This is a genomic window from Acinetobacter sp. LUNF3 (assembly GCF_022699605.1).
Taxonomy (GTDB): domain Bacteria; phylum Pseudomonadota; class Gammaproteobacteria; order Pseudomonadales; family Moraxellaceae; genus Acinetobacter; species Acinetobacter johnsonii.
Genome location: NZ_CP093968.1, coordinates 403,169 through 460,839 on the forward strand (window position 1 = coordinate 403,169; position 57,671 = coordinate 460,839).

Below are 57,671 nucleotides of genomic sequence, written 5' to 3' on the forward strand. Positions count from 1 at the left end.
GGCGAAGTGGAGTGGGTGATTAGAAATCATAGATCGAATGATTTAACCATTGTCTAAAATGAATGCATGACGAATATCATCAGGTTTTTTTAATTGGTCGATGTTGATTTGAATGGAATCCTCTAACGAGCTTGCAATAATACTTTTTTCCCATGATTCATTTTGTAATTCAATAATTTGAGCATACTTTTCTTGTTCACTTGAAATTATTGTTAGCATAGAAAAAATGTAATCTCGATTTTTCTTTATTTGGTCAGATTAAACAAGATTACATTCATGCGCAAATTTTGTTTATAAATCTTGTATGACCTGTGCAAAATGCTGTTTTTCCACCATTTCCAAGAACTCATCGCCTAAGCGCTGACTTTCAGAAATACATTGGTTCCACATTTGAATGCGCTGTTTTTGGTCGAGCCCTTTGAGTGTGAAATCTTTACGATCGGGCAGGCGTCCTAAAGGTAAGCTCTGTAAATAGTCTTGGGATGGGGACAATAGCAGCGTACGGGCTTGATTTTCAGGATTGGCGTGACGTTTAAACAGCTTATCAAACCAACCGGGCGTAATGCTGTCCGTAAAGTGTGGATAAAGCACAATGCCTTGACTCTCAAAAGGCAGATCGATGTGATAGTCAATCAGACCACCATCACGATAACTGCCTTGTGGTGCATCTGGAATATCACGAATCGCGGCCATCACGCCTGGAATAGAGGCTGAGGCAATCAACCAAGGCAGAACGTTTGCAGCGGTGAGGCTGTGATAATGAGTGAGGAAATCATCTTCTACTTTAAATTGTTTGCCATTGCTGGGCTGACTAATCACTCGTTGCATAAAGTGGCGACTATGCTTTCGCGCAACAGCGGTTGTGCCGATGATACCTGCCACAGAGGCCAAGAGCGGGAGAACTTGGTCACTTTGGAAGATGTGTTGAGCCTTAATCGACAGTACCGCGAGGTGGTAATCGGGATGATTGACCAATTCCGCTTCTTTGCCTTGCACCAAGTCGAGCAGCATGCCACGGCAAATATCACTGACTTCTTGACGCTGCATTTTTTTGTCAAAATAGAGATTGGTATAGAGTTCACCTAAACGTTCGGTACCTGCTTTTGCACCGTGCGCTAAGATGCTGGCAAAGCGCCAACTGCCAATGGACGAACCAATCAAAGTCCGTCTTTGCGGCGCACGAGCAAAGAATTCACCAAAAATAGCTTGGTCTAAACCTTGAATCCCGATCCCTTTGGGCCCACCTGCGGCACCGGGTACAATATCGACCTGCTCAGCTTGTAAGCCTTCGCTTTGAATGAGTTGACGTGCTAATTTACCTGCACGAATGCTTAAAGCTGGAGGGTGTTTATGCAGGATTTGAGTCATCGTGATCATTCAAAATAGACAATATGTATTGTCATTTTAACTGGCGAGAGAACGAGCACATTGGCGAAAGTGATCCAATAATGACTTGGGAGTCACTTCCTACATAGAAGTTAAACATAAAAAAAGCCTGAGAGACTCAGGCTTTTAATACAGCAGGAAGCGTCTATTTAAACACGCGCCATACTGCCAATAAGCTGGTGAGTACAATTAAAATCACTGAAATAAACCAAGGCGAGATAATCGCAATCGACAGCAAAATGGCCATGAGACTGCCAAAAATCCAACTGCGTTTTTGCTGATGCTCCATTTGTAGGCGCATGCTTTGTAGTTCATTGAGCTGTTTAGCATGCCAGGCTGATTGGTTTTTGAGACCATTTAAGCTATCGACCAACAGCGTTGGGAAGTCTTGTGCCCCTAAAAGTAAATCTGGAATTTTTTGTCCCAGCTCTTTTAGGTTCTTTTGTGGATTCATTTGCGCTTTGATCCAATCGGTCAGGATTGGCTTTGCCAAACTCCAAATGTCCAGCTCTGGATAAAGGTCAGTCCCTAAACCTTCAACATGTACGAGGGTTTTAAGCAGCAGCATCAGTTGTGGCGGAATTTCCAAATGGAAGCGTCGTGCAATATCCATCACTTGAATCAAAATGCCCGCGAAGTCCAATTCATGCATAGGTTTGGACACCATTGGCCCGACCGTGCGACGCATTTCACGTGCTAGTGCATCTTGGTCTGTGCCCGGTGGAATCCAACCAGCTTGATGCACGATTTGAATCAGTTGCATAAAGTCGCTGTTCATGACCGCAAGCAGCATACGTGCCACGGTCATTTGGTCGTGCTTCGACAACTCACCCATAATGGCACAGTCTAGTGCAATATAGCGGGGTTGGCTTGGGTTTAGGGTTTCAACGAAGACATTGCCTGGATGCATGTCGGCATGAAAAAAGTTGTCACGGAAGACTTGGGTAAAGAAAATGGTTAAGCCTTTTTCCGCCAGATCTTTACGATCCATTCCCAGCTTTTCGAAGGTTTCAATATCTGAAATGGGGACGCCAGTAATGCGTTCAGCCACCATCACGTCTTTGCTATCCATATAGACTTCAGGCACATACATCATGCTTGAGCCTGTAAAATAATGGCGCATACGACGGGTGTTGTCGGCTTCTAAAGTCAAATCCAGTTCATTTAAAATGACCTGACGATAGTCCTGAATAATTTCAGATAAGTGCAGTGCACGCGCGGCTTCTAGGCGTTTTTCTAGAAAATCACCTAGCCATTCTAAAATTTCAAAGTCTTGTAAAATTTGACTACGAATAGCGGGACGGGTGACTTTCACCACCACTTCGCGACCATCATGTAAAGCGGCCGTATGTACTTGAGCAATCGAGGCTGCTGCCAAGGGTTGTTCGTCGAAGCGAGCAAACAGCGTGTTTACATCGGCTTTCAGTGAGTCTTGAATGCGCATTTTCGCCACATCAGAACCAAACGGTTTGACACGGTCTTGGAGTAAAACCAGTTGCTGTAGTACTTCAGGTGGAATTAGGTCACGACGAGTAGACAGCAACTGTCCCATTTTAATCGCTAGTGGTCCCATTTCCTCTAAAGCTTGTTTGAGCTTCAGTGGATTTTTTCGTTCACGACTGGACCATGCCGCAGGGTGCATACGAATTACACCCAGCGCATGGCGCGCTTTTTCAGGCAATTCTTCCGCAGGAAACAACGTGTCGAGTCTATAGTGCGCGGCAATGCGCCAAAGTTCGAGTAAACGTGAAACATGCGGAATCATATATGTAAATACCTAGTCCTGAGTTGAGTCTTGAGTGTCAATCTGTGCTTGAAGCTGTTGAATTTTGGCTTCGGCACGATCTAAGTTTTGATTAAAAATACGGGTATCTTGATGCAGATCATCCATTTGCCAACGCGGGGCAAATAGACCACTGTCTTCTTTCAAGGCATCTTCAGCAAAAAACAAATGACTTTGTAAGGCCTGTTTGATGTGCTTCGGTGCCAGTTGGATTTTGGCCAATTCATGCGCCAAACTTGGGCCAATCCACGGGCTTAAATGCGCAGCCAAGTCAGGCTCAGCGTGTTGCATAATCCGTTGAATATCTTGCAGAAGGTGATAATCGCCTTGGAGCGGGATAGTGCCGACATCATCCGCCAGTAATAGCTTGAGCAGCTCAACCACATTGGCCACCGTTAAAGTGGCGGTTGCAGCGGTGTGAGATTGAGCTTGGTCAAAAGGGCGTTGTTCGAAAATGGACGCTGTTTCACTATGCCCTGTAACGGTAGGTTCTAAGCGCACTTTGGCTTGGTCAAAGAACACATCTACAGACAGTTGCGGGGATGCGATCACCACACGTAACATCTTGCCTTGTAGTTCATTGAGCTGGATGCGAGTGATCGCATCCAAATTAATCACATGATGAATTAATCGTTCAATTGCACCGAGTGCCAGAATCGACCACATAATTTGCCCTTAAACGTTTAATTTTAAAGTTTAAAACCACGGTGTACAGCAACGATACCGCCTGTCAGGTTGTGATAGTCACAGTTTTGGAAGCCTGCATTTTCCATCATGCCTTTTAGCGTGCGTTGGTCTGGGTGCATACGAATGGACTCGGCTAAATATTTATAGCTTTCTGAGTCATTGGCAATAATTTTGCCCATGATCGGCAGTGCAGTGAACGAATATAGATCGTACAGTTTTGAAAATGGTTCAAACACAGGTTTAGAGAACTCTAATACCAGTAGGCGACCACCTGGCTTAAGCACGCGGTACATCGCTGCAAGTGCTGCATCTTTATCGGTCACATTGCGTAGACCAAACGAGATCGTGAGTAGGTCAAAGCTGTTGTCTTCAAATGGCTCGAGGGTTTCAGCATTGGCTAATACGAAGTCAACATTGGTGCAGCCAGCATCGATTAAACGATCTCGACCCACATTCAACATCGATTCATTAATGTCTGAAAGTACTACATGACCTGTAGGGCCAACTTCGCGGCTAAACACTTTAGCCAAGTCGCCTGTCCCGCCAGCAATATCTAGCACGTGTTGACCACGACGTACCCCTGACATATTGATCGCAAAGCGTTTCCATAGACGGTGAATACCAAAAGACATCAAGTCATTCATAATGTCGTATTTGCTGGCAACCGAGTGGAAAACTTCCGCCACTTTTTGCGCTTTATCTTCGCTGCTCACCGTCTGGTAACCAAAGTGTGTGGTACTGCCGACGTTGCCTGTATTGGCACCGCGAGGAAGATTGTATTTGGGTACAGAACCCGTTACTGGGGTATCAGTCAACTGTTGTTGTAATGATTTTTGCTGACCTTGCGCTGTGCCTTGGGGTAATGGTTCAGTTAAAAATGGACTCACTTTGTCTGTGTTTTGTGCCAACTCTTGAGTAGCGGTAGGCGTTTGATTTTCATTCGACATGGGAGTCACTCCTAACATAGCAATAGGGTAAATGTTGCAGTGCATGCATGATGACAGATTCTAGGACGTTGTACAGTAACCATCATGCAATTGTGCTGAATAATATACAGAAAAACAGCAGAGCAAAGCTGCTGCTGGCTTATTTTTATCAAGTCATTCGTTGAAATTTACTGAAAAGGATACAAATGTCCCGCATGGACTTTATCAATAATTTGACGTTCCACCGCAGTAAAGTCTTTCACAAATTTCTCTGCCGACTTTAGCTGTTTCATGGCTAAAAAGCCATCCTGCATAAATTCATACATGACATTGAAGTTATATTTGTTGGCCGTCCCTTTACACATCTTAAAAGCGGTATAGACCATAAAAGAGCGCATGTATTTATCGAGGTTCTTACCTAATTGATCGAGTAAATACAACTGTTTCAAGCGTTCTTCGCCTTGTTCTAGTTTTAAGTAGGCTTGGCGCATCAAATCATCGCTTAAGGCTTCGGAAGGATGGTGATCTTTCAGCAATTGCATCGCCACTTGTTCATCCAGTCGCACCGCCAAAATCGCCAACTCAACCCCAGAGGTACCCGTTTTAATGGCATTTTCAGGAATTAATTTCTCCGCTTTATGCGCATATTTGCTCAAGCGCGCAATTTGTCCTGCCAAAGCGTCAAAATCTGGGCCACCATATAAACGGTTGATAAAATACTCGGCCATCAAGAGGTTCTGTTTTTCTGCGAAAGCACGGTTATGCGTGCGTTGCATCCGTTGCTTTTGCCAGACTTGCACATCTTGTAAACGTTGGAAGAGCACCGAATCTTGATGATAATGCAATTGGTAATACTGTTCTAAAAGCTCATCGAGGGCGGCGAGTTTGGACATTTGCTGTCTCAGTTCTATTTAAAGATAGCTAAATCTTAGTGCGTGATGACGGAACTCGCTATGACAAAGTGACAAAAAAACTATTTATTTGTGGTCAGTTTGATGTAGAAGTAGTCAAAAGACGCGTATGAAAATCATCTAGACCATCATCTTTTAGGATCTAGTGATTTGATTAAATAGAAAAAAGGAGGGGGCCATGGATACAGAAACGATCGCCAGTACAGTGCTGAACGAAGAACAGCTTTCACTGGACTTAATTGAAGCGCAATATGCGTTGATGAATACCCGTGATCAGAGCAATGCAAAAAGTTTGGTGATTTTGGTCAGTGGAATTGAACTTGCGGGTAAAGGCGAAGCGGTGAAACAGCTGCGCGAATGGGTCGATCCGCGTTTTTTATATGTCAAAGCCGATCCACCGCACTTGTTTAATCTAAAACAGCCTTTTTGGCAACCCTATACTCGATTTGTACCTGCCGAAGGGCAAATTATGGTGTGGTTTGGTAATTGGTATGGGGACTTGTTGGCTACGGCTATGCATGCTTCAAAGCCTTTGGACGACACTTTGTTTGATGAATATGTCAGCAATATGCGGGCTTTTGAACAGGACTTAAAAAACAACAACGTAGATGTCTTAAAAGTTTGGTTCGATTTGTCGTGGAAGTCTCTGCAAAAGCGTCTGGATGATATGGACCCGAGCGAAGTGCATTGGCATAAGTTGCATGGGCTAGACTGGCGCAATAAAAAACAATATGACACCTTACAAAAGCTACGTGCGCGCTTCACCGACGACTGGCAAATCATTGATGGTGAAGATGAGGATTTGCGTAATCACAATTTTGCACAAGCGATTTTAACAGCGCTGCGTCACTGTCCAGAGCATGAAAAAAAGGCCGCATTAAAATGGCAGCAAGCGCCGATACCAGATATTCTGACTCAGTTTGAAGCCCCTCAAGCTGAGGATGCAAACTATAAAGCAGAGTTAAAAAAACTCACCAAACAAGTGGCCGATGCCATCCGCTGTGATGACCGTAAAGTGGTGATCGCTTTTGAAGGTATGGATGCCGCTGGGAAAGGGGGGGCGATTAAGCGCATTGTGAAAAAGCTCGACCCGCGAGAATATGAAATTCATACCATTGCCGCACCTGAAAAGTATGAGTTACGCCGTCCTTACCAGTGGCGTTTTTGGAGCAAATTGCAGTCGGATGACATCACTATTTTTGATCGAACGTGGTATGGACGCGTTTTGGTAGAACGGGTAGAAGGCTTCGCAACCGAGGTGGAGTGGCAACGCGCTTATGCGGAAATCAATCGTTTTGAAAAAAACCTCAGCAACAGTCAAACCGTACTGATTAAGTTTTGGCTGGCGATTGATAAAGATGAACAAGCGGCGCGTTTTAAAGCCCGTGAAAGTACCCCGCATAAACGCTTTAAAATTACCGAAGAAGATTGGCGCAATCGCGACAAATGGGATGACTATTTAAAGGCAGCCGCAGATATGTTTGCACATACCGATACAGGTTATGCGCCTTGGTATATTATTTCCACCAATGATAAACAACAGGCCCGAATTGAAGTCTTAAGGGCAATTTTAAAACAGCTCAAAGCGGATCGCGACACCGATTAAAAAACTTAAAAAAAAACGGTCATTTGACCGTTTTTTTATAGAGGCAGATTTAGTTCTTTAACTTAAGGGAATTTGGGTCACTGGCGCTGCAACAGGCACACCTTGTTCAGCGGCTTGTTTCAGTTGAATGCCTTTGGCGAGCTTATACGACTCCTCCACATGGGTTTCCGCAATTTTTTTCATCACGACATAACCCAAGCTGGCCGCAATCATTTGTCCACCTAAGGGGATGAATTTGGTGACTTGTTTGGTGATGTATTTGGCTGCCATGTTGTTGAGTGATTTCTTCACGGCTGTACGTGCCACCACCAGTCCAGAGAACTCCACGCCACGTTTACGAAGTTCTGACCAATGTATTTGCTTGGTTTCTGGGTCGTAGACACTGACTTGCTCTGGGGTTAAACCAAAGCGGGCGTTAATTTCGGGAATCAACTGCGACAATATGCCCACATCAATCACCACATCAAGGAAAGGGACTGGAATAACCGCAGCACCTGCGGAAAAATAGGCACGCTTTTTGACTAAGTCCAAACATTCTTCGCGGATTTGTTCTAAATTTAAAGAGGGATCAATTTTTTCTGGAATATGCTCTAATTTCATCTTCTAAACCCTAAAATATCCTGATTCACATTGATTCTAGTTTTGCTTAAAGTGCGTATTTTAAAGCAAATTTTAAATAGAAATATGTCATCAAAGTGACATAGACAGAACCAGAAGTATAGTCAATAATCTGTGTGCTTTTGTAGATTTTTCATAAGACGGTCATTTGAGGGGAAACATGGCAATACACGTAATACAAAGTCAGCGTATTGATGTTCTATTGCAAGCCATGCAAAAAACCGTCTTTAAACCGGCCAAAAATGCCTTTCAAGTGCTGCAAGCACAGCACTTTATTGTACCTTCACCTGCGGTTGAGGCGTGGCTAACACAAAAGTTGGCGGAACAGCAGGGCATCAGTGCCAACACGCAGTTTCATCATCGTATTCGTGGTTTTCAATGGTCGGCTTATCAGTGGGTTTTGGTCGATCAAAAAGATGAGGTTCGTAAAGCCAATATTCCGCGATTGATTATTAAATGGCGTGTCTTTCAAGCCTTAAAAGAATTTATACAAGCCGAGCTGAATCCTTTAGAGGTTGCTCATCCGCTTTTTTCGATTATTCAGCGGATCTATGCCAGTGCCGACCGTTTGCAACAAGGCATCGATAAACAGCTCAAAAAACAAAGCATGCTGTACTGGGTCGCGGAGCAGGTTTCACGGTTGTTTAGTTTTTATATGGACTATCGTGGGCATTGCACCAAAGGCTGTCCAGCGCAAAATTGCCGTTGCCAGACCAATTGGTTGCAAGCATGGGGTAAAAACCAGCCGCTCGATTTGGAGCAGATGTTTTTTAAAACTCAGCAAGAACTCAGTGCTTTTCAGCTTAATCAAGCGCATGAATTGGAAGCATGGCAGCGTTGGCTCTGGCAAGTGGTATTCCATGCTGACTTTGAACAAATTCAGCGTATTGATACTGCATTTTGGAACTTACTCGATCAAGCAGAGACCCGAGACGCTGCACTGAAAAAGTTGCCTGCGCAGTTGGTGGTGTTTACTGTTTTAGATTTACCGCCAAAGCAATTGGAGTTTTTGCATCGATTGGGGCAATACCTCGATATCTTTATTTTTCACTATAACCCATCACAAGAGTACTGGGCGGACAGTGTCGATCCCAATTGGAAAGCGCGTTATGACGCACGGGTAAAGCAGCGTTTTATTGAAAAAAATCCAAATGCCAATGATGCAGAGATTCAGCAGTTTTTTGATGAGTTTACCCTCAATTTTAATGCAGAAACCCGAGAGTCTCGCCATCCTTTACTGACCCGATTTGGTAAACAAGCGCGCGACCATTTCTCTTTACTTTCCAACCTTTCTTCAGGTGAAGATGGCGTATGGGCCGATGTCTTTGTCGATGAATATCCAGAAACTCTACTCGGTAAAATTCAGTCCGATGTGCTGTATTTGGTAGAACCTACGCAGCATCAGTATGCTTTGGCTGAACAAGATGATTCGATACAGATTCATGTCTGTCACTCCAGCCTTAGACAGCTTGAAGTCCTCAAAGATCAACTGACGCATTGGTTGGCTCAGGGCACGGCTGAAGCACCACGACGTCCAAGTGATATTTTAGTGTTGACGCCCAGTTTGACTGAGCTAGAACCTTTTATTCGCAGTGTTTTTGCACCTCCTCCCCATGAGCGTGAGGCTTTGAAAAAGGGCCATCAACTGAGTAAAGACAGTATTTATCTGCCGATTAAGCTGGCCGGCGTGACTCAACTCGATGCCTTAAATGCATGGCGTGCTGTGTTGGGACGGATGGTCTTGGTGCGAGGACGTTTCAGTATTGAGGACTTTGCCGATTGGCTCAGTTTAAATGCAACGCAGCAACGTTATGGCTTAGACATGAATATGATCGAGCGCATGACGGAGCTGTTGATCAACGCAGGCTTTAAGCGTGGATTGGATGCTGAACATTTAAAACGCAGTTTGGCCAAAGGGGATGAAGACTATCGTTATAGTCTGAAGTTTGCTTTAGATCGTTTGGCTTTAGGCGTTGCTGTACCAGAGCATGTGCTGTTTCATGAGACCTTAAGCTATGCTCAAGTCCAGTCGAGTGATTTTGAGCTAATTGGTGTTTTGATTGAAATTTATCAGGATTTTAAACACCGTTCCGAGTGGATGATCGCGCATGAAATCGGACAACGGACGACTGCGGAAACTTGGCTGAATCGTTTGATGGAGGATATTCGCGAGTTTGAAGCTGCGGGTGTTGAGTCTTTGGCCACGGTGTATAATATGGTCAAAAAACAAGAACGTATGCTGACCTTGGCGAGTTTCTATGACGAACACGACCATCATGCACTGCGCAGTTTAAGTTTACCTTTGCCTTATGTATTAGAAGAAATCCAAAAGACCTTAGAAGCGCAACTGGACTATGCAGAACCCACGGGGCAGATCACGTTTAGTCAAATTGGCCAGATTCGACCTGTGCCGTATAAGTTGATCGTGATGTTGGGCTTGGACAGTGGCAAGTTTCCCAACCGTAGTGCGCATTTGCCTTTTGACCTGATGGACTTGCTGAAGCCACAACTGGGGGATCGTTCCCGTTTGGAAGATGATCAAGGGGCTTTTCTAGATGCCTTGTTGTTGGCACAAGAGAACTTATGGTTATTTTATAATGGCTTTGATATCAACGATGGTGAAGTCCGTGATCCGTCTACAGTGTTACAAGAATTGATTCAGCATATGGCCTTCATTGTGCGGCCTGACACACAGACCAAGAGTGCCAACGCAACGGTTGATCAGCATGGTGTGACTGTCCCCGCACAGCTGGCATCGCTGTATCATGTTCATCCTTTATTGCCTTTTGATCCGCGTGGTTTTGAATCTGAGCACAGTATTCGTTTTCAAGATCAATGGTTTCAGGTCGCGAAACAATTGCAACATGCATCAGGACAACGGAGTAGTTGGGTCAACACGCCTTATCCAAAATTAGAGCAAGACATTCAAGTTCTTGACAGTCAGCAGTGGATTCAAGATATCACTTTCCCTGCACGACTGTATCTCAAGACTTTAGGCGTGGAAAACTTAAAACCAGAAGAGATTCCTGCAACGCAAGAGCCGTTACTGCTCGATGGTTTAGGAGGTTATACCATCCGCCATTTTTTACAACAACATGAAGCAGAAGCGGATGCCAATCTTCTGATGGATCAACTGCCGATTGGTAAAGTGCAAGATGGGGTCTGGCAAATGAGCGTGCTTGAGCAGCAGCGCTTGCTGGCACGTTTACAACGTTATGCACCTGAGGCCACAGCCACGACCCAACAAGTCTGGAAGGTGAGTGAGCATTTACAGATCAATGTCACCCTAGCTAAATACAGTGCTGAAAAATGGGTCAGTGTAGAAGCATCCAGTGCCAGAGCAAAGCGCCGTGCCAAAGTTTGGTTAGAGTATTTACTGTGGCTGGCTTATGTCAATTTGGGAGAGGGCGGACAGCAATATCAACGCATCGTGGTGTTTAGTGACCGAACCATTTTATGTACTGGTGTGAGTTCAAATCAGGCGCGTGAATGGCTCAAACCTTGGTTGAAAGCATGGGAGTATGCACAAACTCAGCCTTTGGTTTTACCTGCGGCCTTGTTACTGAAAATTGCAGAAAAAGATAAAACGCATGAATGGCAACTGAATGATCAGGAACAGATGGTGATTGCGGACATGGACGCCATTTATAAAGTGTGGGAAGAAGATGGTCGCTTTAGTGGTTTTTCAATGACTGAAAACGAAGGCAATAAAGCACACCGCGACTGGCAGTTTATTCTACAAGAGCAGGATGCCAAAGCATTACTTGCCCATGCCTGTGAGCAGTTTTCTTATGAACTATATCATCCGATTTTTTTGCATCAGCAAAGCCTTGAGGACTAAGTCATGACAGCGCAGTCTCAGGCCTCTACATCGAACATGTCTTATCAACCCATTGCCGATATGAGTTTTCAGGGCTTGCATTGGATTGAAGCTTCAGCAGGCACAGGCAAGACTTTTACTTTGTCCAGTTTGATGGTGCGTATTTTTCTTGGGGCCTATTTGCCGAATCAGGTCATTGCAACCACCTTCACCCGTGCTGCCGCTGCGGAGCTGAAAAGTCGCGTTCGGGCACGTTTGATTGAAACTTTAAGTTATTTTGAAGGTTGTCAGAGTCTGACAGAGCGAGAAATACAGGCCAAAATTGCCGCTGAACAAGATCCGCTTTTTATCAAAGTGCTCACAGACTACGCACAGCGGGTCGGTTTTGCCCAAGAGCGCTTGAAGTTGGTGATTGACCAGTTAGATGAGTTATTTGTCGGGACACTGGACAGTTTTAGTCAAAAGTTACTGCGTGAGTTTTCTTTTGAAAGTGGCAAGATTGAGCGTGCGGATATTACCGATGATGCGCAGAGTTATACTCAGCAGCTCATTCATGACGTATTACGCGAGTGGATTCAGGCACAGCCGCAGCCTGTGGTGAATTATTTACTGTTAAAACAAAAATTAAAAACCGAACAGGCTTATGTGCCAATTGTTGAAAATAGTCTGAACTTTGCCTCGGCACAGTTTCAACAGGTAGAAAAACCTGTGCTTGATTTGACGCAATTTGAGCAGGCCATTGATCAATTTACCGCGTTGGATGTGGCGCAGATTGAAAGCTTGAACGACTATTATGCCCCCGAAGGGCAATATCATGCGGTGTTGGGGAAGAAGTGGCGCACCGATGCTTTGATGCAACGCATTCTATGTCAGGACTTACCTGCTTTTTTGACTGCGCTGAAAGAGCAGCGGGCTTATGCCTTATTTGCGCCACATTTTGAAAAAACCTTAAAACATTTGACCGACCTCACGACGAAAAAAGTCTTAAACAAATGTGCTGTAGATGTGTTGGAACAGTTTGAGCAGCATCCTGTGTGGCGACAGGTCCGCAGTTTCTTAGCGGCGTTGGCAGAGCTAGAGCTCAATTTGGATGTGCTGGATGCGTATTTAAAATATCACTTAAGTTCTGAGGTGAAAAAGCGATTACCACAAGTCTTGCTGCAAAAGAGTGAAACGACTTTTGCCCAGCAAATCCGTACCTTGTCAGAAGCCTTACAGGGCGAACAAGGCAGGCGCTTTGCTCAGTTTGTACAGGCACGTTATCCGCTCATTTTAGTGGATGAGTTTCAAGACACTAACCAAGACCAAGATGACATGTTGGCGCGGATTTGGCGTGATGCACAGCGTTATCCTCAAGGCTGTATGATTATGGTCGGTGACCCGAAACAAGCCATTTATGGCTTTCGTGGGGGTGACATGCTGACCTATAACAAAGCACGTTTAGATGTTTTGGCAAAACACGGTCAGCAGTATAGTTTGAAATATAATCATCGCTCTGTGCAAAAGTTGGTACAGGTGGTGGATGCTTTATTTCAACGCCAACAGGACTTTGGTGAGCAGGTCTATTACCAGCCTGTAGAAGCAGGGACTCGACCACATCCCGCTTTGGTCGATGCACAGGGTGAAAACCATATACCGCTGCGCTGGCTGTTACTTGAAGACAAAAAAAATGAAGCTCAACAAGTGGCATGGAAAATTCGTGATTTAATCAACCAAGGCATTCAACAGCAACTGTATGTGGCAGATGATCCGCCACAGTTTATGGGTGCAAATGATATCGCGGTGTTGTCGAAAAACCATGATGGCTTGGACAAAGTTCAGTTTGAACTAGAGCGTTTGGGGATTTTGGTCAACCGTCCGTCTAAACGCAGTGTGTTTGAAAGTCAGGTCGCGAAAGATGTTGGTGCGTTATTGACCGCAATGATGCATCCTTTTGATGAAGCCAAGGTTCGCCGTGCGCTTTTGAGCCGGCTGTTGGCGATTGATTTAAAACAGTTACTAGAACTGGAAAAGCAAGCCAACGGTTTGAGCCAGTTTATGGCGGATTTTGATGACATCCGCGACATGTGGATCAATAAAGGCTTTTTAAGTGCATGGCAGTACGCTTTAAACCTGTTTAAAGTGTGGAAAAACTTGGTGGCTTACCAAAGCCGAGACAACGAACGGACGGTGGTCAATCTACGGCATTTGACTGAGTTGTTGAGCCAACATAGTGAGCAGTTCCAAGGTGCGCAGAAACTGTATCATTGGTATCTAAAACAGTTACATTTGCCTGCGGAACGTGAGTGGGAGTTGGAACGCAAACTCTCCAATGCCACAGGCGTACAGCTGATGACCATTCATCAGTCCAAAGGTCTAGAGTTTAAAATTGTGTTCTTGCTGGGTGCTGACAAAGACTTTAAGGAAATGAATAAAACCTTAAACTTTTCAACTCTGGAACAGATCAATCCGACGACAGGGCGGAGCGAGGTACAGCGCATCGTAGCGGTAAATGATGCCAACCTGTTAGACCCAGCCGCGATTGATCAACACAATGAGCGAGCCGAAGCAGAACAGCATCGCTTATGGTACGTCGCACTGACCCGCGCCAGTCACCGCGTGTATGCCTTACTGCAAGATCAGGAATATAAATCAAATACGGCATTGGCATTTTGGCGTGGTCAAGCAGGTAATCTGTTTGAGCATCCTGCCAGTGGTGATGAAGCATTATTGGCCGAAAAGCCGATCCGTTTACAGCCAGCCCAGCAGCAAGAGATCATTCAACTGCAAGCCTTGGCCTTTCCTGAACAGCGTTTTTATCCACGGTCCAAAACCAGTTTTAGTGCGTTAGCACAGCATTTGAGTCGCAAAGAGGCAATGGATGCCTTAGCAGTTTTGAGCGAGAAAGTGGGCAGTGCGGATGACGAGATTAATCATCCTGTGCTTGAAGATGTGGAGCTGAGTCAGCCTTTGGCGTGGATTAAACGGCAGTTTCCAATGGGGACGACTGCGGGAACCTTCCTGCACGAAATTTTCGAGCATATTGACTTTCAGGACTCGGGTGACTGGGGACTGGAAATTCATCGTCGTTTTAAAAATGATAGTCCCTTACTGTGGCAAGAGTTATTGGTCAAATATCAACACGAGTTTGAACAGGATGATGAAACTCAATTGGTGCTGTGGATGCAAGAGTGGTTAGCAGATGTGCTAGAAACGCCTTTGCATGCAGGTTTTCAGTTGAAGCAGCTTAAAGTCGATGAACACTTGGCTGAATTTCCTTTTTATTTGTCATTGTCCGATCATGTGCTGGCGATTAAACGCATACAGGCATTATTTCAAGAATACGGCATTGATCTACTCGACTTAAATGAAGCCAATTCTGCTCGTTATCTGACAGGTTCGATAGACTTGGTTTATTTTGATGGTCAGCGTTATCACATCGCCGATTATAAAAGTAACTTCTTAGGGGCGGATCAGCAGAGCTACAATCATGACGCAATCCAATTGAATATGTCACATGCCAGTTATTGGTTGCAGGCGGGTTTGTATTTGGTGGCTTTGCATCGCTATTTAAAAGTGAATTTGCTGGACTATGACATTGAAAAACATCTTGGTCAGGCGAGTTATCTTTATTTGAGAGGGATGAATGGGCAGCCCAATCAAGGGGTTTTAAGTTGGCGTGCCAGCCCAGAGTTTATTTTAAGATTGGATGCCATCTTGGGTCATTTTGCTGAGGATACTTCTACTGAAAATCATGTAGGCAAAACTTCTGAATTAAGTGAAATTAGTCACTCATAAACAAAGAATTAAGTTGTGGATAACTTTGAGGATAACCGTGTGGAAAATGTTCATAAAGCCAGTATTGATCAGGCTGCCGTGGTAGACACATGGTTAACGCGTTGGAGTCAGTTTATTCAACAGTCACCACTGAGTAAAACAGGGTTCACCGAAACCCGAAGTGAAATGATTCAACAGGTCCTTGAAGCCATGCTACGCGGTGAGAGTTGTATCTCGGTTGCAGCTCAAGCCGTCACAGTCTTAGATGATTTGGTGATGGATGAACAGCAGGCACAGCAACAAAAAGCCCCGTTTGTTTACGATCAGCAGCAATTATATCTGTATCGTTATTGGGCTTTAGAGCAGTCCTTGGCCCAGCAAGTGGCGCGGTTAAAACTACAAAACTTAACGCAAGTGGATATTTCAGCTTATGCCCATTTACTAGAAGATCCACACCAAAAACAGGCTTTGGCTATGGTGGCTGAGCAGGCGCTCGCGATCATTACAGGTGGTCCGGGCACAGGGAAAACCTATACCTTGGCGCGTATTATTACGGTGCTCAAGCAAAGTTTACCTGATATTCGTATTGCGATGGCTGCACCGACAGGTAAGGCGGCGCAGCGCATGAAAGAAGCCCTGCAAAACTCTTTTCAGGATGAAAAGTTACAAGACTTAGTTACCCCAGATTTGAAAAACTTAAACCCTGTGACGCTACATCGACTTTTGGGTCTTGGGAATACGCAGCAACCGCGTTTTCATAGCAGACAACCTTTACCTTATGATGTGATTGTCGTTGATGAAGCATCCATGCTGGATTTAAATTTGGCGCAGATGCTCTTTGCTGCCATGCCGAATCAAGCCCATTTGATTTTATTGGGAGATGCTGATCAGTTGGCTTCGGTCGATGTCGGCTCTGTGCTCGCCGATCTACAACAGGTTCCAGCTTTGGCTGAAAATAGAGTCAATTTAGTCAATAGCCGTCGTTTCAAATCAGATGCACGAATTGGAAAGTTGGCACAATTTATTCAACAGCAATCTTGTTTTGACTTAACGACGCATCCTGCCGAAAAACAGAGCGTATTGCACACTTTTCAACAGCAAGTGGTACATGCCACGACGTTGAAAGCGGTTGAGTTGGATCAGGTCAAGGTCGATTATCTACAACTCGAATTGTTGCCTGAGCAAGCATTATCTGCAGAGCAGTTACAACATTATTATGATCTGCTGATGCTCGGCTTTCAGGGCTATGTCGAGGCTTTAAAGCAATATCAGCAAAATCCTAATGAGTCTCTCGTGCCCAAAGTGATTCAACATTTTGATGATTACCGTATTTTGGCCGCCATACGTCACGGCCATTTCGGCTTAAAACAGCTCAATTTGCAAATCGAGCAACGTCTATTAGAACAATCAAAACAAATCAAGCAGGGTGAGTGGTACTTGGGCCGTCCTGTGATGATGACCTATAACGACTATCAGTTGGGCTTGTCGAATGGCGATATTGGCTTGTGTTTACATCGTATACAACAAGGTAAGTTGCAGTTTGAGGTGTATTTCCCCAGCTTGGATAAATGGGTAGCTGCGACACGATTACCCAAAAATATTGAAACGGCTTTTGCGCTGACCATTCACAAATCTCAAGGCTCTGAGTTCACTCATACCGCGGTGGTGTTAGATCGGCAGGCTGAAAAATTACTCAGTAAAGAGTTGATTTATACCGCAATTACGCGGGCGAAAAAAGTGGTCAGTTTACTGGTCGATGCCGATGCATTCGTACATGCTATGGTGACTCGAACCACCCGAGAAAGTGGTCTATCAAGAAAAATTAATCAACAAATTCAATTGTGAAGATTTAATAAACAAATAGGAGTTTTGTACGAAATGGCTTACAGGGATTCAGGAGATTTGCGCATAGAGCTTTGCTGAGGATTTTGAGAAGATGGCTTCACATAAAGAGCTCAACACGGAATGTTGAGTATAATCGCAAAAAGATAATAATAACGTCAGTAGACAGCGAACTTACAGTGAAGTAGGTGAAAGAGGAAACTTACAGCCGCTAAGCCTTGTAGTTTTGGGAGAGACTACAAGGCTTTTTTATATCTGATAAATTGGCAAAATGTGACAAAAAATAGCCATTCATTCCTCGAAGCATAAAATACAGTTATAGATTAAATATTGAAGAGATACTGTCTCCGTATTGCACGGCTTATGCTTTTTTAAATTTAGTTCTTATGCCTTTAAGTTCTTGTTTTTTTATTTATTAAATTTTTAATACTGCATTTTTTAGAGAGGTTTAGGTTAAATAATGGAGAAAATGAGGAGTTTATGTAAGCAATCGCTTACATGAAGATGAGTGAAATACGACTTTTTTCTTCTGTGTGATGTGGCAAAATCTGTCACATAAGGATGTAAATGATTAAACATGGAATGTTTAATACAAGACGCGGAAAAGCGCATTATTATAATGATAACCAAAACAACAAGAACAAAAATAAAAGAACACTACAGCGCAAAAAAGCCCAAGTTTACTTGGGCTTTTTTTTATGCTCAGACTAAGTTTGTTTCGCTTCGATCGGTTGCAAATAAGGAGCGACGTTGGTGCTTTAAGATTTTGGGACAGTTCTTTGAGATTTGATAAAGCGTTTTCGCTAAAGCGGGTAAGTGGGTCCCGACGACAGATTTTCCTGTGGTTAATAGCGATACGCTAATATCACGTTCTGGATCGGCCCAACAGAGAATATTGGAAAACCCGAGATGTCCAAAGGCTTGCCCAGTCATGGGTCCAAATAACCCAATAGGATTACTCCCTAGCATTGGGCCTAAGGCATAACGCATCGGGACTAATAATGTCCGATCTAAACTGACTCCTGACGTGGCCAAGGTCGAGCGAAATACCGTTTGGGCACTCATGATTTGTTTGCCTTGGTATTCGCCACCACTCAAGAGCATTTCAAAGAAACGTCCAGCTTGTTCGGCACTGGTATAAATGTTGCCTGCTGGGCAAATCGTGTCCATAAAGCGCACATCATTGGTCACATCGACCGCCAACTGTAAACCACCACCCAGTACCCGATTAAGATAATGGTCTGTGCCTAAACGTGGATGTAGACCTGTGGCATAGTTTAAAGCGACATCCGCTCGATACTCAGGTTTTAGACCATAGTTAAAGTAATCTAAGCCCATGGGTTTCTCGATATTTTCGGCAAGAAATTCACGGGCCGTTTGACCTGTTACCCGCTTGATAATTTCCCCTAAAATATAACCTGACGTCACGGCGTGATACGCCAGATGTGTGCCTGAGGCTGAAACGGGTTGTGCCGCATAAAGACGTTCTAAAATTTGATCTTGATTAAACAACAGTTCAGGCGTGACTTTGCTGTCAATGCGAGGAATGCCACCACGATGAGCGAGCAAATGGAAAATGGTGGCATGACGTTTACCGTTTACGCCATATTCGGGAATATAGTGGCTAATCGGATCGAGTAAATTCAGATCACCACGTTCATCCAACATATGAATCAGCATGGCTGTAACGATTTTAGAGGCGGAAAATAAGCAAACTGGGGTGTCGGGTGTGCCAATTTTCGCATCTGCCGCTAAACCATCGGCTGAGTTGCCTTGCGCATAACCAATGCTGCGGTTTAACAATATTTGTCCCTGACGACGTAAACAGAGGCTGATGAAAGGGTAGTTTCCTGTTTTATATAGGGACTCTACACTGGCCCAAATGCTTTGAATTTGTGCGTCATTCATGCCACCCAAGGTAGCGGAGACCTCATCTTTAGAACGAATCACGTGGTTGAGGTCATGCGGGACATAACAGGTATTGGCAGATAAAATTTTCACAAATTTCTCTCTATTTTTCGTTTTTATTGGGTCTGAGTCTGATATTGAAAATCAGAATTGTCATGATTGTGCATGATTTGTGCAAAGCCGTCAGTTGCCGAATTGACTGCGAACATAAAACATTTTTGCAATATAGCGCTAGATCCCTTAAAATAATGCCTTGCTGTAGTGATGCACGGCAGTCAACTTGGTTTTGAAGAATCAATTTGATTTGTATCAAATGTAACTTATAAGCATCTCGGAGAAATCGAATGGCTTTAACAAACGCAGATCGCGCAGAGATCATTGCTAAATTTGCTCGCGCTGAAAACGACACTGGTTCACCAGAAGTTCAAGTAGCTCTTTTAACTGCTCAAATCAATGATTTACAAGGTCACTTCAAAGAGCACAAACACGACCACCATAGCCGTCGCGGTCTTATCCGTATGGTTAACCAACGTCGTAAGCTTCTTGATTACCTTAAAGGTAAAGACGCTACTCGTTACAGCGACTTGATTGCTGCTTTAGGTTTACGTCGTTAATTCGATTAAACTTTTATTTTCGGACTATCGCATTTTGAATGCTTTATTACTGAAAAAGAAAGTCTACCTTGCTTCTGTGAGGTAATGGGGAAGGGGCGAATGTTTCGCTCCTTCTTTGTGTCTTAAAATCATATTTTTAGTCTCTGGTGAGGTCGGCTTCTAAGCTTTGTCATTTATACAGTTGCCTGAAATGGCGATGTGAATGCCAAACCTTAGGGGTCTCCACTAGAATAAAAATCAGGAAAGAAAAATACATGTCTATGTTTAATATTATTCGTAAAGAATTCCAATATGGTCAACACACGGTTGTTTTAGAAACTGGTCGTGTTGCTCGTCAAGCAAACACTGTTGTGATCACCATGGGTGGTGTACAGGTTCTTGTTGCAATCGTTGCTCAACCAAAAGCAAAAGCAGGCCAAGACTTCTTCCCATTGACTGTTAACTACCAAGAAAAACAATATGCTGCAGGTCGTATCCCAGGTGGTTACGGTAAGCGTGAAGGTCGTCAGTCTGAAGCTGAAACTTTAATTTCACGTCTTATTGACCGTCCAATCCGTCCATTGTTCCCAGAAGGTTTCTACAACGAAATCCAAGTAACAGCGACTGTTATTTCTTCTGACAAAACCATGGAAGGCGATATCGCTGCAATGTTGGGTGCTTCAGCTGCGATGTCTATTGCTGGTGTTCCATTTGCAGGCCCAATCGCAGGCGCACGTGTTGGTTTAATCAACGGTGAATACATCCTTAACCCAACTTTAGAACAGCTTAAAGAATCCGATCTTGACCTTGTGGTTGCAGGTACTGAAGCTGCTGTATTGATGGTTGAATCTGAAGCGAAAGAGCTTTCTGAAGACCAAATGTTAGGCGCTGTACTTTTCGGTCATGACGAAATGCAAATCGCAATTCAAGCGATTAAAGAATTTGCTGCTGCTGCGGGTGCGGTTGAATCGACTTGGGTTGCTCCAGTTAAAAACGAAGAACTTCTTGGTAAATTGAAAGAAGCATTCGAAGCGAAAATCTCTGAAGCGTATACAATTGCTGTTAAGCAAGACCGTTACGCAGCATTAGATGCACTTCACGTAGAAGCTGTTGCTCAGTTCGTTCCTGAAAATGATGAAACTGGCATTGCTGCTGAAGTTGACGAATTATTCGAAGACCTTAAATACCGTACGGTACGTGACAACATTTTGTCTGGTAAACCACGTATTGATGGTCGTGACACGAAAACTGTTCGTGCCATTGATGTTCAAGTGGGCGTATTAGGCCGTGCACACGGTTCTGCATTATTCACACGTGGTGAAACTCAGGCGTTGGTAACCACGACTTTGGGTAATACACGTGATGCGTTGATGGTTGATACCCTAGCTGGTACTAAAACTGACAACTTCATGTTGCACTATAACTTCCCTGCATACTCTGTCGGTGAAACGGGGCGTGAATCTGGTCCTAAGCGTCGTGAAATCGGTCATGGTCGTTTGGCGCGTCGTGGTGTTCAAGCGGTTCTTCCTGCGGCTGATCGCTTCCCGTACGTAATTCGTATTGTATCGGATATTACTGAATCAAACGGTTCATCTTCAATGGCTTCAGTATGTGGTGCTTCATTATCACTTATGGATGCAGGTGTTCCATTGAAAGCGCCAGTTGCAGGTATTGCAATGGGTCTAGTGAAAGAAGGCGAGCGTTTCGCAGTTCTTTCTGACATCTTAGGTGACGAAGATCACTTAGGTGACATGGACTTTAAAGTAGCCGGTTCTGCGAACGGTATTACTGCACTTCAAATGGATATCAAAATTGAAGGTATCACTGAAGAAATCATGGAAGCGGCATTGAACCAAGCGTATGCGGGCCGTATGCATATCTTGAATGAAATGAACCAAGTGATTTCACGTGCTCGCCCTGAAATTTCAATGCATGCACCGACATTCCAAGTGATCAACATCAACCCAGACAAGATCCGTGACGTGATTGGTAAAGGTGGCGCGACCATCCGTGCTATTACCGAAGAAACCAAAGCGGCTATTGATATTGAAGACAACGGTACCGTTCGTGTATTTGGTGAAACCAAAGCTGCTGCTGCTGCTGCAGTTGCAAAAATCCAAGCACTGACTGCTGAAATTGAACCAGGTACGATTTACGTCGGTAAAGTCATTCGTATCGTTGAATTCGGTGCGTTTGTAAACATCCTTCCAGGTACTGATGGCTTACTTCACATTTCACAAATCTCGAACGAGCGTATTGCAAACGTGGCAGATGTGTTGAAAGAAGGTCAAGAAATTAAGGTACAAGTTGCGGATGTAGACAACCGTGGTCGTATCAAATTGACAATGAAAGACATCGAACAAGTTTAATCTCTTGTCAATTCACATGGTGTTTGCCATGTGAATTGAGTTGTCTTAAAAAGCCCTGAGCTTGGCCAATGTAAACTTTGGCTTGCTCAGGGCTTTTTTTATGGCATCATGCTGGCTAAGACAGACAATAATAAATGAGATATGCAAAGCTATTATTTCTATCAACATCCCACCGCACAGCATACCTATGTGCAGAAACAGCCAATTGCAGAGCAGGAAGCCGAGTTTATTTGGGTGGAGTGTAGCCGTGACGATGTGGTTAATCGGGCAGAACATTGGCAGCAGGACATTTATGCGGCAACGGGACTGTGGATGAATGAATATCATCTGCGCGATATTCTCAATTTAGAACACCCTTGTGCCTTTGACACTTTGGAAGATTACGACTTGCTGATCTTTCGTAAGCTGATCACACCTGATGATCAAATCAAGCTTGATACGCAAGCGGCTGAAAAACATGAACGGGTCTTTGGTCTGGCGACGACCCCGATTAGCTTTATGCTTACGCCGCAAGTCTTGATTACGGTTAGAGAGCAGGGCAATAAAGAAGTTGAAAGCTATATTCAGCGTATGGAAACGGTGTTGAGCCGTCCGATTGAAGAACATAATAAACCACGAAAATTACCCGCAACGCCTTTAGATTTGACCTTGAGACTGCTCAATAATATGGTAGATGGTTATCTTGATTTACGTGTTCCGCTGACGCGTCGAGTGGAGTTTTGGCAGCAAGAGCTTTTACAAGGCCATCGTCGTTTTACCAAGTGGCATCAACTGTTGCAAGAGAATATGGCTTTCCAACAAGTGGAAAATTTGTGCGAAGAACAAATCGAGACTTTGCAGGAATTGCGTGATGAAATTGTCGATAATTATTCGCACTTGAAAGGGAAAAAGCGTAGCGAAAAACAAGACATCATGTTGGTACGTGTCGATGATTTAACCAGTCATATTGAACGTATTCAAAAGCATACCATTCGCTTGAGAAATGCAGTGCAAGCAGCTATCGATCTACATTTTTCAGCCATTGCCAATCAAACCAATGAAAACATGCGGATTTTAGCCATTATTACCGCGATTTTTGCGCCGCTAACCTTGTTGACAGGGGTGTATGGTATGAACTTCGAGTTTATTCCGGGGCTGAAGTCCCCAACAGGGTTTTGGATCATGTTGGGCATCATGTTAATGACGACATTGATTCTGCTGTATTATTTTTATAGACGTCATTTGGTCGGGCGTGGCGAAAAAAGTGTCATTGATATGTTGGCACAACAGCATGCGGACCAACATATGAATTTGTTTTGGTTTATCGATTATGAGCCGATCAAGCAAACCGTGAAGGGCACCATCAAAGATTTAGAGAAAATCACCAAATTAAAATAATTCGGTGATTTTCCGCATAGACCATTAAAGCAAATGGGCTTTAAGGTGTTTCTTTATATGCTGACGCTATCCTTGTTCAATTTATTATTCGGATATGTGGGCGTCGCAGGGAGATTTAATTTAAGAGGTTTTTAACTGGGCTCCTTTTAAAATCCGGTAAAGCTGATCTTTAATGAACAGCTTTTTGCGTTTGAGGGGCTCAATCTCTCCACGATGAATCCTGACAGGGTCTTGTTCGAGTAAACAAATTTCCTGATCGAGAGCTTCATGGTCGTCAAACATTTTAGAAAAATGCGGATTGTCTTCTCTAAGCTGTTGAATCATGTCTCGGTATTCAGGAAACATGAGCTTAGTCTTTTTATTACAAACTTTGAGTTTCATGGTTGCCGTCTAATCCTCTTATTCAAAAATAAAAAAAAGAAAGAAAGGCACGCGCCAATCTTTCTTTATAGAACTAGTGTTGAGTCGTTTGAACTGGGTCAGTGAGATGTAAATGTTTTACTTCACGACGAAGTTTTTGAACTTCCTCAATCAAATCCAGCATCATTGCGACTGCAGTAAAGCTGGCATCAAAGTCACGTTGTAAGCGATAGGCTCGTCGTGCACGTGAGACATCATCACCAAAAAATTGGTGAATGCGGTTATCGGGTCGGTTAGGCAGAATGTCATATTCCAACAGCTGTAAAACCCATTCAGGACTTTGTCCGCAGGCTTCAGCAAAATGCTTTAAGTCAAAGCTATGTTGTTCATCAACAATTTCAGCGTGTCGACATCCGTCTAAAATAATTTCACGATAATGAATAGTCGTCATAATTTTCTCCTTAAGACTGACGCGGCTTAAAGTGAGGGAAGGCTTCAGCAAAGGCTTGGTAGGCTTGCTGTTCTTGCTCACTCTGCGCAGGAGGTTGAACAATGTTTAAAATTAAATATAAATGTCCTGCCGTTTTGGCTGGAATCCCCTGATCTTTTAAACGGAGTTGCTGCCCCGTTTTGGCATTTTTCGGAATTTGAATTTGTAATGTCCGACCATTGGGTAGCGCGGCGGTAATGCTTTGCCCCAAAGCGGCTTCCCAAGGACTGATATTCAGTTGGTGATAGACATCAACTCCTTCAACGCGTGTGGTCTCCGTATCTTTGTAATAAATTTCGATATACAGGTCGCCATTTTCACCGCCCTGAATACCTGACTGTCCTTGACCATTTAAGCGAATTTGTTGCCCTTCTTTCATGCCTTTAGGGATTTTAACTTCCAGCGTTTTACGCTGAATTTCTGCTTCACCATAAGCATTTAAAGTGGGAATCTGTAAGGTAATGGTTTGGGTGGTACCCTGGAATCCAACCTCAAGATCGACCTCTAAACGTGCATGTTGGTCTTCGCCTTTATGGCGTGTGCTATTTTGGCGTTGATATTGATAGTTTGATCCTCCAAAACCTGAACCAAAACGCCCAAATAAGTCTTCAAATCCTGAAAAATCATGTGCCTGTTGTCCGCCTTGGGTATTCCGAAATGCCTCTTCAAAACCACCAAAGCCTGCATTGGGGTTGAATTGCTGTGAGCCTTGTGGATGATCGAGTTCAAAGTCATATTCTGCTTTTTTTGTTTCATCACTTAAGGTGTCATAGGCGACATTCAATTCTTGCATACGTGCTTCAGCATCAGGCTCCTTACTGACATCGGGATGATACTTACGTGCCAATTTTCGATAGGCTTTTTTAATTTGTTCGGCTGTCGCATCTCGCGTTAAACCGAGTATTTCATAATGGTTCTTCGGCATAAATAAGTTTAAATAAATTGATTAAGTTTTAATCATTATTCAGTCTTTCAGCAGATTTCAACAGTAAAGATATGTTCCTTATTGTTTCAAAACATGACAAGAAAAAAGCCCCGATGAAAGGAGCTTTGATGGATGAGGGATACTTAATATTTGACCCATGTGATGTTGCGCCCACCGCCATTTTCGGTGGACGTCCCTCGAATTCGTAAGTGTTTACCATTGTTGCTGAGTCGTGCATATGCGTCATAACGTAGCCCTGTGAAAGGGTCGAGGAGCTGTCCATGGCTATAGGTCGAATCTTTGGCATTGTCTAACTGCAAATGGCTGAGCGTTGTCATGCCGACGATGGGCTGATTTTTATTGACACCATCACACTTGCTACAGTTTTCTATCTTTACCGCACCTGGAATTTCGCGCGTACTTACGATGACTGCTTTATAGCTATTGTTTTTGTCTTTTTCAATCAAGACGTCACTGAGAGAGTATCCTGTTTTATCATCGATGGTTTTCCATTTGCCGACCAAAGGATCGGTGGCTGCAAAACAGGAGAAGGCGCATAAACTGCTGAGTACGAAAAGACTGCAAGAAAATTTCATGATGGCAAAACCCCAATGGAAGAGAAAAATAAAGACATATAAAAATTATGGGTTTATTTATAACGAAATTTAAGCGGTGTGACCAGTGAAATATCTATGAATAAAAGTGATGAATCATTTGAATTATCTTATTTTTATGAGAACAAAGGCATAAAAAAAGAGCAATTTAGTTGCTCTTTTTTTATTGCACATGACGCGCTTAGCTTAAGTGTTCACCAAATAAACCCAAGGCTTCTTCTGCACTAAAGCTGTATTGTGTGTTACAGAACTGGCAGTCCATGGTAATCGGGTTTTGATGTTCTAGCGTTTCACGAACGGCTTCAGCGCCAATTTGTTCAAGCGCTTGAGCACAACGTTCTTTCGAACAGGTACAGCCAAATTTCAGTACTTCAACTTCAGGTAAGCGTACTTCTTCTTCGTTGTATAAACGGTAAAGAATTTCACTGGACTCTAAATCGGTTAACTCTTCGATTTTGAGCGTTTCAGTCAACATGGTCAGACGTGGCCATAAGTCTTGGTCGACACGTTCTTGTTCTTCTTCACTGTTACGTGGTAACAGCTGAATGAGTAAACCGCCAGCACGCTGGGATGAACTGGCCAAAACAATACGCGTTGGAATTTGGGCAGACAGGTCATAGTACTGCATTAAACAACCCGCAAGATTTGGCTTGTCTAAAGCCACAATCCCTTGATAACGCTCACCAAATTCGGGCTCAATATTAATAAAGAGTACAGGGCTAATGAGGGTGCTCAATACCGTACTGCTGCTGTCGGCAGCATTAAAGCGTGGATCCGCTTCATAATCCGCCAAGGCACGCACTTCACCAAGGTGATTACATTCAGCCATGGCCCATTTGAAACTACCTGAAGCCTGAATTTGTAAACTAATACGGCCTTTAATTTTTAAAGTACTGGCAAGTAATGCCGTGGCACTAAGCATTTCACCTAACAGCACTTGGACTGCAGGTGCATAATCACGCTGCGCCAAGATGGTTTGTAGGGTTTCTTCTAGATGAACCACTTCACCACGAACAGGACTATCTTCAATATAAAAGCGTTGACGCAAATCAGACATAAATTTCTCCAATATCCTGTCTTAATGGTGACGATATTGTAAAACACAAGTCATTTTACTTCATCCCGTGTGACATCTATTCGGTCATGTTGTAACTCGCGTTGTAGGTCAACGCCAACAGGACTTTGACGGAGCTGCGTATCACTTTCAAATAAGTGTTCTAATTCGGCTAGAGCATTACGATGTGTTTCATACACTTTCTGTTCGTCGTTATAAATACTTTGCTGCTGTGCGAGCAGTTTTTCATCATAATCTCGAAATAACTCAATGCTCTTATAAGCATCTTGTTCTGCAATTCCGAGATTACGCAGGGCAAAATAGGCCATCCCTAAAGACGATAAATAGGTTTCACGCCAAATATGTTCCACTCCTAAGTCACGTAACAAATGCACATGATGTCGATCACGGGCACGGACCAGCAAGTTTAAATCTGGATAATTGAGTCGGATATGGCGTGCCACATTCATGGAGTCTTCAATATCATCAATGGCTAATACAAACACTTTGGCATGTTCGATACCGGCTGCACGCAGGATATCGGGTTGAGTGGCATCACCATAGTAGAGTTTGCCGCCATAGTTGCGAACGAAATCGACCTTGTCGATATTGCTGTCAATCGCCGTGAAGGTTTGGTGCTGTAAGTGAACTAGTCGTGCCACAATTTGTCCGACACGGCCAAAGCCAGCAATGATCATCGGGTTATGCTGTTCAGGAATCTCATCATAGACAGGTGTAGTTTCTTTCTCGAATAGAGGCACCATCCACGAACTCATCAGCCAGTACAGAATAGGCGTTAGAATCATCGACAATGTCACGATCAAATTGATCGGCTCTAAAATGGCTTGCGTAATCACGTGTTCACTCATGGCAACATTGAGCACCACAAAAGCAAACTCACCGCCTTGTGCCAAACAAGTGGCCAGCATCAAACTATTGCGCCATGAAAACTCGAAGTAGCGAGCGATGGCCGTTAACGCCAGCAGTTTGACCAACATCAGCAATAATGCACCGCCAATAATCAGACTTGGGCTTTCCCACAGGAGCGAAACTTGCGTGCTCATCCCGACGGTCATGAAAAATAGACCGAGAAGTAGACCTTTAAATGGTGCAATACTGGCTTCCAGCTCATGACGGAATTCAGAGTCAGCAAGTAACACCCCAGTTAAAAATGCGCCCAAGGTGGTACTGATACCTAAGACATCCATAAGCGCGACCACGCCTAAGACAATAAACAAACCGACTGCGGTAATCAGTTCATGTGCGCCACTTTTGGCCACAAAGCGGAAAAAAGGGCGCATGAGATAACGGCTAAATAAAAACAAGCCTGTAAAGGTAGCAACAATCGCTGCAAAGTAGGCCACGCCATGATGGGTTGAGTTTGTTCCCGCAAGCAGGGGGATAATCGCAATCAGCGGAATCGCGGCAATATCTTGAAAGAGTAAAATGGAAAAGGACTGCTGACCAAAAGTGGTATTGAGCTGCTGTTTTTCGCTGAGCAGTTGCAACACAAATGCGGTGGAGGAGAGGGCAAGGGCAAAACCAATCACAACACTGGCCGCAATCTGCTGTTGCAGGGCAAAAAAGACGATGCACGCCAGTAGCACGCCGCAGAGCGTTACTTGTAAACTGCCCATCACAAAAATGGATTTACGCATTTCCCATAAACGTTGTGGGCGAAGTTCTAGTCCAATAATGAACATCAAGAAAATCACGCCGTACTCAGCGAGTTTATGAATGTCTTCAGGGTCATGGACGACATTTAATACACTGGGACCGAGTAAGATGCCTGTAAATAAATAGCCGAGTAGCGTGGCAATCCCCAGCCGTTTGGCCAACGGAACGATCATCAGTGCCGCAGCCAAAAAGAGGGTGATTTGAAGCAGTAGAGACATTGCCCTGTCCTAAATTTTTTTCTTTATGTTGGAAGTTTAAGGGAGAACGCGACTCAGGTCTAAACCTTATTCACGTCGAGCCTTAACTTAACTCTTGTGGATCAATATCAAGGCTCAATTTCATGCCATGCGGTTTGTTATGCCAGACATTTTGCCACCACTGACGAATGTAAAAATGCATCCGCGCCCGATCTTTGGACAGTAATACCATATGCGCTTGATAGCGGCCTGCTTTACGTTCCATCGGCGCAGGAATGGGCCCCCAAATATCAATACTGTTTTCTGAGGCTTGGCGCAGTACTTGTACATGCTCTTGTAAAAAGCTTTGGTTCAGTTCTTGGTCTTTGGATTCACAGCGCAATAAAGCCGCATAGCGATAAGGTGGCATCCATGCAGCTTTACGCTCTTTCAACGTTTGCTTGGCAAAGCTGCGATAGCCCGACTCCAACAGGGTATTCAGCAAAGGGTGGTCTGGACGTAAAGTTTGTAAATAGACCTCGCCTTTTTTCTCGCCGCGCCCTGCACGTCCCGCGACTTGGATGATGAGTTGTGCGGTACGTTCTGTGGCACGAAAGTCTACACTGAGTAAGCCCGAGTCGATGTCTAAAATTGCCACCAAAGTCACATAAGGAAAGTGATGTCCTTTGGCCAGCATTTGGGTGCCGAGCAAAATGATGGGTTCACTTTTCTGAATTTTGTTATAGATTTTTTGCCAGCTGCCGACTCGACTGGTCGAGTCACGATCCACCCGAATTACTTCAAAGTTGGGGAACAGTTCTTGTAGGTTTTCTTCAACTTTTGCGGTGCCTAAACCAATTGGTTTTAGTTCGCTATGCTGACATTGCGGGCAGTGTTCAGGCATGCGGTGAATGGTGCCGCAGTGGTGACAGTGCAAATGCTGGTAGGGCTGTCGATGTACGGTAAAATTGGCATCGCAGTGGGGGCACTTGGCCTGCCAGCCACAACTTTCACAAATCAACACAGGCGCATAGCCACGACGATTTAAGAAAATCAGCACCTGTTCTTTTTTGTCTAAGCGCTTTTGTACTTCATGAATCAGCTGTTGGCTGATGCCATTTTGTTTTTGTGCTACTTTCAGATCGATCACATGCATTTTCGGCATCACGGCCACACCTGCACGTTGGTCCAACTCCAAACGGGTCATTTTACCTTGTTCAACCAGTGCATAACTGTCGATACTTGGCGTTGCCGAACCGAGGATAATCGGACAGTTTTCTAAGTGTGCACGGTATAAAGCCACATCACGAGCATGGTAACGGAAGCCCTCTTGTTGCTTGAAAGATAAGTCATGCTCTTCATCTAAGACAATCAAACCCAGATGCGGAAGAGGGGTATAGATGGCAGAACGTGTGCCAATCACAATCGAAGCTTTGCCCGTTTGTGCGCTTTGCCAGGCTTGCAGGCGCTTAGAATCATTTAAACCTGAATGTAGTAGCGCAATATGACAGTGAAAACGTGACTGAAAACGGCTCACTGTTTGTGGGGTGAGGCCAATTTCAGGCACTAATACCAAGACTTGTTTGCCTTGTTTTAAAACCTCTTGCATGACTTGTAAATAGACTTCAGTTTTGCCACTACCGGTTAAACCATCCAGTAAGAAAGCATGGTAGCTATGACGAGCTTTGAGAATGTTTTGAATGGCACGCTTTTGTTCATCATTGGGCGTGAGGGGCATTTGCGCCAGTGTCATGGCTTGCGGTTTAAAGTCTTGGGCTTCAAGTATGCACTGGGTGATTTGCTTTTTTTCTAAGGCCTTTAAGGTCGCAGTTTCAATGCCAGCCAAATTTAGAATGTTTTCAGACGTTCCGGTGGGATGCAGCTTTAAAATTTTATAGGCATCTTGTTGTTTTTCAGAACGCTTTAATTTGTCTTCGGCATGATCATCAATCAGCTTCCACATCCGCGCCAGTAGATTATAAGGTTTGCCTTGGCGTAAAAAGCTGGGTAAAGCGGCATGCATCACTTCACCAATCGGAAATTGGTAATATTGCGCTGACCATGTCAATAAACTTAAAACTTTAGCATCTAGAATAGCGTTGTCATCGAGCAACTCAGTTATGGCTTTAAGTTTAAAGCCTAAATCGAGTGGTTTCTCATCAGTGAGTTTCTCAACAATGACACCGACCACATTTTGGCGACCAAATGAGACAGCCACACGTGCACCCACTTCAGCTTGGTGGTATTGTTCAGCCGTTAAACTATAGTCAAAACAGTCATATAGATAAACGGGAACAGCCACACGAATACGGTAGCTTTGTGTGGTGGAAAGTGTATTTTCTGGCATAAAAAGCTCAAACTGTCCTGATGAAATTGTCGTTGTGCGATGAATGAGTTGTGTTAGAGTGATGACATAATTTATAACTTAGAATATGAATGATTTTGGTGCCGACATGCAACAGCGCCAAATGACTAAATGGACAATTAGAAAGCGTAAACATGCCAGCATATCAATTTACCGCACTCGATGCCGCAGGAAAGCAGCAAAAAGGCGTGCTCGAAGGGGATTCAGCACGTCAAATTCGGCAACAACTTCGTGATAAAGCGCTGATTCCAGTCTCGGTTGATCCTGTTGAACAAAAAGATAAGCACAGCAGTAAAACATGGTTTCAAAAACAAATTACCGCCTATGATTTGGCCTTATTGACACGTCAACTTTCTGTACTTGTGGCGGCGGCCATTCCGTTGGAAGAAGCCATTCGCGCGGTTGGAAAGCAGTCAGAAAAAACACATGTACAAAATCTATTGATGTCAGTGCGCTCTAAAGTATTGGAAGGTCATTCATTGGCGCAAGGCTTACAGCAATCTGGACGTTTTCCAGAGTTGTACATTGCTACGATTGCCGCTGGCGAGCGCTCAGGGCATTTAGACTTAATTTTAGATCAGCTGGCAGATTACACCGAAAATCGCTTTGCGATGCAAAAAAAAATCCAAGGCGCGATGATTTACCCGATTATTTTAATGCTGATGTCTTTTGCCATCGTGATGGGGCTTATGACTTATGTAGTGCCTGACATTGTCAAAACCTTTGACCAAAGCAAAGATGCCTTGCCATGGATTACCGTTGCCTTGATGAAAGCCAGCGATTTTATTCGAGTGGCATGGCCATTTTTATTGGTGGGCAGTGTACTAGGCATCGGCTTATTACTGCGATTTTTAAGAACCACAGCAGGGCATTATGCCTTTGATCGTTTAACGCTCAAACTGCCATTATTCGGTAAACTTTCACGTGGTATAAATGCCGCACGCTTTGCCAGTACCTTATCGATTTTGACCCAGTCAGGTGTGCCCTTGGTGGATGCGTTAAAAATTGGCGCGGCGGTGAGTAATAACTGGGTGATTCGCGATGCGGTCAATCATGCGGCAGAAAAAGTGACTGAAGGTGGAAACCTTGCGACCCAGCTGGAGCGCAGTGGTTATTTCCCACCGATGATGGTACAAATGATTAAAAGTGGTGAAACGTCGGGTGAATTGGATCGGATGTTGGAGCGCGCATCGACCATGCAAGACCGAGAGGTGACAACGCTCATATCGACCTTGCTGGCTTTACTTGAGCCACTGATGTTGGTTCTGATGGCAAGCATTGTCTTGGTGATTGTGATCGCTGTGATGCTGCCGATCGTCAACATGAACAACATGATTTAATTTTAAAAATATAAGATGGAAGAGAAAATTCACATGCAATCAAAAATCTATAGACGCCAAGCTTCAGGCTTTACCTTAATTGAAGTCATGGTGGTGATTGTTATTTTAGGTGTGTTGGCAGCCTTAATTGTACCTAATGTGATGGGACGCGGTGAAAAAGCCAAAGTGGACACCACTGTCATTACCCTTAAAGGTGTTGCTGCGGCATTGGATCAATATAAATTGGACAATGATAAATACCCTTCGATGCAAGAGGGTGGACTTGATGCTTTGGTGAATAAGCCTGAGTCTGCAAAAAATTGGTTACCAGGCGGTTATGTGAAAGGTGGATATCCGAAAGACAGTTGGGATAATGACATTCAATATGTTGCACCTGGGACTGATGGACGACCATTTGATTTATATTCTTTTGGAGCAGATGGACAGCAAGGTGGTGAAGAAACCGATGCTGATATTCAGTATCAACCTTAATTGAGAATTATTATATATTGGGTTTAATTGAATATATCATTACAGTGCATAAGTTATGTCAATGTGGACTGTAATGATAATATATCTTAATTTAAAACTAATATCTAAGACTATGATTTTAATATATTAAATATAATAAGCATCAGCTGAGATTTATAATAAGAATTATTCCCATATTTATTGATTACAAATAATGTAAATTATGGATAAAAATAGGCTTTTTATTTATTTAAATCCTTGCATAATGTTCTCAATGGCAACTGATTTGCCTGAGGAGAATAGAATGAAAGCATTAACCTTGTTGGATGAAATGAGCCAATTCCATTGGTCGATGCTCAAATCTGTTCTTTTGATTTTGGGTATGCTTCCTGTTGCTCAAGGTGTTTTAAGTGTGTGGCAGTCGACTGAAGGCAGCAGCCAAATTGTGGTGGGTTTCTTTGCAATCAGTCTGTTCAGCACATGGGCGGTTTTGAGCTTTTGGTCTGCGTTAAAAGCAACCGTACTCACACTCGATCAAGTACAGATTACAGCATTAGAACAAAAAGTGGTCATGTTCTACCGTTATACCCCGATGCTTTTTTTAGCCGGTATGGTGTCCTATTTGGTCAGTCAAATTTAATACTGACATTCATAGTTGTGATAAAAAAACCGAGCACATACGCTCGGTTTTTTATTGCGTCATGAAGAATGGCGGAAAGATAGGATCGCTTGTCTGTTTCGTTGTATATGATGCTAGTGTTCGCTCCCTATACTGTAGAAAATATAAATATAGAGTGAAATATGGAACAGATTGATTGGGTAGATTTTTTAAAAGCCGAGCTCCGAGTCGGGCGTATTATTCAGGCCGAAGTCTTTGAGCAAGCACGTAAGCCCGCTTATATTTTACATGTCGATTTTGGCCATGAAATTGGCATTAAGAAATCGAGTGCGCAGATTACTGAGCGTTATCAACCTGAACTGTTATTGGGTAAATTGGTGGTGGCAGTGGTTAACTTTCCAAATAAACAAATTGGTCCTATCCAGTCTGAGTGCTTAGTGACTGGCTTTCATGATTCAGACGCAGGCGTGGTGCTGTGTGTACCCGATACTGAGGTTCCTGTAGGTACCAAACTACTATAACTGAAAAAGAAAAACCCAAGCGGAGCTTGGGTTTTTCTTTGGAAAAGTCTGATTTAATAATAGCAACTATCGACGAGACTTAAACGATACATCGACTTTACGTGGACGATAGATCCAACCCAAGATCAGTAAAAAGACTGAAAAACCTAAAATTGGCCAGTCACTTAAACGGGTGTACAGCGTTTGGCCTTGCATAGCAGGTAGTTCGCCGCGAAGCACGGTTGCCACATCTTGCGGAGCACGTTTTACGATATGCCCTTGATGGTCAATAAATGCGGTTACGCCTGTATTGGTGGCACGGATAAACCAGCGTCCATTTTCTTTGGCACGCATTTGTACCATCTGTAAATGCTGTAAAGGGCCTGCAGTTCCCGTAAACCATGCATCGTTGGAAACTGTCACCAAGAAATCACTTTGGCTGGCATTACGACGCGTCAAGTTCGGATAAGCCACTTCATAGCAAATGGCCGCGCCTAAATGCTGCTGATGAATAGAAAGCGGTTGTTGCTGTTGTTCGCCACGTGAAAAACCACTCATCGACGGATCATTCTGCATGGCAGGCAACACCCATTTCAGTAAACCGGATAGTGGAATATATTCACCAAAAGGCACTAAACGTTGCTTTTTATAGAGTCCTTCGGCTTCAGCACCATTGGCCATAATGCTGTTGTAGTACAGTGGTCGACCTGCCGCTTCAGAGCCTGAAATATCCCAGTATGGAATACCGGTGACCCACGCCGTGTTGGTTTTCTTGGCCTGTGCTGTCATTGCAGCTAAAAAGGGTTCGATATCACTTTGGAACATGGGAATAGAGGATTCAGGCCAAACAATGAGGTCTCGTCCCCATTCTGTTTTGGTTAAATCAGCATAGATTCTAAGTGTTTTTAGTTGATACTCAGTGAGCCATTTTAAGTCTTGTGGGATATTGCCTTGAATTAAAGAAACCGATAATGGCTGCGTATTTTTTGCGGAGACGAATTCAATTTTTGATGCGCCCCATGCACCAAGTACCAATAAGGCAGAAGGAATGACCCAAAAGACGCGGCGGTTTAAAATTTCGACCAGTGTGCAGGCCAACACCAAGACTACAAACGACACCCCGAAGATACCAAATAATGGCGCATACCCATCCAGTAAACGTTCGGTAAAGGCATAGCCTGCAAACAACCATGGGAAGCCTGTGAAAACCCAGGTTTTCGACCATTCAAAAAGCACCCAAAGCGGAGCGAAGGTTAGTGGCGTTTCAGGGAAAAAACGGCGGTAAATAAAGCTTTGGACAGCCGTGAATAAGCCCATGACCAAGGCCATAATGCCGATCATACCGACACTTAAAGCACTGTTGGTATCGCCATAGACATGGATGGAAGTGTAGAGCCAAAAAGCCCCCACGAACCATAGGCCAAAACCATAGGCCCAACCAATGCCAAAGGCCTGCTTTGCACTGCGTTTACGTAAAGTGGCATAGAGCAGTGCAGGGGATAAGATTGCCAACCACCAATAATGATAAGGGGCGAGTGCAAAACTAAAGACAGCCCCTGAAAATAAGGCAATTAGAAGCGGATAAATTAAAGGTAACTGCTTTTGTTGTGGATTGGGGGTTAACAGTTTGTCAAAGTAAGCTCTCATTTACGAACGGCTCGAATCAGATGAATAGAACGTGCATCTGCTTCTACAATGGTAAATTCCCAATTTTCAAGATCAATGACCTGACCTTGTAAATCACTCACTAAACCAATTTCTTGAAGCAATAAACCGCCCACAGTTTCAACCTCATCATCAGAAAAGTCTGCATCTAAAAGATTGTTAAAGTGTTCGATTGGTGTAAGTGCTTGAACCAGCCACGTATTTGCGGTCGTAGGGTCATTGTCGGGAATAATATATTCCGCTTCTTCATCGATCTTGTCGTGTTCATCTTCAATTTCACCGACAATTTCTTCCAAAATATCTTCTAACGTCACTAAACCTGAGGTCGTGCCATATTCATCAATCACCACCGCAATGTGCGTTTGGGTATTTTTCAACATGCGAAGCACTTGGTCTGAGCGTGCGCTTTCAGGTACATATAAAGGTTGACGCATTAGCGCACGTATATCCACTTTATTGTTTGGTTCAGTCAAAAAAGGCAATAAGTCTTTGGCCAATAAAATGCCCACGACATTGTCTGGTTGATCTGATGAAAAGACAGGGAAACGCGAATGTGCCGACTCAACCAGAGTATGCAAAATATCGAGTAACTCATCATCTTCTTGTAGGCTGATCATCGATGTACGCGGTGTCATGACCTCGCGGACTTTGGTTGCTGGAAGGTCTAATACGCCTTCTAACATCGCAACAGTATCGGGTTCTAAAAAACGACGTGAATCTTGAACTAACTTTAACAGTTCATCGCGAGTTTCTGGCGCGGTACCTAACCATTTGCGTAAGCCACGCATTCCCCACGACGGGCCTGATTCCTCGTGCATGATCTTTCCTAAAGACTCTTAATATCTAAAAAACTTAATTTTATCATACCGTAGAAAACACAGTTGTCTATTGTAATTAAGCAAGGATTGCATGAATGATTAGATCAATACTTTTAAATACGAGGTTCATCTGCCATCAAGCTATGCAAACAGATATGAGAAATGGGCAGTTGTGTTAAAATTGGCAAGTTTTTAAATTTTTGAGTTTTATATATGTCTGATTTGGAAGTGAGCCCAAGCATCCAATTAAACACCCGTGGTTTACGCTGTCCAGAGCCTGTGATGATGTTGCATCAAGCCATTCGCAAGTCTAAATCGGGAGATGTAGTGGAGGTGTTTGCAACGGACAATTCAACTTCATGGGATATTCCGAAATTTTGTATGCATCTTGGGCATGAACTTTTGCTGCAAGAAGAGCGCTTAGACGAAAATGGCAATAAAGAATTTCATTATTTAGTTAAAAAAGGTTAGGACATTTGTCTTGGCCTTTTAAAATGAGCTTGAGTAAAGAAAAAGAAATTAAGTTCATCCAAGGAAATCAGAGTGAAAAGAATAAATGTGTTCTTATGGACTCATATTTTTGCATTATTTTGTTCAATTTCTTGGGCAAAATCTTGTGAAGTTCCTGTAGGCACGATGAATGTTGCAGGTTTAAAAATTGGACAGCATATTCGTGAATTTCAACAGCATCATCCCACCGCAAAAATGGTTATTTTAGGGGGCGATAATTATCAGTTTGAATTTGCACAAGGTGTAGATACACAAATTAAAAAAGCTGGTGTGAGTTGGGTTCAGCATATTCGTTACGATCCGCATTCTAAAATGATTATTTCATACAGTTTAAGTTTTCTAGATGGGCCGCTTGCGACGTATGAAACGGATTTAGATGTTTTTAAAAGTCGAGTATTAAAACGCTTTCAGGTGGCGCAAAACGGCTGGAAACAAGCTGAAAATAAATATGTCTATCAGTGTGACGATTATCGGATTGAAATTTATCAAGATCATGGGGTTGGGCATACTGCGATAGGGCCAACGGTGATGGTTTTTAGCAAAAAGTCAGATGCCTATTAATTAAAAAAATCCCTTCAGTGCTGAAGGGATTTTTTTAATCTAAAAGCGATTACTTGCTCGGAAATGCGCCTCAGCGCAAGCCCGTTTTAACATTACATGTTCGGGTATGAGACACGGTTAGCAAAGCAACCGCTTTGCCGTGTCGTAAGGAATTACATATTCGGGTAATTCGGACCACCACCACCCTCAGGAGTTACCCAAGTAATGTTCTGAGATGGATCTTTAATATCACACGTTTTACAGTGCACACAGTTAGCCGCGTTAATTTGGAAACGCTTCGAACCATCGTTCTCTTCCATGATTTCATAAACACCAGCAGGGCAGTAGCGCTGAGCTGGCTCGTCCCATTTAGGTAAGTTTACATTTACAGGAATAGAAGCATCAGTCAGTTTCAAGTGTGCTGGCTGATTTTCTTCATGCACAGTATTTGATACAAATACTGAAGATAAACGGTCAAAAGTCAACTTACCATCTGGTTTTGGATAGTTTGGCTTAAATGTTGCCGCATCCGCAGTTTTTAGTGTACTGAAGTCAGGCACTAAGTCATGCAGTGTAAACGGGACTTTAAACACATTTTGATCGATGAAGTTAAATGCACCACCACCGAACGTGCCAAATTTATGCATTGCTGGACCAAAGTTACGAGAACGATATAACTCTTCTTTTAACCAGCTGTTGTTGAATTTGTCTGTGTAAGCGGTTAGCTCTTTTGCAAAGAAGTCTTCACCTTCAAGCACGCGTGCAATGGCAAGATCACCACCTTTTTCAACACCTGCTTGAATCGCTTCGAATACTGCTTCACCACACAACATGCCCGATTTCATGGCCGTGTGAGAGCCTTTAATTTTAGCGAAGTTTAGGAAGCCTGCATCATCGCCAATTAAAGAGCCACCAGGGAAGGTAAACTTCGGTAGTGAATTGAAACCACCTTTCACCACAGCACGTGCGCCATAAGAAATACGCTTACCGCCTTCAAGATACTGTTTAATCAGTGGATGCGTTTTCCAGCGTTGCATTTCTGCAAATGGATACATGTGTGGGTTTTCGTAAGATAAATCTACGATCATACCCAAAGTAACTTGGTTGTTTTCAGCGTGATATAACCACCAACCACCAGAAGAACCGGTTTCAGCTAGAGGCCAACCTGCACCGTGCATCACCAAACCTGGTTTGTGTTTTGCAGGGTCAATTTCCCATAGTTCTTTGATGCCGATACCATAGTGTTGCGGGTCTGCATCTTTATCGAGATCAAACTTGGCAATCAGGCGCTTACCTAAATGACCACGACAGCCTTCCGCAAAAATCGTGTATTTGGCATGTAGTTCATAGCCCGGGGTAAAGTTATGTGTTGGTTCACCATCTTTACCAATCCCCATATCACCGGTTTGGATACCTTTAACCGTACCATCGGCATGATAAAGAATTTCAGACGCAGCAAAACCTGGGAAAATAGAAACTTCTAATTCTTCAGCTTTTTGGCCTAACCAACGCACTACGTTACCAAGTGAAATCACATAGTTGCCATCATTATGCATGGTTTTAGGAACCATCCAGTGCGGCGCTTCTTGTGACTTTTCAGCAGACATTAGGAAATACGTTTTATCTTCAGTTACTGGAACATTTAAAGGCGCGCCTTCTTCTTTCCAGTTAGGGAACAACTCATTGATCGCACGCGGTTCGAGCACAGCACCTGAAAGGATATGCGCACCAACTTCAGAGCCTTTTTCTACGACACAAACGGACAGATCATTAAGGTTGTTTTCAATTGCAAGTTGACGAATTTTAATCGCAGCAGAAAGGCCAGCAGGGCCTGCGCCAACGATGACTACGTCAAACTCCATCGATTCACGTTCGATGTGTTCCATGTAGGACTCCTCATATGGTTAAAGGTGGCAACCGTTTTGACTCAAAGAACGGTGCTGCCATGAGTGTTCTTAGTTCCCAGACACAAAATTTATCATCGTGTCTTTTATATTGTGAGCTAGTATAGGTTTAAACCGAGTTCTAGCCAATTGGCTGAATCATATTATTTTTCCGTCAGACAGGCATGAATTTTATGGATAAGCAGCACAACTCAGCAAATCCGACGAAAAAAGTAGCTATTGCTGATAATAAAAACTTAACCGATATTGCACAATACATAAAAGGTGGACAGTCCGGTCACAAAAGGTCAATCCCCCCTTTAGATCAATGGCACCCAAAGCATTGTGGCACAATGGATTTGAAGGTTTTAGCCAATGGAGAATGGTGGCACGAAGGTCAATTGATCAAACGCCAAGCCATGATTGAGCTGTTTGCAACGGTACTTTGGAAAGAAGAAGATAAGTTTTATCTCAAAACCCCGGTCGAGCAGATTGAAATCGAGGTTGAAGATGAGCCTTTATTTGTCAATCAGGTCGATCAAGTCGAAATTGCAGGAAAAATCTACCTACAACTGACCACGACCACACAGGATGTGGTGATTGTTGATGAAGACCATCCCATTTTTATGCGTGCCTTCCAAGGGGAACTACGTCCTTATGTGCATGTTCGCTTTGGGATTAATGCATTGATTCAGCGTGCTGCTTTTTTTCATTTGGTGGAAATGGGGGAGCTAAGCGACGATGCGGAAGGTCAAGCCAAACTGAGCTTACAAAGTGGTGATTTGCTATTGCAATTAGGCACCTGAGGTTTAAGCTTGATTGATCTTTTAACTTTATACCGCAACGAGTTCTCATGAGTGCCATTCAGCCCTTATTTCCTCTGATCAACCCCATGCCAAAAGCGACAGCCAATGCGCCAATCGGGATATTTGATTCGGGAATAGGCGGCTTATCCATCGCTCAGGAAATTGCCAAGCATTTACCGCATGAACGATTTATTTATTTTGCCGATACCGCACATGTGCCTTATGGGCCGCGCAATGATCAAAATATCCGAGAATTGACTGCACAAGCGATTGAGTGGCTTTACCGTAAAGGCTGTAAGGTTGCAGTTGTGGCCTGTAATACCGCTTCAGCCTTTAGTTTGGATTATTTACGCGAGCACTATGGCGACAATTTTCCGATTATCGGCCTTGTTCCTGCCCTAAAACCTGCGGTATTGCAAAGCAAATCCAAGACTGTGGCTGTTCTAGCGACCCCTGCGACCTTTCGCGGGCAGCTAATTAAAGACGTGGTTGATAAGTTTGCACAGCCTTCGGGAGTCACGGTGATTCCAGTGACCTGCTTAGATTTAGTGCCTTTTGTTGAGAGCGGCGCGCAGATGAGTGCGGCATGTTTAGCCACGTTAAAAGATATTTTACAACCGGTTGTTGATCAGGGTGCAGATTACTTAGTTTTAGGCTGTACCCATTACCCTTTTTTGAAAATAGCGATACAATCTATTTTTGGTCAGAAACTGACATTAATTGACTCTGGACTGGCAGTTGCACGACAAACAGCCCGTATTTTAATCAAAAATGAGTTATTATTTGAACAAAATCATGATGGTGATGTTCGAATTGAATGTTATGTCAGTGGAAATAATGCAGAAAGTTTGAGACCTATCTTACAACTTTTGCTTGAACCAGAACTAAATTGGACTATTTCAAACATATCTGATTAATTTTTAAACAAATAAGTCGAGTATTTTGATATATAGTCAAAAATTGCAACCTAATATGCTTGAGTTAGTCGCAGTGTCTATCTAATGGAATTTGGGGGATGGGACGCTGCGAAGAATAATGAGGATAACCGATGCTCGATAAGCGTTATCAAGTGTTTATAACCACCTCTGGAAGCGAGATGCAGCCAGAGAGGATCATTTTGGCCCAAACTTTAGTGGGCATGGGATTTTTTTCTTGGGGATTAGAACAACGGACACCACTTTCAACGGCTTTTGCACGTCGTCAGATCGATGACTGTGACTATGTCATATTGTTGCTGGGCAGCAAATATGGGGAACAGTCTGTATCGGGTGTGGGCTATATGCATCTCGAATACATTTATGCGGTCACCAAACAAAAGCCGATTATTGTATTTATGCATGATGATCCTGATGCCCGTGAGTTATGTTTACATGACGACAAAGCTGAGCTGCGTGAAAAATTCAAAGAGTTTAGAAAACTACTCCAAAACGAAGTCGATCAGGTTTTCACTTATCGCACCATGCGTGACTTGGAAATGGCCGTTCGCTTGAATATGACGCAAATGCTAGAGCGCTATCCTGTGTCCGGTTGGGTACGTCCGCAGAACACCCAAGTGTTGCATGACGAAATAGATAAACTCAAAGCCAAATTGGTGCAATTGGAAACTGAAGCGGGTAAACGTGAAGTCGATCCATTTTTGTCTTTACCCAAAGTGGCTATGCATGAATTTTTTGCATTTGATTATCGGATGCATGCCTATCAAGATGGCAATTTTAAAGAGCTGAAAATTCAAAAGCAGATGACTTGGGCGCAATTACTCTCGGTTTTGGGGACAACCTTTATTCACCCCACTCCTGAAGAGTATTTCTCCAAACGCATTAATGAATATTTAAACGAAACTGGTTTAAATGATGCACGCTTAGAAATGCCTCGTGCCCATGCTGTTGCGCGCTCACAAATTAATATTCGTGCTTTGCACAGTATCAAAATGCAAATGCGTCAAAATGATTGGATTGTTCAGTCGGGTCGAGATGATCGTCAGCGCATGCTCTGGCAGTTGACTCCGAAGGCGATGAAACTTTTGGAGAGTAATTTATTGGAAAAGGATCGGCCTTTTCAATTTCAATCTTCGTAGTTATCCATTTAGATAATGAACTGAAAACTGTTACAGTAGAGACATTCGAAAACGAGCCACGAGGGTTGAATGTCTACTGCAACAAAAGCAAAAGTTACTGTTATTTTGGCAAATTTGGGAACGCCTGATGCACCGACAGCTTCAGCAGTGCGTCGCTTTTTGGATCAGTTTTTGTCAGACCAGCGGGTGATTGAAATTCCCAAACCGCTTTGGCAAATTATTCTCCGTTTATTTATTTTGCCGTTTCGCCCGAAACGCGTTGCCCATGCGTATGAGATGGTGTGGGGCAGCGATTCTCCAATGCGAGAAATTTTGCTGACTCAAGTGGCCGCGTTACAACAGCAGTTGATTTTGCAATATCCTGAGTTTGAGCTGAATATTGTTCCTGCGATGACCTATGGTAATCCCGGCATTCAGCCTTTGCTTGCTGAGTTGAGTCAAAACCCGCAAGATCATATTGTACTTTTTCCTTTGTTTCCGCAATACTCGGCAACATCCAGCGCGCCTTTATATGATGCTTTCGCGAAGTGGATTCCAAAGCAGCGTAATTTGCCGGGGCTGAGCATTATTCGTGATTATTATCAGCACCCTTTATACATTCAGGCATTGGCGCAAAGTGTGCGCGATTTCCGTGCTGAACATGGGGTGAGTGAAAAGCTGTTAATGTCTTTCCATGGTATTCCACAGCCTTATGCCGATAAAGGTGATCCCTATGCCGACCGTTGCCGTATCACAGGACAGTTGGTGGCAGCCGAATTGGGCCTAGCGGAAGATGAATGGGCAATCAGTTTCCAGTCTCGTTTTGGGAAACAAGAGTGGGTGAAACCGTATACCGATGCCTTACTGGCCGAATGGGCGGCGCAGGGGGTGAAATCGGTACAAATTATGAGTCCTGCGTTTTCAGCGGATTGCTTAGAAACTTTAGAGGAACTGGCGATCCAGAATGCTGAATTGTTTTTGTCTCAAGGTGGAGAGCGGTATCAATATATTCCAGCCTTGAACAGCCGCGGAGATCATTTGCAATTGCTCAATACGCTGGTTCAGGCTAATCTTGATGCCTTAAAACAGACATTAGCCAGCAAAACGAATTGAGGTTGACACTCTATGTTGCAAGTTAAAATTGTGCCTGTAACGGCATTTCAACAGAACTGTTCCATTGTTTGGGACAGTGACAGTAAAGAAGCAATTTTAATTGATGCAGGTGGAGAACCTGAAAAACTTAAAGCAGAAATCGAAGCGTTGGGTTTGACGGTAAAAGCGCTGTGGCTGACGCACGGGCATTTAGATCATGCTGGAGCAGTCGGGGCATTAAAAAAACTGTGGGATGTCCCTGTGATTGGCCCACATAAAGAAGATGCCTTTTGGTTGGATATGATCCAAGAAATCTCGCAGCGTTATGGTTTTCCTATTCCTGAAAAAGTGGATGTCACGACATGGCTTGAAGGTGGCGAAGTCCTTAAACTGGGCAATGAAGCGTTTGAAGTGCGTTTTGCCCCTGGACATACTCCGGGCCATGTGATGTTTTATAACAAAAACTATGGTTTGCTTTGGACCGGCGACGTGTTGTTTAAAGGCTCAATTGGTCGTACCGACTTTCCACGTGGCAATCATCAGCAGCTGATTGACTCTATTCAGCGTGAATGCTTTAGCTTACCTGATGAGACGCAGTTTATTTCAGGACATGGGCCAATCAGTACGATTGGTTTTGAAAAACAACATAATCCCTTTGTGGCAGGGAAAGCAGGCTAAGCGCTTTGTGGTCTCATTGAAAAATAAAAAAGTCAGCAGCTGCTGACTTTTTTATTTGCGAAATGGATTATGCAAAATGTGTTGGGTTTCTAGAGCAAACACTATAGAGAATAAGACCACTAATAGTCCAACCGAGAGGATCAACAGATCTTGCATATAGATGCCAAAACTGAATAGACAGATCGCAAGTAAAACGCCAATTAAAACAATAGTCTTACTCAGGATGTTCATCTTATCCCCCTTTAGGATGTTATTTTTGTCACTTGATCATGCTGTGAGCATGTACCAATTTTGGGGGAGTATAGTCGACGAATGATCTTTTTAAGCGAATATTAAGACATTAAATAATGAACAATTTCTCTTAAAATATGAAAAATATCATGAGATTAAATATATTATTCTTCTGAATTTTCTGCCTGCGGTGCATCTTGCGTTGGGAGGCGATATTCATCATTGGCCCATGCACCTAAGTCGATCAGTTTGCAGCGTTCAGAACAAAAAGGACGAAAGGCGTTGTCTTCCCATTGACTCATTTCTCCACAACGGGGACAAGGGAAAGTGTGTGGCATGATCGGCTCCAGATAAAATTTTCGGATTGAAATAGGCAAAAACGTTGGCAGTTGTTAGACTGATGCGGTTTTTTCTTAGTTTGATCTGATTATGCCGATTCGTCAATTTCAAGCCCAGCGTATGCATGCGCCTCGTGATTTTCAAATGATCAGTCCTGATCCACTGTGTGTGGAAAGTGGGGCGGGCAAGGGTAAACATGCTTTATTGTTTACGGCCAATCATCCTGAGAAAAAGCTGATTGCGGTTGAGCGTACCCGTGAAAAGTTTGTGGCGATGCAGAAACAACATGGCTTAGAAGGTCAGCAGAATTTACAGCTGGTACATGCCGATGCTCTGCCTTGGGTGGTGCATGCCTTACAACCGCAGCAGGTTGAACAATTCTTTATTCTTTATCCTAATCCTGAACCGCATAATCCTGCGCAGCGCTGGTTGAATATGCCGTTTTTTGAGTTTCTGATTTCACGTTTACAAGTGGGCGGACAAATTAATTTAGCCAGTAATATTCCTGAATATATCGAAGAAGCACAGCAACAGTTGATTGAGGTGTGGAAGTTACCGTTTGTAAAAGAGCGCATCGCGGATAGTTCTGCGAGGACGCATTTTGAAATTAAATATTTAGAACGAGGCGAGCTCTGCCAACAGTTGATCATCACCAAACCTGAAGGTTATCGCACGCGTTTTGATGCGTTTCAGGCTTTGCAAGGTCAGACCCCACAGGTGCAATCTTCTGATCAAGCTGAATAAATCATGCCAAAGCGTATTACAATTATTGGGGCGGGGCCAGCCGGTTTGATGGCAGCAGAAGTATTGAGCCAATATGATGTTCAGGTCGATGTGTTTGAGCAAAAACCATCTGCTGCACGTAAGTTCCTGATGGCGGGTAAAACAGGACTGAATATCTCTCATGCCGAACCTGTGGAGCAGTTTATCGGTCGTTATGATCAAGCAGAATGGTTGGCACCTTGGATTCGTGAGTGGGATGCCACATGGATTCAAGCATGGATGAAAAGTTTAGGCATTGAGTCCTATGTCGGAACGTCTGGGCGTATTTTCCCGATTGAAATGAAAGCCGCGCCTTTATTACGTGCATGGTTGAAACGCTTGGTTGAGTCAGGCGTCAAGTTTTACTATCGTCATCAATGCCTCAGCCTCAAAGAGCATACGCTTGAAATTAAATCTTTGCTTAGTGATCAAGTGCACAGCCAGAGTTATGATGCGATCGTCTTGGCTTGCGGAGCGGTGTCATGGTCTCAGCTCGGTAGCGATGGCGCATGGCAAAACTGGTTGGAGGCCGATGAAATTGAGCCTTTTCAAGCCAGCAATGCTGGAGTAGAACATGAATGGTCTACCTACATGCAACCCGTTTTTGGGCAGCCACTGAAACGTATCGCAGCATGGGTGGGCGATGCGGAAAAAAGTATGGGTGATATCGTCATCACCCATTATGGCCTAGAAAGTGGTTTGGTCTATAAGCAAGGTCGAGCGCTGCGTGCGCAGCAAAAACAGTTCCAACCTTTAGTGTTAACGCTTGATTTACTGCCAGATGTCACTGTTCAAGAATTGGCTGTACGTCTGAGACCCACGAAAAAGCAGTCTTTAAGTAATGTTTGGCGTAAAGCTGGTTTAGATGCAGCCAAGGCCAGTTTAGTGCGAGAGTTAGTTGCAAAAGAACACTGGAATCACCCTGAACAACTGGCCAAGCAGGTGAAGCAATTACAGATTCCTTTAACTGGTTTTCGTCCGATTGAAGAAGCGATTAGTTGTGCTGGCGGTGTGCGCCGTGAAGGCCTAAGCTCGCAGCTACAATTAAAATCCAATCCCGCCGTTTTTTTATGTGGGGAAATGTTGGACTGGGATGCACCCACAGGGGGGTACTTACTCACTGCATGTTTTGCAACTGGACGCGCCGCGGGTGAGGGTGTGATACAGTATTTGAATGTGGCAAAAAATTCGCCATAAGCGATGCAACTGAAAATCAGCTGTGCTAATTTGAATAAAAAATTCAAGGAGCATCATCATGTCAGATCTTCAGCAGTATGTGGGCAGCTGCCTATGCGGTGCAGTGACTTATCAAATTGATGGGCCGATTGGCGATATTATTCAATGCCATTGTCAAAAATGTCGCAAGGCCAATGGAACGGCATATGCAACCAATGCACCGATTGCTAAGGCGGATTTTAAACTGACCTCTGGTCAGGACGTTGTAAAAAAATATGCATCGAGTGCAGGCACAGAGCGTTGTTTCTGTGGCAATTGTGGTTCACCTCTTGTCAGTATTAAAGCTGAAACACCTGAGTTTTACCGTTTGAGGATCGGCACTTTAGATACCCCGTTACAGCAAAAGCCGACGCAGCATATTTTTGTGGCATCTCAAGCCGAGTGGGACAACATTTGTGATGCATTACCACAATATGCTGAACGCCCATAATTAGAATAGATTTAAGTGAAAGGGATCATCGGATCCCTTTTCTTTGTCCGAGATTGAGTTAGTAGCCTGTCGACATCGTATCTTGAGCTTTTGGGTACTGCGACTGCCAGTGTTCAAGCTGTTCTTGGGCATGAATGAGCTCACCGAGGCCTTTCACGTTATCATGTGGTGCTGCGGCTTTATCTTGGATGATTTTGGCTTGGTTATCCCAATATTGGTACATCAGAGTTTGAATGTAGCGCCCTTGTTCTGTTTTTAAATCCAGCTCTTTCAGCATATTCAGTGCAGACTGAATATTGTCTTGTTGACGTGTTTTTGCAAATTCATCCGTGAGCGTGCCTGCCTCACGCATTTTCATGAGTTCATCTTCCATTTCATCACTCATGCTACTAAAGCGCTGGTCATAGTCGACCAAGAGCGCAATATCGTGTGGATCATTGGCCGTTTTAGCAAAACTTTTGACGGGTTCAGAGCTGAGTTCTTGCAGAATTTTATCATCGTTCGAAAGCATGTCTTGCTCAGCAGATTCATTGGCTTTATTACAGCCTGTGAGGATTAAGCTGCCACCTAAAAGAAGCGGCAGTAGAACCTGTTTCAATGAAAGAGTATGTGGGTTCATATCGGTGTCCTATTATTCTGCTATTTTTTGAAAGTGATAGGCATAGGTGATGTAAGGAAAACTAATTTCGTCCTGTGGCTGTTTGCCCGTGTACTGCTGCACAATTTGCTCAAACTGATGTTTTAAATCCTGCTGTTGCGCCTTAGGCATTGCGGCAATAAAGCTGGTCGAAAGGAGACGTTTTGAGACGACTTGTTCTACTGTACCTGTTTGCTGCTGTGCAAACTGATGCAGGCTTTTGAGTTGAAATAAGTGTTGATGTTCAAAGACTTTTTGCCACAATCCACTATGATAACGTGGAGTCCCTCCTTCTAAAGGAGCGAGTCGTTCTGCGAGTGCATTGACCCAGTCGACTTGAGTGTCGCGTTGATTCCATACCAAGCCCAAATGTCCTTGCGGTTTTAGGACACGATGGATTTCTTTTAAACTGTCCATGTTGGCAAACCAGTGGAAGGCCTGCGCAGATAAAACTGCATCGATACTTTGCGAAGGCAGGGGAATATGGTCACTAAAGGCTTGTAATGTTTCCACCTGTGGGTAAGCCAGTTTAAGCTGAGCTAACATTTCGGTAACAGGTTCGATGGCAGTGAGCTGTCCACTATGTGGAATCAGATAAGGTAGAAACTTACCTGTACCCGAGGCAAGATCGATCACACGTGAATCTGCGTTTAAATGCAGTTGCTCGGTGAGCCACGCATGGATCTCTTGTGGATAACTTGGACGCACTTGTTGATAAAGTTCAGCAGCTGCGCTAAACCCGTGTTGTGCTGCAGGATGGAGTAATTGTGTCATATTTTGCGCTTTTTTATCTGCTCTGCATCTATAAAATAACACATTTGGTTCGATGAAATCGCTTATGCTGTATGGAACGAACATGACCTCACTTTATAGGAATGAAATCTCTCAGCATGGACATGGCGAAACAAATTATTTTTGAAGACGAACAGATTCGTGTCATTTTTTTACAGGGTTCATCGGACGAACTTATTTTCTCTTTTGGCGATCTGATTACTCGTGCCAAGGGAACGTCGATCAATGCAGAAAAGTCGCTAGCGAAGTTTGGCTTCAATGTGGTTGGCATTATGCCAAAACAAAAGTCATGGTTTCCAGAGTCTTCGATGTTGGCGATGTTAGAGGCAATTCGCGCGTGGATTGCCCCCTTTCAAACCCGCATTGCCTATGCAGGGTCAATGGGCGGCTATGCTGCGATTAAATATTCTAAACTGCTTGGTTTTAAGCGCGTAGTGGCTTTGGTGCCGCAGTATTCGATTGACCCTGAACAGGTGACGGATAACCGCTATAACATGTTCTATCAGCCTGAGCTGAACCATGATATGCAGGTTCAGCCGAAGGATGTCTCGGCAGAGTGTGAATACATTGTTATTTATGACCCTTACTGCCCTGAAGACCGTGCGCATTATGAAAAATTACAAACGGTCGTGCCGAATCTGAGAACGTTGAACTTGCCTTTTACAGGGCATGATGCGATTGCGGTTTTGGCCAGTTCAGATTTGCTACATGACTTTCTACGTCATGAGTTTGATGCGCCATATTTTTATAAAAAAATACGTGAAGTGAAAAAGAACAGTAAGTTTTACTACCGTAAAGTGATCGAAAACTTGTTGCCGCGTCATCGCTTTTCTTTAGGACGAATTCTTAAAAATAATGAGCTTGAGTTAGATGGTCAATTTTTTGATGCCAAGCTAAAACAAAGCATTATCCGCGAGTTACTCAGCAATCGACAAGTGAGCCAGACCGATCTGCTGAAACTGGGTATTCAGGTCAACTTGCCGCAAGAAAATAGCTGTCAGTTGATGGATAGTTTTGGACATGGTTTGGTATTCAATATGATTAGTCAGAAGATTGAAAGCTATGCACCAGACGCTATTGCGCTGAATCATAAGTTTCTGTTGCCGATCTTTGCCAAGGGCAATGGACTGGTACACATTTACTATAATGACATGCGCTATACCGTGGTAATGAATGACCGTCAGATTATGAAGTTGGTGCATGAACAAGCCGAGTTGAGCGCTGGAATGCATCCATTGTTAATGAAAAAATATAGTGATTATTATCTGATTAGTTATAAGCAGTTTAACTTTAGCTGTGATGAATATGGTGGTTTTGATTTGGTCGAAGATATTCCAGAAACAGCGCAGTTTTTGGTGTCAAGCGATGCTGAATCAGATGTTTTCATGTGATTTATTCATATAGGGCTTTGGTCTAAGGCCAAGCGCTTGTTTTCCGTCCTATTTGGTTTAATATGAAAGTATTGTTTATCTTTTAAACAATACGGATAAAGATCAAATAGGGTGGAAGCAATGCAAAGACATTGGTCGGCTGTATTTATAACATTACTGTTTATTTCAACATCACAAAGCGTACTGGCACAAAGTTTAGACCCAGCTTATCTGACATTCGGTGGTGGTCTCATTCTCCTGCTGATCCTGACATTTTATGTGATTAAACAAATCAGTATTTCTATTCGTATTCATCGCAATAAGCCCGTTAAATAGCGGGCTTTTTTTCTGTATGTGGCGGCTATTTTTAGGTGGTCAAGACAGTGTTTACGTTGAAAAATGGGGCTGAGTTAGTTTAAATAAGCGTTCTATCATTATGCAGAACAACTGGACGTGAGCAATGAAAGCCGTATTTTTAGATTGTGCATCCTTAGATAAAAATGATTTGGACTTTCAAGCACTGCATGCTGTTTTTGATGAGCTAATCCTTTACCCAAGTACCGATGCTGAGACGCTTGTTGCGCGCGTGCAAGACGCAGATGTGATTATTAGCAACAAAGTGCTGCTGGATGCCGATACCCTAAAACAATGCTCTCAGTTAAAGTTGATTTTAATCTCTGCTACAGGCACCAATAACATCGATTTGCAGCAAGCCAAAGCACAAGGTGTTGTGGTGTGTAATTGTCAGGGTTATGGCACGGCAGCGGTGGCACAGCACACTTTGATGTTGATGCTTAACCTTGCAACCTCCTGCCTGCAATACGAGCGTGCGGTGCAGCAGGGCGAATGGAATAAAGCTTCTCAGTTTTGTCTATTGGACTACCCAATTATTGAACTTTCAGGCAAGACATTGGGCATTTTAGGCTATGGAGAATTGGGGCAGGCGGTGGCTAAACTTGCTGAAGCATTTGGAATGCGAGTTTTGGTGGGCAATTTGCCAAACCGTCCACAAGCTGACTCAACACGAGTGGGCTTTGATGACTTGCTGGCGCAATCAGATTTTATCAGTCTGCATTGTCCATTAACCGATGACACGCGTGACCTGATTGATGCTCAAGCTTTCGCAAAAATGAAAAAAAGGGCCTTTTTAATTAATTGTGCACGTGGCGGAATTGTCAATGAAGCAGCTTTGGCAGACGCGTTAAAACAGGGTGAAATTGCGGGTGCAGCAACTGATGTATTGACCGTTGAACCACCTAAAGAGGGTAATGTTTTATTGGAGGCTCGTCTGCCGAATTTAATCATTACACCACACAGTGCGTGGGGCAGTGTCGAAGCACGTCAACGCATGGTGCAGCAGTTAGTGGAAAATGCTCAAGCTTTTCAAGCTGGGCAGCCAATCCGTCGGGTGAATTAAAGCAAATAATGACAACGAAAAAGCCCGTCAGATGATGGGCTTTTTTGATATTAAAGCTTAGTCACTTTAATATCTTCTTCTGCTTGGTCTGGTGTAAAGGAAGATGGTGCTTGGGTAATCGTGGGTTCATTCACTGTTTGGGGGGTGACAGGCTGTGCAGATGAGGCTGACGGTGTTTGAACCGCAGGAGCATCTACGGGTGCTGATGACGGTTGACTTAAACGACCTTGGTAAATGGGGGCAGGCTGATCCGTTTGACCAGTTATCACTTGCTTGGTTTCATGCAGCTTTTTATTTACATTTTGGGTGACTTGCTGTCCTGTTTCTTTGGCTTGTTCTGCGGTGTTGTTGGTGATGGTTTTTGCACTGTCCAAAGCTTGGTGTGCAGAAGGGCGAATTTTTTGGATGCCTTTTTCTGTTGCAGTCCCGACTTTTTCCGCCGTGTTAATTACACCTTCTTGAGTTTTATAAGCCCAGACATGAAAGATGTTGGGGTTTTTACCATAGGGTGTAATTGGCTTTTGCGCTTGCTGAGTGGTGGTTTCTGTTTGTGCCCATACACCTGCTGTTGTCATTAAAAGAGCGCAGAATAGTGTTGTTTTCATCATGTTCATAGAGCAGTGTACCTCTTGGGCTATCGTGCATAAATCAGCGTTTTAGCATAAAGCCTCTTTGTGTGAATTTCATGTGCTTGGTTGTAAACAAGCGTAGTGTGCAAACGTATATAGCTAAAAAAGAGCCCAGCATGTGGACTCTTTCAACTCTGGAGGAGTTTAACTTCTACTTCGCGCCAACGGCAGCATCCGCAGATGAACCGACTTTGGCTTTAGCAACAGGTGTATCTAGTTCCACTTGAGCCTGCCCATTTACGTCAGCACGTTTAGGTTGACCACTGACAGCCTGCTTAGTTTCCTGCCATTTTTGTTTGGTCGCTTGTTGGCCTTGTTTCGCTTTATCCGCTATATAGTGACCACTTTTTTTGGTGTTATGCTCAACAGAGTGTTTAACGTCACCAGCCTTATCTTTTACGACAGCAGATTTTTCAGCTGAAAATTCTTTGGTGTCTTGCCATTTTTCTTTGCTGAATGCTTTGGTTTTGTCGACACCATGCTCAACCGTTTCTCCTGTCGCATGTGCGGCATGTTTGACATCATGTTTTAAGTTTTGCAATACGCTTGGCTGCGAGGTTTGAACTTGAACATTGGCCGATGTATTGGCTGTGGTATTTGCAAATAGGGAAGTGGAAGCTAAAAGTGCAGTGGTTAAAGCCGAAGCGGTGAGTGTCTTTGTTAAAACTTTCATCTTTGATTTTCTACCTCTTATGACAGAACCCGATGAGGAGTTCAGAACAGCAGTCATCATAGACAGAAATGAGCTCAAAAATAGCGTTTGATATGAAAGTCGCACAATACGGCAACAGCGCATGAACAATGGGCTGAAAATTGTGTCGTTCAGTTAATTCATTAAAATTATGTAAGTTTATGCGTGGTCGTTGTTTTAAATGTAAAGAATATGGAGACTGGTATTGAAGTAAAGGACACGAAGCGAAAGGCATTTGAGAGAAAGTCATCACTGATGTTGCATCAGTGATGACGATTTGCTTAGTTACATTGCGCTAAGGCTTCTTTTGCAAAGTGATTACGTAGTGCGAGGAAGTTTTTCTGTACTTCTGCATCGTGTAATTCAAATTTGGTTGCTGTGCTAGTGCCATCGAGTGCAAAGGTTGCTGAGCCACCTGTGATGAGGGTGTAGTCACGGAACGCCCACTGTTCTACGACTTTGCCTGCTTTGAGGTTGCCGGTAAATTCGATGACACATTTGTCTTCAAATTTGGTCAGTTTTGCTTTGTTATTGGTTGTGTCTGGATAGACTTCAATATCTTGGACTTCTTGTAATACACCCGCTGTCAACTGTGGAATCGTTGGTTGAGATGTACATGCTGTAATAGAAAGGGCAGCAAAAGTAGCGAAAAGTACAGTTTTTAATTTCATAAGGTTCGTTCTTGTTGCAAGTTGTTAAGTTGAGTATAGGGAAATGAGATAGGGTTGGCTACAGTCCGTAGGGCTTAAATTAAAAGACTATGAGTATCATGAGAAATTTCTTAAATCTATTAATAATTTATTAATTTGGCTCTTTGTCTTTATCTTAAAAATTTCATTAATTTCTGCCTCAGATAATCCACTTGTGGAAACATTAAAAATATTTTCTAGGAGGCCTATTTTTTGAGAAAAATTATATGAATCAAAATTATTAAAATAATTTGAGTTTTTGAAATTAAATCGTATTTCATGGTAGGCTTTCGTAAATTTTTTCAAATATTTTAGATAATTTGGATCTACATTAAATTTTTTCCAATTTTTAGCTACAAATAAATCTAATTTTTTTAATAAGATTAGATCATTAATTTGTGAGAAAAAGAAAATCCACCCTTTTGCTTTTCCTTCATCAATACAACCTGTAATTTTTAAGTTTAGTTGGAAGAGGAGAAAGCCGATATTTTTATTTTTTGAGTATTTGAATTTTGAAAAGCACTGTATAATACTTGAGTATAAGTTGTTTATTGTACTCTTTCTAACAGTAATAATATCTCCTTGAAATGAATAGCCTAAGTATTCAATGATATTGTTTTGTATATTTCCAGATTGAGATTTACTTTTTTTTGTTATAGGATGTATTTCAAGATGTAGATTGCTAAACTCTTTATTAATTTTTGTCTTTAATGTTTCAATCTCAGATTCATTGCATAGAATTAATATGTCATCAACAAACCTAAAATATCTAATGTTACTTTTATTTTGGAAAGCTTTATCAATTTGATATAAGTAAATTGATGCCAGAATATTTGATATTGAAAGCCCTTGGGGTACACCACCAATTTTTTCATTTTTTTGAGGTTGTAAGGCTTTTCTAATTAATTTTAGAGAGTATTCACAATCAATTTTTTCTTTTAGTAAAGTCAAAAGTTTTTCATGATCTATTGATGGGTAAAAGTTTTTAATATCAATTTTAATATATGAATTATAAGATTCAATTGATTCAGTAATCTCTTTAATAATAACTTGAGGCATTTTGTAATCAAGCTCATTAAAATATAAGTCTTGTAGATAAAGGTGTATAGTCTTCAAAACGACTCTATCTCTTATCGTTGGTATATAAATTTCTCTAGGGAATTTCTGTCGACCTTTACTTAATAAGTTTAATTTGTATCTGGTAAATTGGAATGTCTCATTGGATAATTTTCTATGGATTATACTTATTTCATTCGATAAATTTCTATTGAAAGTTGAATGAGATATGTTGTCTGTTCCTATTGCAAAGCTATAATATATATAGTCTAAATAAGTTCTTTCTAGAGACTCATGGGTTTGAAAGCTTTTTATTGAACTCATTTAATATAGAAACTCATTACAGATGAACTAGAAAAAGGGAGTGTGTATAAAATAATAATAGTTAGATAATATTTGCATTTACTAATAAAAGTTTCATAAAAGTCTTTAAGCGTAAGTGGTGGGTCTAACTCATCTCGTTTACTTTTTTTTGTTGAAAAGTATACATTAACTTTGGAAATATGATGATCAGCTTTAATATGATTTTCACATAGATTAAGAGCATCTTCATATTCTTTAGCTTTGTCTTCTGTGCTGAGAAGCATGATTGTATTTAATTTTTCGTAACATGTTTTGACTTTTTCTGAACGAGAATGAAACTTTTGCGCACTAACAATAGCAGACATTACTAAGGTTAGTACTGAAAACACGACTAACGTAGATGGATGAAATGGAATATCATTCTTGGGTATTTGTAGAATTGATATTGTAACTGTAAAAAAAGAATACCAAATTAGCAAAGCTTGACTATGGAACTCATACCTTAATAAGCGTGTTTCCTGTTCAATTTTAGCTTTTCTTGTCCACCAAATTTTATCGTTAATTGTCATATTTAAAGTTACATTTGAGGTAAATTAAGTAAGTAATATCCTCTTGTGTAAAGAGAATCAAGCCAAGAAGGCTTAAAGAACATATAGTTGCTTTATTAATCAGTTGCACCTATAAAATATAGATGGGATGAAAGTCCTACCTCAAATGCAACATTATGATTTTAATATATAAAAAATGATAATTCTAGAAAATTTTACTTTTTAGTATTGATTTATTCTTAGTATTAAAAAAACCCGCTATTTCTAGCAGGTTTTTTTAATTCATAACCAATTAAGGCTTAATGCTGCAACACCGAAATATCCGCAACACTGGTAAACAAATCACGTAACTGAGCCAGTAAACGTAAACGGTTCGCTTTCAAGTCGCTATCATCTGCCATCACCATGACGCCATCAAAGAAGGCATCAATTGGCGCACGCAGCGCAGCTAACTTAGAAAGTGCAGCGGTGTAGTCTTTTGCAGCCAAAAGCGGTTGAACCACAGGCAGAATAGCTTGAATCTCTGCATAAAGTGCTTTTTCAGCATCTTCAAGCAATTTAGACTCAACAATTTCACCCGTAGGCGCAGCTTCTTTCGCCAAGATATTGGCAACACGCTTATTCGCAGCAGCCAATGCAGCAGCTTCAGGCAGGCTACGGAAATGATTCACTGCAGTTACACGCTTATCAAAATCTAAAGGAGATTTTGGAGATAACGCTTGAACCGCTTGAATCACATCAACAGCAACGCCTTGGTCTTCGTATTTTGCACGGTAACGACCTTCAAGGAATGCAACAGCATCCGCTAAAGTCTTATCATGGTCTTTCAATACATCGCCATAAGCAGCCAAAGCAAGCTTGATCAATTCTTCAATCGAAACATCAAGATTATTTTCAGTCACTAAACGCAAAATACCAATCGCAGAACGACGTAAAGCAAACGGGTCTTTCGAACCTGTAGGTGCTTGACCAATACCGAAAATACCAGTCAGCGTATCTAAACGATCTGCAAGGGCAATCGTTGTACCTGTCTTGGTTTGCGGTAAAACATCGCCTGCAAACTTAGGTAAATATTGCTCGCCTAAAGCTTCCGCAACTTCATCATTCTCGCCTTCAATACGTGCATAGTAAGTGCCCGCAATCCCTTGAAGCTCAGGGAATTCACCGACCAATTCAGAGGTTAAATCACACTTTGCAAGTAATGCTGCTTTTTCAGCATCCGCAGGGTTTGCACCTGTGATTGCAGATAAAGCCACAGCCAATTTAGCAATACGTTCAGATTTATTCCAAAGCGTACCTAACTGTGCTTGGAAAACCATATTGGCTAATTTTTCTTTACGAGATGCAAGCGGTTGCTTTTGATCTTGTAAGAAGAAGAATTCAGCATCAGACAAACGAGGGCGTACAACTTTCTCATTCCCTTCAATGATTTGAGTTGGATCTTTAGACTCAATATTTGAAACAGTAATGAAATAAGGCTGTAGTTTGTTATCGCTATTCACCAAACAGAAATACTTCTGATTGTCTTGCATCGTCGTGATCAATGCTTCTTGAGGTACAGCAAGGAAGCGTTCTTCAAAGCTTGCACGAAGCGCAACAGGCCATTCAACCAATGCAGTCACTTCATCACGTAAATCAGCAGGAACGATCGCAATTGCATTCACTTCATCAGCCAAAGCTTTGACTTGTTGGTCAATGATCGCTTGACGCTCTTCAAAATTCGCCACAACTTTTGCCACACGAAGTGCATCTAAGTAAGCATCTGCATTGGCTAAAGTAATGGCTTCAGGTGCATGGAAACGGTGACCATAAGTCACATTACCTGCTTTATGATCCTGAATGGTTGCATCAACCACATCATTGTCTTTGAGCAACACAACCCATTTTACAGGACGAACGAATTCAGTACGGCTTGCCGCAGAACGCATACGTTTTGCAATTGGAAGGTTATCCAAAGCGGTTTGTAAAATTTGTGGCAGTAAAACGTCAAGACTTTGACCTTTGACATCTTTTAAGTAGCAAACTTTTTCAACTTTACCCGCTTGGAAAGTTGAAACTTGATCCGCAGTAATGCCTTGACCACGCATAAAGCCTTCAAGTGCTTTGGTCGGCTTGCCTTCAGCATCATAAGCAGCTTGTACAGCAGGGCCGTCAAAACGTTTTTGAGTATCTGCTTGCGCAGCATCAACATTGATAATTTTCAATGCTAAACGACGAGGTGCTGCATAGGCTTCGATAGAATCAAAAGCCAAACCTGCATCTTTTAAGCCTTTTTTTGTTTCAGCTTGCAATGCATCACGTAAAGTTTTTAAGTTTTTTGGGGGAAGTTCTTCACAGCCAAGTT

General features: G+C 43.0%; 52 protein-coding genes (2 of these 52 running past the window's edge). 24 read left to right on the top strand and 28 right to left on the bottom strand.

Annotated features, from left to right (window positions below; translation table 11 throughout):
• The 7 genes from MN200_RS01935 to MN200_RS01965 all read right to left on the bottom strand — a co-directional run.
• Window positions 1-30, bottom strand: partial view of an NAD(P)/FAD-dependent oxidoreductase gene (locus MN200_RS01935; protein WP_242759985.1) — the beginning only. It extends 1,257 nt beyond the left edge of the window; 30 of the gene's 1,287 nt are visible here — the first part of the coding sequence; the start codon lies at window positions 28-30; the stop codon falls past the left edge of the window.
• 12 nt (window positions 31-42) lie between these two features.
• The gene (locus tag MN200_RS01940) at window positions 43-219 is read right to left on the bottom strand and encodes a hypothetical protein (RefSeq protein ID WP_004692686.1); all 177 of its coding nucleotides are present in this window, start codon (window positions 217-219) and stop codon (window positions 43-45) included.
• A 72-nt stretch (window positions 220-291) separates the two neighbouring features.
• Window positions 292-1,368 carry a patatin-like phospholipase family protein gene (locus MN200_RS01945; protein WP_126038486.1) on the bottom strand — a complete coding sequence of 359 codons (1,077 nt, stop codon included), beginning with the start codon at window positions 1,366-1,368 and terminating at the stop codon, window positions 292-294.
• Between the two features lie 163 nt (window positions 1,369-1,531).
• Window positions 1,532-3,151 (bottom strand): AarF/UbiB family protein, encoded by a 1,620-nt coding sequence (locus tag MN200_RS01950; protein WP_004692684.1) that lies wholly within the window; start codon window positions 3,149-3,151, stop codon window positions 1,532-1,534.
• A gap of 12 nt (window positions 3,152-3,163) precedes the next feature.
• Entirely contained in the window at window positions 3,164-3,835 is a 672-nt protein-coding gene (locus MN200_RS01955; protein ID WP_183173608.1) for a hypothetical protein, read from the bottom strand.
• Window positions 3,836-3,858: 23 nt separating this feature from the next.
• Window positions 3,859-4,803, bottom strand: a complete 945-nt coding sequence (ubiE, locus tag MN200_RS01960; protein ID WP_242759987.1) for a bifunctional demethylmenaquinone methyltransferase/2-methoxy-6-polyprenyl-1,4-benzoquinol methylase UbiE — start codon at window positions 4,801-4,803, stop codon at window positions 3,859-3,861.
• A gap of 167 nt (window positions 4,804-4,970) precedes the next feature.
• Window positions 4,971-5,675, bottom strand: coding sequence for a hypothetical protein (locus MN200_RS01965; protein ID WP_242759989.1), 705 nt, complete (start codon window positions 5,673-5,675; stop codon window positions 4,971-4,973).
• A 196-nt stretch (window positions 5,676-5,871) separates the two neighbouring features.
• On the opposite strand from MN200_RS01965, the gene MN200_RS01970 reads away from it, so the two are divergent.
• Complete coding sequence (locus MN200_RS01970; RefSeq protein WP_242759990.1) at window positions 5,872-7,299, top strand: phosphate--AMP phosphotransferase; 1,428 nt, start codon at window positions 5,872-5,874, stop codon at window positions 7,297-7,299.
• Window positions 7,300-7,356: 57 nt separating this feature from the next.
• Here MN200_RS01970 and MN200_RS01975 read toward each other — a convergent pair whose 3' ends face one another.
• Complete coding sequence (locus tag MN200_RS01975) at window positions 7,357-7,899, bottom strand: hypothetical protein (RefSeq protein ID WP_004692676.1); 543 nt, start codon at window positions 7,897-7,899, stop codon at window positions 7,357-7,359.
• 178 nt (window positions 7,900-8,077) lie between these two features.
• On the opposite strand from MN200_RS01975, the gene MN200_RS01980 reads away from it, so the two are divergent.
• From MN200_RS01980 to recD, 3 genes are read left to right on the top strand one after another with little or no spacing between them, the layout of a single operon-like run.
• Window positions 8,078-11,758 carry an exodeoxyribonuclease V subunit gamma gene (locus MN200_RS01980; protein ID WP_242759991.1) on the top strand — a complete coding sequence of 1,227 codons (3,681 nt, stop codon included), beginning with the start codon at window positions 8,078-8,080 and terminating at the stop codon, window positions 11,756-11,758.
• A gap of 3 nt (window positions 11,759-11,761) precedes the next feature.
• A complete protein-coding gene (locus MN200_RS01985) occupies window positions 11,762-15,514 on the top strand; it encodes a UvrD-helicase domain-containing protein (protein WP_242759992.1) in 3,753 nt (1,250 codons plus the stop codon).
• Between the two features lie 39 nt (window positions 15,515-15,553).
• Entirely contained in the window at window positions 15,554-17,338 is a 1,785-nt protein-coding gene (recD, locus tag MN200_RS01990) for an exodeoxyribonuclease V subunit alpha (RefSeq protein ID WP_242760502.1), read from the top strand.
• A 699-nt stretch (window positions 17,339-18,037) separates the two neighbouring features.
• Here recD and MN200_RS01995 read toward each other — a convergent pair.
• Window positions 18,038-19,336 (bottom strand): serine hydrolase domain-containing protein, encoded by a 1,299-nt coding sequence (locus MN200_RS01995; protein WP_242759993.1) that lies wholly within the window; start codon window positions 19,334-19,336, stop codon window positions 18,038-18,040.
• A 251-nt stretch (window positions 19,337-19,587) separates the two neighbouring features.
• On the opposite strand from MN200_RS01995, the gene rpsO reads away from it, so the two are divergent.
• From rpsO to MN200_RS02010, 3 genes are all read left to right on the top strand, one after another.
• The gene (gene rpsO / locus MN200_RS02000; protein WP_004692669.1) at window positions 19,588-19,857 is read left to right on the top strand and encodes a 30S ribosomal protein S15; all 270 of its coding nucleotides are present in this window, start codon (window positions 19,588-19,590) and stop codon (window positions 19,855-19,857) included.
• A 260-nt stretch (window positions 19,858-20,117) separates the two neighbouring features.
• Window positions 20,118-22,205 carry a polyribonucleotide nucleotidyltransferase gene (gene pnp, locus MN200_RS02005; protein WP_171457158.1) on the top strand — a complete coding sequence of 696 codons (2,088 nt, stop codon included), beginning with the start codon at window positions 20,118-20,120 and terminating at the stop codon, window positions 22,203-22,205.
• Window positions 22,206-22,346: 141 nt separating this feature from the next.
• On the top strand, window positions 22,347-23,582 hold the full coding sequence (locus tag MN200_RS02010) for a magnesium transporter CorA family protein (RefSeq protein WP_004978806.1): 1,236 nt from the start codon (window positions 22,347-22,349) through the stop codon (window positions 23,580-23,582).
• Window positions 23,583-23,702: 120 nt separating this feature from the next.
• On the opposite strand, the gene MN200_RS02015 is transcribed toward MN200_RS02010, so the two are convergent.
• The 7 genes from MN200_RS02015 to MN200_RS02045 all read right to left on the bottom strand — a co-directional run bounded on the left by MN200_RS02015 (window position 23,703) and on the right by MN200_RS02045 (window position 31,225).
• On the bottom strand, window positions 23,703-23,963 hold the full coding sequence (locus tag MN200_RS02015; RefSeq protein WP_004692664.1) for a YdcH family protein: 261 nt from the start codon (window positions 23,961-23,963) through the stop codon (window positions 23,703-23,705).
• Between the two features lie 73 nt (window positions 23,964-24,036).
• On the bottom strand, window positions 24,037-24,393 hold the full coding sequence (locus MN200_RS02020; protein WP_058868814.1) for a chaperone modulator CbpM: 357 nt from the start codon (window positions 24,391-24,393) through the stop codon (window positions 24,037-24,039).
• A 10-nt stretch (window positions 24,394-24,403) separates the two neighbouring features.
• A complete protein-coding gene (locus MN200_RS02025) occupies window positions 24,404-25,357 on the bottom strand; it encodes a DnaJ C-terminal domain-containing protein (protein ID WP_242759994.1) in 954 nt (317 codons plus the stop codon).
• A gap of 143 nt (window positions 25,358-25,500) precedes the next feature.
• On the bottom strand, window positions 25,501-25,953 hold the full coding sequence (locus tag MN200_RS02030) for a DUF2147 domain-containing protein (protein WP_242759995.1): 453 nt from the start codon (window positions 25,951-25,953) through the stop codon (window positions 25,501-25,503).
• Between the two features lie 199 nt (window positions 25,954-26,152).
• Entirely contained in the window at window positions 26,153-27,028 is an 876-nt protein-coding gene (locus MN200_RS02035) for an Hsp33 family molecular chaperone HslO (RefSeq protein ID WP_004692657.1), read from the bottom strand.
• A gap of 50 nt (window positions 27,029-27,078) precedes the next feature.
• Complete coding sequence (locus tag MN200_RS02040) at window positions 27,079-28,920, bottom strand: monovalent cation:proton antiporter-2 (CPA2) family protein (RefSeq protein ID WP_242759997.1); 1,842 nt, start codon at window positions 28,918-28,920, stop codon at window positions 27,079-27,081.
• An 82-nt stretch (window positions 28,921-29,002) separates the two neighbouring features.
• Entirely contained in the window at window positions 29,003-31,225 is a 2,223-nt protein-coding gene (locus MN200_RS02045) for a primosomal protein N' (RefSeq protein ID WP_242759999.1), read from the bottom strand.
• A 152-nt stretch (window positions 31,226-31,377) separates the two neighbouring features.
• Between MN200_RS02045 and gspF the strand changes: the two genes are divergently transcribed.
• The 4 genes from gspF to MN200_RS02065 all read left to right on the top strand — a co-directional run bounded on the left by gspF (window position 31,378) and on the right by MN200_RS02065 (window position 34,173).
• Window positions 31,378-32,583: a type II secretion system inner membrane protein GspF gene (gene gspF, locus MN200_RS02050; RefSeq protein WP_058868820.1), complete on the top strand. Its 1,206-nt coding sequence runs from the start codon at window positions 31,378-31,380 to the stop codon at window positions 32,581-32,583.
• A 33-nt stretch (window positions 32,584-32,616) separates the two neighbouring features.
• The gene (gspG, locus tag MN200_RS02055) at window positions 32,617-33,054 is read left to right on the top strand and encodes a type II secretion system major pseudopilin GspG (RefSeq protein ID WP_058868821.1); all 438 of its coding nucleotides are present in this window, start codon (window positions 32,617-32,619) and stop codon (window positions 33,052-33,054) included.
• 283 nt (window positions 33,055-33,337) lie between these two features.
• A complete protein-coding gene (locus MN200_RS02060; RefSeq protein WP_058868822.1) occupies window positions 33,338-33,673 on the top strand; it encodes a hypothetical protein in 336 nt (111 codons plus the stop codon).
• 161 nt (window positions 33,674-33,834) lie between these two features.
• Window positions 33,835-34,173, top strand: a complete 339-nt coding sequence (locus MN200_RS02065) for a tRNA-binding protein (RefSeq protein ID WP_058868823.1) — start codon at window positions 33,835-33,837, stop codon at window positions 34,171-34,173.
• Window positions 34,174-34,239: 66 nt separating this feature from the next.
• On the opposite strand, the gene lnt is transcribed toward MN200_RS02065, so the two are convergent.
• Both lnt and MN200_RS02075 read right to left on the bottom strand, forming a co-directional pair.
• Window positions 34,240-35,799 carry an apolipoprotein N-acyltransferase gene (gene lnt, locus MN200_RS02070; protein WP_131229892.1) on the bottom strand — a complete coding sequence of 520 codons (1,560 nt, stop codon included), beginning with the start codon at window positions 35,797-35,799 and terminating at the stop codon, window positions 34,240-34,242.
• Window positions 35,796-36,635, bottom strand: coding sequence for a CBS domain-containing protein (locus MN200_RS02075; RefSeq protein ID WP_004978829.1), 840 nt, complete (start codon window positions 36,633-36,635; stop codon window positions 35,796-35,798). The genes lnt and MN200_RS02075 overlap by 4 nt, the downstream gene beginning before the upstream one ends.
• Window positions 36,636-36,848: 213 nt before the next feature.
• On the opposite strand from MN200_RS02075, the gene tusA reads away from it, so the two are divergent.
• Window positions 36,849-37,106 carry a sulfurtransferase TusA gene (gene tusA / locus MN200_RS02080; protein ID WP_004692640.1) on the top strand — a complete coding sequence of 86 codons (258 nt, stop codon included), beginning with the start codon at window positions 36,849-36,851 and terminating at the stop codon, window positions 37,104-37,106.
• Window positions 37,107-37,178: 72 nt separating this feature from the next.
• Window positions 37,179-37,706: a hypothetical protein gene (locus MN200_RS02085; RefSeq protein WP_242760001.1), complete on the top strand. Its 528-nt coding sequence runs from the start codon at window positions 37,179-37,181 to the stop codon at window positions 37,704-37,706.
• Between the two features lie 152 nt (window positions 37,707-37,858).
• Here the strand turns inward: MN200_RS02085 and MN200_RS02090 are convergent, their stop codons facing one another.
• Window positions 37,859-39,571, bottom strand: a complete 1,713-nt coding sequence (locus MN200_RS02090; RefSeq protein WP_242760003.1) for an electron transfer flavoprotein-ubiquinone oxidoreductase — start codon at window positions 39,569-39,571, stop codon at window positions 37,859-37,861.
• 191 nt (window positions 39,572-39,762) lie between these two features.
• Between MN200_RS02090 and MN200_RS02095 the strand changes: the two genes are divergently transcribed.
• From MN200_RS02095 to MN200_RS02115, 5 genes are all read left to right on the top strand, one after another.
• Window positions 39,763-40,374 (top strand): DUF1285 domain-containing protein, encoded by a 612-nt coding sequence (locus tag MN200_RS02095; RefSeq protein WP_058868828.1) that lies wholly within the window; start codon window positions 39,763-39,765, stop codon window positions 40,372-40,374.
• Window positions 40,375-40,421: 47 nt separating this feature from the next.
• Window positions 40,422-41,291 (top strand): glutamate racemase, encoded by an 870-nt coding sequence (murI, locus tag MN200_RS02100; RefSeq protein WP_058868829.1) that lies wholly within the window; start codon window positions 40,422-40,424, stop codon window positions 41,289-41,291.
• A gap of 131 nt (window positions 41,292-41,422) precedes the next feature.
• Window positions 41,423-42,448, top strand: coding sequence for a DUF4062 domain-containing protein (locus MN200_RS02105; protein ID WP_004692624.1), 1,026 nt, complete (start codon window positions 41,423-41,425; stop codon window positions 42,446-42,448).
• A 69-nt stretch (window positions 42,449-42,517) separates the two neighbouring features.
• Window positions 42,518-43,540 carry a ferrochelatase gene (gene hemH, locus MN200_RS02110; protein WP_178927822.1) on the top strand — a complete coding sequence of 341 codons (1,023 nt, stop codon included), beginning with the start codon at window positions 42,518-42,520 and terminating at the stop codon, window positions 43,538-43,540.
• Between the two features lie 12 nt (window positions 43,541-43,552).
• Window positions 43,553-44,197, top strand: a complete 645-nt coding sequence (locus tag MN200_RS02115; RefSeq protein ID WP_125280772.1) for an MBL fold metallo-hydrolase — start codon at window positions 43,553-43,555, stop codon at window positions 44,195-44,197.
• A 395-nt stretch (window positions 44,198-44,592) separates the two neighbouring features.
• On the opposite strand, the gene MN200_RS02120 is transcribed toward MN200_RS02115, so the two are convergent.
• Window positions 44,593-44,766: a DNA gyrase inhibitor YacG gene (locus MN200_RS02120; RefSeq protein WP_004692619.1), complete on the bottom strand. Its 174-nt coding sequence runs from the start codon at window positions 44,764-44,766 to the stop codon at window positions 44,593-44,595.
• A gap of 85 nt (window positions 44,767-44,851) precedes the next feature.
• On the opposite strand from MN200_RS02120, the gene MN200_RS02125 reads away from it, so the two are divergent.
• The 3 genes from MN200_RS02125 to MN200_RS02135 are packed head-to-tail and all read left to right on the top strand — an operon-like array spanning window position 44,852 to window position 47,195.
• Window positions 44,852-45,511 carry a tRNA (guanine-N(7)-)-methyltransferase gene (locus tag MN200_RS02125; RefSeq protein ID WP_242760503.1) on the top strand — a complete coding sequence of 220 codons (660 nt, stop codon included), beginning with the start codon at window positions 44,852-44,854 and terminating at the stop codon, window positions 45,509-45,511.
• Between the two features lie 3 nt (window positions 45,512-45,514).
• Window positions 45,515-46,726: a TIGR03862 family flavoprotein gene (locus MN200_RS02130; RefSeq protein ID WP_242760005.1), complete on the top strand. Its 1,212-nt coding sequence runs from the start codon at window positions 45,515-45,517 to the stop codon at window positions 46,724-46,726.
• Between the two features lie 58 nt (window positions 46,727-46,784).
• Window positions 46,785-47,195, top strand: coding sequence for a GFA family protein (locus tag MN200_RS02135; protein ID WP_004978849.1), 411 nt, complete (start codon window positions 46,785-46,787; stop codon window positions 47,193-47,195).
• Window positions 47,196-47,253: 58 nt separating this feature from the next.
• Here MN200_RS02135 and MN200_RS02140 read toward each other — a convergent pair whose 3' ends face one another.
• Window positions 47,254-47,814: a hypothetical protein gene (locus MN200_RS02140; protein WP_131229895.1), complete on the bottom strand. Its 561-nt coding sequence runs from the start codon at window positions 47,812-47,814 to the stop codon at window positions 47,254-47,256.
• Window positions 47,815-47,826: 12 nt separating this feature from the next.
• Window positions 47,827-48,606 carry a class I SAM-dependent methyltransferase gene (locus MN200_RS02145; RefSeq protein WP_242760006.1) on the bottom strand — a complete coding sequence of 260 codons (780 nt, stop codon included), beginning with the start codon at window positions 48,604-48,606 and terminating at the stop codon, window positions 47,827-47,829.
• A gap of 122 nt (window positions 48,607-48,728) precedes the next feature.
• Between MN200_RS02145 and MN200_RS02150 the strand changes: the two genes are divergently transcribed.
• The 3 genes from MN200_RS02150 to MN200_RS02160 all read left to right on the top strand — a co-directional run bounded on the left by MN200_RS02150 (window position 48,729) and on the right by MN200_RS02160 (window position 51,411).
• Window positions 48,729-50,015: a hypothetical protein gene (locus MN200_RS02150; protein WP_242760008.1), complete on the top strand. Its 1,287-nt coding sequence runs from the start codon at window positions 48,729-48,731 to the stop codon at window positions 50,013-50,015.
• A gap of 120 nt (window positions 50,016-50,135) precedes the next feature.
• On the top strand, window positions 50,136-50,330 hold the full coding sequence (locus tag MN200_RS02155; protein ID WP_004692607.1) for a hypothetical protein: 195 nt from the start codon (window positions 50,136-50,138) through the stop codon (window positions 50,328-50,330).
• A gap of 124 nt (window positions 50,331-50,454) precedes the next feature.
• The gene (locus MN200_RS02160) at window positions 50,455-51,411 is read left to right on the top strand and encodes a 2-hydroxyacid dehydrogenase (RefSeq protein WP_242760010.1); all 957 of its coding nucleotides are present in this window, start codon (window positions 50,455-50,457) and stop codon (window positions 51,409-51,411) included.
• 50 nt (window positions 51,412-51,461) lie between these two features.
• On the opposite strand, the gene MN200_RS02165 is transcribed toward MN200_RS02160, so the two are convergent.
• The 6 genes from MN200_RS02165 to glyS all read right to left on the bottom strand — a co-directional run.
• Window positions 51,462-52,025, bottom strand: a complete 564-nt coding sequence (locus MN200_RS02165; RefSeq protein WP_058868839.1) for a hypothetical protein — start codon at window positions 52,023-52,025, stop codon at window positions 51,462-51,464.
• Window positions 52,026-52,191: 166 nt separating this feature from the next.
• Window positions 52,192-52,713 (bottom strand): hypothetical protein, encoded by a 522-nt coding sequence (locus tag MN200_RS02170; protein ID WP_178927814.1) that lies wholly within the window; start codon window positions 52,711-52,713, stop codon window positions 52,192-52,194.
• A 299-nt stretch (window positions 52,714-53,012) separates the two neighbouring features.
• Window positions 53,013-53,402: a hypothetical protein gene (locus tag MN200_RS02175; RefSeq protein WP_004978867.1), complete on the bottom strand. Its 390-nt coding sequence runs from the start codon at window positions 53,400-53,402 to the stop codon at window positions 53,013-53,015.
• A gap of 96 nt (window positions 53,403-53,498) precedes the next feature.
• Complete coding sequence (locus tag MN200_RS02180; RefSeq protein ID WP_242760011.1) at window positions 53,499-54,800, bottom strand: reverse transcriptase/maturase family protein; 1,302 nt, start codon at window positions 54,798-54,800, stop codon at window positions 53,499-53,501.
• Window positions 54,797-55,348, bottom strand: a complete 552-nt coding sequence (locus tag MN200_RS02185) for an SLATT domain-containing protein (RefSeq protein ID WP_242760012.1) — start codon at window positions 55,346-55,348, stop codon at window positions 54,797-54,799. The genes MN200_RS02180 and MN200_RS02185 overlap by 4 nt, the downstream gene beginning before the upstream one ends.
• A gap of 278 nt (window positions 55,349-55,626) precedes the next feature.
• On the bottom strand, window positions 55,627-57,671 hold the 3' portion of the coding sequence (glyS, locus tag MN200_RS02190) for a glycine--tRNA ligase subunit beta (protein WP_242760013.1). 25 nt of this gene lie beyond the right edge of the window; only the last 2,045 of its 2,070 coding nucleotides appear in the window; its start codon lies beyond the right edge, outside the window; it ends in the stop codon at window positions 55,627-55,629.

What these genes read in the sequence shown, in the direction of transcription:
- MN200_RS01940 (WP_004692686.1), bottom strand. Translation starts at nt 219, where the DNA reads ATGCTAACAATAATTTCAAGTGAACAAGAAAAGTATGCTCAAATTATT.
- MN200_RS01945 (WP_126038486.1), bottom strand. Translation starts at nt 1,368, where the DNA reads ATGACTCAAATCCTGCATAAACACCCTCCAGCTTTAAGCATTCGTGCA.
- MN200_RS01950 (WP_004692684.1), bottom strand. Translation starts at nt 3,151, where the DNA reads ATGATTCCGCATGTTTCACGTTTACTCGAACTTTGGCGCATTGCCGCG.
- MN200_RS01955 (WP_183173608.1), bottom strand. Translation starts at nt 3,835, where the DNA reads ATGTGGTCGATTCTGGCACTCGGTGCAATTGAACGATTAATTCATCAT.
- ubiE (WP_242759987.1), bottom strand. Translation starts at nt 4,803, where the DNA reads ATGTCGAATGAAAATCAAACGCCTACCGCTACTCAAGAGTTGGCACAA.
- MN200_RS01965 (WP_242759989.1), bottom strand. Translation starts at nt 5,675, where the DNA reads ATGTCCAAACTCGCCGCCCTCGATGAGCTTTTAGAACAGTATTACCAA.
- MN200_RS01970 (WP_242759990.1), top strand. Translation starts at nt 5,872, where the DNA reads ATGGATACAGAAACGATCGCCAGTACAGTGCTGAACGAAGAACAGCTT.
- MN200_RS01975 (WP_004692676.1), bottom strand. Translation starts at nt 7,899, where the DNA reads ATGAAATTAGAGCATATTCCAGAAAAAATTGATCCCTCTTTAAATTTA.
- MN200_RS01980 (WP_242759991.1), top strand. Translation starts at nt 8,078, where the DNA reads ATGGCAATACACGTAATACAAAGTCAGCGTATTGATGTTCTATTGCAA.
- MN200_RS01985 (WP_242759992.1), top strand. Translation starts at nt 11,762, where the DNA reads ATGACAGCGCAGTCTCAGGCCTCTACATCGAACATGTCTTATCAACCC.
- rpsO (WP_004692669.1), top strand. Translation starts at nt 19,588, where the DNA reads ATGGCTTTAACAAACGCAGATCGCGCAGAGATCATTGCTAAATTTGCT.
- pnp (WP_171457158.1), top strand. Translation starts at nt 20,118, where the DNA reads ATGTTTAATATTATTCGTAAAGAATTCCAATATGGTCAACACACGGTT.
- MN200_RS02010 (WP_004978806.1), top strand. Translation starts at nt 22,347, where the DNA reads ATGCAAAGCTATTATTTCTATCAACATCCCACCGCACAGCATACCTAT.
- MN200_RS02015 (WP_004692664.1), bottom strand. Translation starts at nt 23,963, where the DNA reads ATGAAACTCAAAGTTTGTAATAAAAAGACTAAGCTCATGTTTCCTGAA.
- MN200_RS02020 (WP_058868814.1), bottom strand. Translation starts at nt 24,393, where the DNA reads ATGACGACTATTCATTATCGTGAAATTATTTTAGACGGATGTCGACAC.
- MN200_RS02025 (WP_242759994.1), bottom strand. Translation starts at nt 25,357, where the DNA reads ATGCCGAAGAACCATTATGAAATACTCGGTTTAACGCGAGATGCGACA.
- MN200_RS02030 (WP_242759995.1), bottom strand. Translation starts at nt 25,953, where the DNA reads ATGAAATTTTCTTGCAGTCTTTTCGTACTCAGCAGTTTATGCGCCTTC.
- MN200_RS02035 (WP_004692657.1), bottom strand. Translation starts at nt 27,028, where the DNA reads ATGTCTGATTTGCGTCAACGCTTTTATATTGAAGATAGTCCTGTTCGT.
- MN200_RS02040 (WP_242759997.1), bottom strand. Translation starts at nt 28,920, where the DNA reads ATGTCTCTACTGCTTCAAATCACCCTCTTTTTGGCTGCGGCACTGATG.
- MN200_RS02045 (WP_242759999.1), bottom strand. Translation starts at nt 31,225, where the DNA reads ATGCCAGAAAATACACTTTCCACCACACAAAGCTACCGTATTCGTGTG.
- gspF (WP_058868820.1), top strand. Translation starts at nt 31,378, where the DNA reads ATGCCAGCATATCAATTTACCGCACTCGATGCCGCAGGAAAGCAGCAA.
- gspG (WP_058868821.1), top strand. Translation starts at nt 32,617, where the DNA reads ATGCAATCAAAAATCTATAGACGCCAAGCTTCAGGCTTTACCTTAATT.
- MN200_RS02060 (WP_058868822.1), top strand. Translation starts at nt 33,338, where the DNA reads ATGAAAGCATTAACCTTGTTGGATGAAATGAGCCAATTCCATTGGTCG.
- MN200_RS02065 (WP_058868823.1), top strand. Translation starts at nt 33,835, where the DNA reads ATGGAACAGATTGATTGGGTAGATTTTTTAAAAGCCGAGCTCCGAGTC.
- lnt (WP_131229892.1), bottom strand. Translation starts at nt 35,799, where the DNA reads ATGAGAGCTTACTTTGACAAACTGTTAACCCCCAATCCACAACAAAAG.
- MN200_RS02075 (WP_004978829.1), bottom strand. Translation starts at nt 36,635, where the DNA reads ATGCACGAGGAATCAGGCCCGTCGTGGGGAATGCGTGGCTTACGCAAA.
- tusA (WP_004692640.1), top strand. Translation starts at nt 36,849, where the DNA reads ATGTCTGATTTGGAAGTGAGCCCAAGCATCCAATTAAACACCCGTGGT.
- MN200_RS02090 (WP_242760003.1), bottom strand. Translation starts at nt 39,571, where the DNA reads ATGGAACACATCGAACGTGAATCGATGGAGTTTGACGTAGTCATCGTT.
- MN200_RS02095 (WP_058868828.1), top strand. Translation starts at nt 39,763, where the DNA reads ATGGATAAGCAGCACAACTCAGCAAATCCGACGAAAAAAGTAGCTATT.
- murI (WP_058868829.1), top strand. Translation starts at nt 40,422, where the DNA reads ATGAGTGCCATTCAGCCCTTATTTCCTCTGATCAACCCCATGCCAAAA.
- MN200_RS02105 (WP_004692624.1), top strand. Translation starts at nt 41,423, where the DNA reads ATGCTCGATAAGCGTTATCAAGTGTTTATAACCACCTCTGGAAGCGAG.
- hemH (WP_178927822.1), top strand. Translation starts at nt 42,518, where the DNA reads ATGTCTACTGCAACAAAAGCAAAAGTTACTGTTATTTTGGCAAATTTG.
- MN200_RS02115 (WP_125280772.1), top strand. Translation starts at nt 43,553, where the DNA reads ATGTTGCAAGTTAAAATTGTGCCTGTAACGGCATTTCAACAGAACTGT.
- MN200_RS02120 (WP_004692619.1), bottom strand. Translation starts at nt 44,766, where the DNA reads ATGCCACACACTTTCCCTTGTCCCCGTTGTGGAGAAATGAGTCAATGG.
- MN200_RS02130 (WP_242760005.1), top strand. Translation starts at nt 45,515, where the DNA reads ATGCCAAAGCGTATTACAATTATTGGGGCGGGGCCAGCCGGTTTGATG.
- MN200_RS02135 (WP_004978849.1), top strand. Translation starts at nt 46,785, where the DNA reads ATGTCAGATCTTCAGCAGTATGTGGGCAGCTGCCTATGCGGTGCAGTG.
- MN200_RS02140 (WP_131229895.1), bottom strand. Translation starts at nt 47,814, where the DNA reads ATGAACCCACATACTCTTTCATTGAAACAGGTTCTACTGCCGCTTCTT.
- MN200_RS02145 (WP_242760006.1), bottom strand. Translation starts at nt 48,606, where the DNA reads ATGACACAATTACTCCATCCTGCAGCACAACACGGGTTTAGCGCAGCT.
- MN200_RS02150 (WP_242760008.1), top strand. Translation starts at nt 48,729, where the DNA reads ATGGCGAAACAAATTATTTTTGAAGACGAACAGATTCGTGTCATTTTT.
- MN200_RS02155 (WP_004692607.1), top strand. Translation starts at nt 50,136, where the DNA reads ATGCAAAGACATTGGTCGGCTGTATTTATAACATTACTGTTTATTTCA.
- MN200_RS02160 (WP_242760010.1), top strand. Translation starts at nt 50,455, where the DNA reads ATGAAAGCCGTATTTTTAGATTGTGCATCCTTAGATAAAAATGATTTG.
- MN200_RS02165 (WP_058868839.1), bottom strand. Translation starts at nt 52,025, where the DNA reads ATGAACATGATGAAAACAACACTATTCTGCGCTCTTTTAATGACAACA.
- MN200_RS02170 (WP_178927814.1), bottom strand. Translation starts at nt 52,713, where the DNA reads ATGAAAGTTTTAACAAAGACACTCACCGCTTCGGCTTTAACCACTGCA.
- MN200_RS02175 (WP_004978867.1), bottom strand. Translation starts at nt 53,402, where the DNA reads ATGAAATTAAAAACTGTACTTTTCGCTACTTTTGCTGCCCTTTCTATT.
- MN200_RS02180 (WP_242760011.1), bottom strand. Translation starts at nt 54,800, where the DNA reads ATGAGTTCAATAAAAAGCTTTCAAACCCATGAGTCTCTAGAAAGAACT.
- MN200_RS02185 (WP_242760012.1), bottom strand. Translation starts at nt 55,348, where the DNA reads ATGACAATTAACGATAAAATTTGGTGGACAAGAAAAGCTAAAATTGAA.